Origin of the sequence: Geobacillus proteiniphilus (assembly GCF_001908025.1) — a bacterium.
GTDB classification, from domain to species: Bacteria; Bacillota; Bacilli; order Bacillales; family Anoxybacillaceae; genus Geobacillus; species Geobacillus proteiniphilus.
Map to the genome: position 1 here is coordinate 1 of NZ_MQMG01000011.1, position 57,671 is coordinate 57,671.

Annotated in this window: 54 protein-coding genes and 1 other annotated feature (1 of these 55 running past the window's edge); of the genes, 13 read left to right on the forward strand and 41 right to left on the reverse strand. The window is 55.1% G+C overall.

Annotated features, from left to right (window positions below; genetic code table 11):
• A partial coding sequence (gene dnaE, locus BRO54_RS05510) for a DNA polymerase III subunit alpha (RefSeq protein ID WP_139268041.1) occupies positions 1-1,479 on the reverse strand: 1,479 nt, incomplete at its 3' end.
• Positions 1,480-1,597: 118 nt separating this feature from the next.
• On the opposite strand from dnaE, the gene ytrH reads away from it, so the two are divergent.
• Both ytrH and ytrI read left to right on the forward strand, forming a co-directional pair.
• A complete protein-coding gene (gene ytrH / locus BRO54_RS05515) occupies positions 1,598-1,939 on the forward strand; it encodes a sporulation membrane protein YtrH (protein ID WP_011232219.1) in 342 nt (113 codons plus the stop codon).
• Positions 1,936-2,439, forward strand: a complete 504-nt coding sequence (ytrI, locus tag BRO54_RS05520; RefSeq protein WP_074043372.1) for a sporulation membrane protein YtrI — start codon at positions 1,936-1,938, stop codon at positions 2,437-2,439. Before ytrH ends, ytrI begins: the two co-directional genes overlap by 4 nt.
• A 149-nt stretch (positions 2,440-2,588) precedes the next feature.
• Here ytrI and BRO54_RS05525 read toward each other — a convergent pair whose 3' ends face one another.
• Positions 2,589-3,536, reverse strand: coding sequence for a DHH family phosphoesterase (locus tag BRO54_RS05525; protein WP_074043373.1), 948 nt, complete (start codon positions 3,534-3,536; stop codon positions 2,589-2,591).
• Between the two features lie 101 nt (positions 3,537-3,637).
• Here BRO54_RS05525 and BRO54_RS05530 point away from each other — a divergent pair, with 101 nt between their 5' ends.
• Positions 3,638-3,946 (forward strand): YtpI family protein, encoded by a 309-nt coding sequence (locus BRO54_RS05530; RefSeq protein ID WP_074043374.1) that lies wholly within the window; start codon positions 3,638-3,640, stop codon positions 3,944-3,946.
• 84 nt (positions 3,947-4,030) lie between these two features.
• Here the strand turns inward: BRO54_RS05530 and BRO54_RS05535 are convergent, their stop codons facing one another.
• Positions 4,031-5,338, reverse strand: coding sequence for a CBS domain-containing protein (locus BRO54_RS05535; RefSeq protein ID WP_074043375.1), 1,308 nt, complete (start codon positions 5,336-5,338; stop codon positions 4,031-4,033).
• Between the two features lie 117 nt (positions 5,339-5,455).
• Positions 5,456-6,136, reverse strand: a complete 681-nt coding sequence (locus BRO54_RS05540) for a metal-dependent hydrolase (RefSeq protein ID WP_074043376.1) — start codon at positions 6,134-6,136, stop codon at positions 5,456-5,458.
• A 139-nt stretch (positions 6,137-6,275) separates the two neighbouring features.
• Between BRO54_RS05540 and BRO54_RS05545 the strand changes: the two genes are divergently transcribed.
• Positions 6,276-7,370, forward strand: a complete 1,095-nt coding sequence (locus BRO54_RS05545; protein WP_074043377.1) for a M24 family metallopeptidase — start codon at positions 6,276-6,278, stop codon at positions 7,368-7,370.
• Positions 7,371-7,499: 129 nt separating this feature from the next.
• Here the strand turns inward: BRO54_RS05545 and ald are convergent, their stop codons facing one another.
• From ald to BRO54_RS20035, 3 genes are all read right to left on the reverse strand, one after another.
• Positions 7,500-8,618 carry an alanine dehydrogenase gene (ald, locus tag BRO54_RS05550; protein WP_074043378.1) on the reverse strand — a complete coding sequence of 373 codons (1,119 nt, stop codon included), beginning with the start codon at positions 8,616-8,618 and terminating at the stop codon, positions 7,500-7,502.
• Positions 8,619-8,704: 86 nt separating this feature from the next.
• Positions 8,705-9,469, reverse strand: a complete 765-nt coding sequence (locus tag BRO54_RS05555; protein WP_044736373.1) for an SDR family oxidoreductase — start codon at positions 9,467-9,469, stop codon at positions 8,705-8,707.
• Between the two features lie 98 nt (positions 9,470-9,567).
• The gene (locus tag BRO54_RS20035) at positions 9,568-9,708 is read right to left on the reverse strand and encodes a hypothetical protein (protein ID WP_011232228.1); all 141 of its coding nucleotides are present in this window, start codon (positions 9,706-9,708) and stop codon (positions 9,568-9,570) included.
• A 112-nt stretch (positions 9,709-9,820) separates the two neighbouring features.
• Here BRO54_RS20035 and BRO54_RS05560 point away from each other — a divergent pair, with 112 nt between their 5' ends.
• Positions 9,821-10,267, forward strand: a complete 447-nt coding sequence (locus BRO54_RS05560) for a universal stress protein (protein ID WP_021322122.1) — start codon at positions 9,821-9,823, stop codon at positions 10,265-10,267.
• Between the two features lie 86 nt (positions 10,268-10,353).
• On the opposite strand, the gene argH is transcribed toward BRO54_RS05560, so the two are convergent.
• Complete coding sequence (gene argH / locus BRO54_RS05565) at positions 10,354-11,733, reverse strand: argininosuccinate lyase (RefSeq protein WP_074043379.1); 1,380 nt, start codon at positions 11,731-11,733, stop codon at positions 10,354-10,356.
• Positions 11,734-11,795: 62 nt separating this feature from the next.
• Complete coding sequence (locus BRO54_RS05570; RefSeq protein ID WP_074043380.1) at positions 11,796-13,016, reverse strand: argininosuccinate synthase; 1,221 nt, start codon at positions 13,014-13,016, stop codon at positions 11,796-11,798.
• 184 nt (positions 13,017-13,200) lie between these two features.
• On the opposite strand from BRO54_RS05570, the gene BRO54_RS05575 reads away from it, so the two are divergent.
• The gene (locus tag BRO54_RS05575) at positions 13,201-13,518 is read left to right on the forward strand and encodes a hypothetical protein (protein WP_063330158.1); all 318 of its coding nucleotides are present in this window, start codon (positions 13,201-13,203) and stop codon (positions 13,516-13,518) included.
• Between the two features lie 216 nt (positions 13,519-13,734).
• On the forward strand, positions 13,735-15,393 hold the full coding sequence (locus tag BRO54_RS05580; protein ID WP_074043381.1) for an acetate--CoA ligase: 1,659 nt from the start codon (positions 13,735-13,737) through the stop codon (positions 15,391-15,393).
• Between the two features lie 58 nt (positions 15,394-15,451).
• Here the strand turns inward: BRO54_RS05580 and BRO54_RS05585 are convergent, their stop codons facing one another.
• Positions 15,452-15,973, reverse strand: a complete 522-nt coding sequence (locus BRO54_RS05585; protein ID WP_062898866.1) for a MogA/MoaB family molybdenum cofactor biosynthesis protein — start codon at positions 15,971-15,973, stop codon at positions 15,452-15,454.
• 307 nt (positions 15,974-16,280) lie between these two features.
• Between BRO54_RS05585 and BRO54_RS05590 the strand changes: the two genes are divergently transcribed.
• Entirely contained in the window at positions 16,281-17,783 is a 1,503-nt protein-coding gene (locus tag BRO54_RS05590; protein ID WP_062898867.1) for a response regulator transcription factor, read from the forward strand.
• A gap of 204 nt (positions 17,784-17,987) precedes the next feature.
• Here the strand turns inward: BRO54_RS05590 and BRO54_RS05595 are convergent, their stop codons facing one another.
• The 24 genes from BRO54_RS05595 to sppA all read right to left on the reverse strand — a co-directional run bounded on the left by BRO54_RS05595 (position 17,988) and on the right by sppA (position 42,624).
• Positions 17,988-19,136 carry a hypothetical protein gene (locus BRO54_RS05595; RefSeq protein ID WP_062898868.1) on the reverse strand — a complete coding sequence of 383 codons (1,149 nt, stop codon included), beginning with the start codon at positions 19,134-19,136 and terminating at the stop codon, positions 17,988-17,990.
• Positions 19,137-19,148: 12 nt separating this feature from the next.
• On the reverse strand, positions 19,149-20,291 hold the full coding sequence (locus tag BRO54_RS05600; RefSeq protein WP_063167285.1) for a DUF6114 domain-containing protein: 1,143 nt from the start codon (positions 20,289-20,291) through the stop codon (positions 19,149-19,151).
• A 280-nt stretch (positions 20,292-20,571) separates the two neighbouring features.
• Positions 20,572-21,177, reverse strand: coding sequence for a DUF6230 family protein (locus BRO54_RS05605; RefSeq protein WP_074043382.1), 606 nt, complete (start codon positions 21,175-21,177; stop codon positions 20,572-20,574).
• 222 nt (positions 21,178-21,399) lie between these two features.
• On the reverse strand, positions 21,400-22,338 hold the full coding sequence (locus tag BRO54_RS05610) for a R2-like ligand-binding oxidase (protein WP_257722325.1): 939 nt from the start codon (positions 22,336-22,338) through the stop codon (positions 21,400-21,402).
• A 131-nt stretch (positions 22,339-22,469) separates the two neighbouring features.
• Positions 22,470-23,957, reverse strand: a complete 1,488-nt coding sequence (locus tag BRO54_RS05615; RefSeq protein ID WP_062898871.1) for an aldehyde dehydrogenase family protein — start codon at positions 23,955-23,957, stop codon at positions 22,470-22,472.
• A gap of 63 nt (positions 23,958-24,020) precedes the next feature.
• Positions 24,021-24,449, reverse strand: a complete 429-nt coding sequence (locus BRO54_RS05620; RefSeq protein WP_062898872.1) for a hypothetical protein — start codon at positions 24,447-24,449, stop codon at positions 24,021-24,023.
• Positions 24,450-24,640: 191 nt separating this feature from the next.
• Positions 24,641-25,747: a Zn-dependent alcohol dehydrogenase gene (locus BRO54_RS05625; protein WP_074043383.1), complete on the reverse strand. Its 1,107-nt coding sequence runs from the start codon at positions 25,745-25,747 to the stop codon at positions 24,641-24,643.
• A 27-nt stretch (positions 25,748-25,774) separates the two neighbouring features.
• Positions 25,775-26,101, reverse strand: a complete 327-nt coding sequence (locus BRO54_RS05630; RefSeq protein ID WP_063330143.1) for a hypothetical protein — start codon at positions 26,099-26,101, stop codon at positions 25,775-25,777.
• 16 nt (positions 26,102-26,117) lie between these two features.
• On the reverse strand, positions 26,118-27,863 hold the full coding sequence (locus tag BRO54_RS05635; protein ID WP_074043384.1) for an ABC1 kinase family protein: 1,746 nt from the start codon (positions 27,861-27,863) through the stop codon (positions 26,118-26,120).
• A 19-nt stretch (positions 27,864-27,882) separates the two neighbouring features.
• Positions 27,883-29,025: a thiolase family protein gene (locus tag BRO54_RS05640; protein ID WP_074043385.1), complete on the reverse strand. Its 1,143-nt coding sequence runs from the start codon at positions 29,023-29,025 to the stop codon at positions 27,883-27,885.
• A 114-nt stretch (positions 29,026-29,139) separates the two neighbouring features.
• The gene (locus BRO54_RS05645) at positions 29,140-29,982 is read right to left on the reverse strand and encodes an SDR family NAD(P)-dependent oxidoreductase (RefSeq protein ID WP_011232252.1); all 843 of its coding nucleotides are present in this window, start codon (positions 29,980-29,982) and stop codon (positions 29,140-29,142) included.
• A 15-nt stretch (positions 29,983-29,997) separates the two neighbouring features.
• The gene (locus BRO54_RS05650) at positions 29,998-30,789 is read right to left on the reverse strand and encodes an enoyl-CoA hydratase/isomerase family protein (RefSeq protein WP_074043386.1); all 792 of its coding nucleotides are present in this window, start codon (positions 30,787-30,789) and stop codon (positions 29,998-30,000) included.
• A 97-nt stretch (positions 30,790-30,886) separates the two neighbouring features.
• Positions 30,887-32,101, reverse strand: a complete 1,215-nt coding sequence (locus BRO54_RS05655) for an acyl-CoA dehydrogenase family protein (protein WP_074043387.1) — start codon at positions 32,099-32,101, stop codon at positions 30,887-30,889.
• Complete coding sequence (locus BRO54_RS05660; protein WP_074043388.1) at positions 32,098-33,240, reverse strand: acyl-CoA dehydrogenase family protein; 1,143 nt, start codon at positions 33,238-33,240, stop codon at positions 32,098-32,100. The genes BRO54_RS05655 and BRO54_RS05660 overlap by 4 nt, the downstream gene beginning before the upstream one ends.
• A 20-nt stretch (positions 33,241-33,260) precedes the next feature.
• Positions 33,261-34,796 carry a class I adenylate-forming enzyme family protein gene (locus BRO54_RS05665; protein ID WP_063330138.1) on the reverse strand — a complete coding sequence of 512 codons (1,536 nt, stop codon included), beginning with the start codon at positions 34,794-34,796 and terminating at the stop codon, positions 33,261-33,263.
• A 66-nt stretch (positions 34,797-34,862) separates the two neighbouring features.
• A complete protein-coding gene (locus BRO54_RS05670; RefSeq protein WP_015375624.1) occupies positions 34,863-35,210 on the reverse strand; it encodes an SCP2 sterol-binding domain-containing protein in 348 nt (115 codons plus the stop codon).
• 224 nt (positions 35,211-35,434) lie between these two features.
• Positions 35,435-35,941, reverse strand: a complete 507-nt coding sequence (locus tag BRO54_RS05675; RefSeq protein WP_015375625.1) for a hypothetical protein — start codon at positions 35,939-35,941, stop codon at positions 35,435-35,437.
• Between the two features lie 232 nt (positions 35,942-36,173).
• Entirely contained in the window at positions 36,174-37,364 is a 1,191-nt protein-coding gene (locus tag BRO54_RS05685) for an acetate kinase (protein ID WP_011232259.1), read from the reverse strand.
• 379 nt (positions 37,365-37,743) lie between these two features.
• Positions 37,744-38,733 (reverse strand): class I SAM-dependent methyltransferase, encoded by a 990-nt coding sequence (locus tag BRO54_RS05690; RefSeq protein ID WP_047758153.1) that lies wholly within the window; start codon positions 38,731-38,733, stop codon positions 37,744-37,746.
• Positions 38,734-38,852: 119 nt separating this feature from the next.
• Positions 38,853-39,353 carry a thiol peroxidase gene (gene tpx, locus BRO54_RS05695; RefSeq protein ID WP_074043389.1) on the reverse strand — a complete coding sequence of 167 codons (501 nt, stop codon included), beginning with the start codon at positions 39,351-39,353 and terminating at the stop codon, positions 38,853-38,855.
• A gap of 299 nt (positions 39,354-39,652) precedes the next feature.
• On the reverse strand, positions 39,653-40,117 hold the full coding sequence (gene ytfJ, locus BRO54_RS05700) for a GerW family sporulation protein (RefSeq protein ID WP_015375629.1): 465 nt from the start codon (positions 40,115-40,117) through the stop codon (positions 39,653-39,655).
• A gap of 11 nt (positions 40,118-40,128) precedes the next feature.
• Positions 40,129-40,818 carry a DUF2953 domain-containing protein gene (locus BRO54_RS05705; RefSeq protein ID WP_074043390.1) on the reverse strand — a complete coding sequence of 230 codons (690 nt, stop codon included), beginning with the start codon at positions 40,816-40,818 and terminating at the stop codon, positions 40,129-40,131.
• A 315-nt stretch (positions 40,819-41,133) separates the two neighbouring features.
• Positions 41,134-41,604, reverse strand: a complete 471-nt coding sequence (locus BRO54_RS05710; protein WP_074043391.1) for an RDD family protein — start codon at positions 41,602-41,604, stop codon at positions 41,134-41,136.
• Between the two features lie 12 nt (positions 41,605-41,616).
• Complete coding sequence (gene sppA / locus BRO54_RS05715) at positions 41,617-42,624, reverse strand: signal peptide peptidase SppA (protein WP_053413909.1); 1,008 nt, start codon at positions 42,622-42,624, stop codon at positions 41,617-41,619.
• 111 nt (positions 42,625-42,735) lie between these two features.
• Here sppA and BRO54_RS05720 point away from each other — a divergent pair, with 111 nt between their 5' ends.
• On the forward strand, positions 42,736-43,539 hold the full coding sequence (locus tag BRO54_RS05720) for an NAD kinase (RefSeq protein ID WP_074043392.1): 804 nt from the start codon (positions 42,736-42,738) through the stop codon (positions 43,537-43,539).
• A 167-nt stretch (positions 43,540-43,706) separates the two neighbouring features.
• On the opposite strand, the gene mbcS is transcribed toward BRO54_RS05720, so the two are convergent.
• The 5 genes from mbcS to ezrA all read right to left on the reverse strand — a co-directional run bounded on the left by mbcS (position 43,707) and on the right by ezrA (position 50,339).
• Positions 43,707-45,299, reverse strand: coding sequence for an acyl-CoA synthetase MbcS (gene mbcS, locus BRO54_RS05725; RefSeq protein WP_074043393.1), 1,593 nt, complete (start codon positions 45,297-45,299; stop codon positions 43,707-43,709).
• Positions 45,300-45,837: 538 nt separating this feature from the next.
• The gene (locus BRO54_RS05735) at positions 45,838-46,041 is read right to left on the reverse strand and encodes an alpha/beta-type small acid-soluble spore protein (protein WP_074043394.1); all 204 of its coding nucleotides are present in this window, start codon (positions 46,039-46,041) and stop codon (positions 45,838-45,840) included.
• An 80-nt stretch (positions 46,042-46,121) separates the two neighbouring features.
• The gene (gene thiI, locus BRO54_RS05740; RefSeq protein ID WP_074043400.1) at positions 46,122-47,327 is read right to left on the reverse strand and encodes a tRNA uracil 4-sulfurtransferase ThiI; all 1,206 of its coding nucleotides are present in this window, start codon (positions 47,325-47,327) and stop codon (positions 46,122-46,124) included.
• Between the two features lie 4 nt (positions 47,328-47,331).
• A complete protein-coding gene (locus BRO54_RS05745; protein ID WP_033026000.1) occupies positions 47,332-48,477 on the reverse strand; it encodes a cysteine desulfurase family protein in 1,146 nt (381 codons plus the stop codon).
• A gap of 158 nt (positions 48,478-48,635) precedes the next feature.
• Positions 48,636-50,339 carry a septation ring formation regulator EzrA gene (gene ezrA, locus BRO54_RS05750; RefSeq protein ID WP_074043395.1) on the reverse strand — a complete coding sequence of 568 codons (1,704 nt, stop codon included), beginning with the start codon at positions 50,337-50,339 and terminating at the stop codon, positions 48,636-48,638.
• 195 nt (positions 50,340-50,534) lie between these two features.
• Here ezrA and hisJ point away from each other — a divergent pair, with 195 nt between their 5' ends.
• Together hisJ and BRO54_RS05760 are read left to right on the forward strand one after the other, a co-directional pair.
• Positions 50,535-51,359, forward strand: a complete 825-nt coding sequence (gene hisJ, locus BRO54_RS05755) for a histidinol-phosphatase HisJ (protein WP_011232273.1) — start codon at positions 50,535-50,537, stop codon at positions 51,357-51,359.
• Between the two features lie 92 nt (positions 51,360-51,451).
• Positions 51,452-51,928 carry a GAF domain-containing protein gene (locus BRO54_RS05760; protein WP_011232274.1) on the forward strand — a complete coding sequence of 159 codons (477 nt, stop codon included), beginning with the start codon at positions 51,452-51,454 and terminating at the stop codon, positions 51,926-51,928.
• 55 nt (positions 51,929-51,983) lie between these two features.
• Here the strand turns inward: BRO54_RS05760 and BRO54_RS05765 are convergent, their stop codons facing one another.
• Positions 51,984-53,843 carry a diguanylate cyclase gene (locus tag BRO54_RS05765; RefSeq protein WP_193408803.1) on the reverse strand — a complete coding sequence of 620 codons (1,860 nt, stop codon included), beginning with the start codon at positions 53,841-53,843 and terminating at the stop codon, positions 51,984-51,986.
• 310 nt (positions 53,844-54,153) lie between these two features.
• Between BRO54_RS05765 and rpsD the strand changes: the two genes are divergently transcribed.
• On the forward strand, positions 54,154-54,756 hold the full coding sequence (gene rpsD, locus BRO54_RS05770) for a 30S ribosomal protein S4 (RefSeq protein WP_011232276.1): 603 nt from the start codon (positions 54,154-54,156) through the stop codon (positions 54,754-54,756).
• A gap of 46 nt (positions 54,757-54,802) precedes the next feature.
• Here the strand turns inward: rpsD and tyrS are convergent, their stop codons facing one another.
• Positions 54,803-56,062, reverse strand: coding sequence for a tyrosine--tRNA ligase (gene tyrS / locus BRO54_RS05775; protein ID WP_033025991.1), 1,260 nt, complete (start codon positions 56,060-56,062; stop codon positions 54,803-54,805).
• A 50-nt stretch (positions 56,063-56,112) separates the two neighbouring features.
• Positions 56,113-56,338 (reverse strand) — a binding site (T-box leader).
• A gap of 155 nt (positions 56,339-56,493) precedes the next feature.
• On the opposite strand from tyrS, the gene BRO54_RS05780 reads away from it, so the two are divergent.
• On the forward strand, positions 56,494-57,671 hold the start of the coding sequence (locus tag BRO54_RS05780) for a transglycosylase domain-containing protein (RefSeq protein ID WP_074043396.1). Its footprint extends 1,573 nt past the window's final position; 1,178 of the gene's 2,751 nt are visible here — the first part of the coding sequence; its start codon is at positions 56,494-56,496; the stop codon falls past the right edge of the window.

The window sequence follows — 57,671 nt, forward strand, 5'->3', positions numbered from 1 at the left end:
GATGATGACACCAGCAGCGTGGATCGACGTATGGCGCGGCAGCCCTTCCAGTTTTTGCGCAACAGCCAGCCACTCTCTCCCTTGCGGAACCGCTGCCACCGCGCGCCGAAAAGCGGCGGACTCGGCATGCCATTGGCTGAGCGTCACACTTTGTTTGTTCGGCAACAGCGCCGCGACCTGTTCCGCCTCCCGCCCAGGGACGCCAAGCGCTTTGGCCGTCTCGCGCAGCGCCGCTTTGGCGCCGAACGTGCCGAACGTGATGATTTGCGCGACGCGGTCACGCCCGTATTTATCCGCCACATAGCGAATCACTTCTTCGCGCCGGTCATCAGGAAAATCCAAGTCAATATCCGGCACCGACGCCCGCTCCGGGTTTAAAAACCGTTCAAACAAAAGCCCATACTTGATCGGGTCAACATCGGTGATCGACAGAGCATAGGCGACAAGCGACCCGGCCGCCGAACCGCGGCCCGGGCCGGCCATGATGCCGCGCCGGCGGGCGTAGGCGAGCACATCGGCGACGATCAAAAAATAGTCGCTGAAATGAAGCGACTGAATCACATCCAGCTCATGCGAAAGCCGACGCCAGTAGCGCTCATCGGCCGACGGCACGCGTCGGGCGAGCCCTTGTTCCGATAAGCGGCGCAAATAACTGTCGGCCGTCTCTCCGTCCGGAACGGGGTACGCCGGCAGCCGCCAGCCGCCAAATTTGATAGACAGCTCGCATTGATTGGCGATCGTTAAGCTGTTCTCCAGCGCCTCCGGCAAGTCCGCAAACCGGCGCGCCATCTCCTCTGGCCCCGCCAAATAGCGGCCGTCATCGTCCTCAATGTCAGCGAGCAGCGCGCCGCGGCCGATGGCCTGCAAGCAACGCCACGCCACAGCATCGTCGCGCTCAATATAACGGACATCGTTCGTCGCTACAAGCGGAACGTCCATCTCTTCCGCCAAACGACGAAGCTCTCCTTCATACGAGGTACGCGTTTGCTCGCCGCGCTGGATGGCGACATACAGCCGTCCTGGAAACAACCGTTGGTAGCGGGCGAGCGCCTCTTTCGCCCGCTCCCATTCGCCGGCGGCAACAAGCGACTCGACGCGTCCCTCGCTTCCAGGAGTGATGGCGATGATGCCGCCGCTTAAGCGCACAAGAGCGGCTTCCTCCATATGCTTTGTTTCCCCCATTTGCATCATGGTGCTGATTTCAAGCAAATGGCGATACCCCTCTTCATTGGCGGCCAACAGCACGAGCGGGAACGCTTCCTCCCCAGAAAGAGCGACATCAGCCGTCACGCCGATGATCGGGCGAATGCCGTTCTGCTTGCATTCTCGGTAAAACGGAATAGCGCCATACAACACATTCCGGTCAGTGAGCGCGAGCGCTTGATAGCCAAGCTGTTTCGCCCTCGCTGCAAGCGCCTCCACCGCCGCCGCACTTTGAAACAAACTGTATCCGCTCAACACATGCAAGTGGACGAACATAATGACCATCCCTCCCTCATCCGTGCGCTTGACGGGCGAAAACTTTTCTTTCGGCTACATACTCCGTCCACCCTATTGATATACATAGATAAGAGAGAAAGAAAGGGCGGGGAAACGCATGAACGAAAAAGCGGCCTTCTTGCCGGCGTTCATTCAAAGCTATTTTATCGCCGTCGGCGTGCTGCTTGGCGGCGCCATCATCGGCGCGCTCGGCGCGTTTTTGAGCGGCGGCCAGCCGTTGACGGCCATGTACCGATTTGCCGGCGATTTGCGCATTTGGGCGGTCGTCGCCGCCATCGGCGGGACGTTTGACACGTTTTACGTCGTTGAGCGAGGGCTGTTTTTAGGGGAAACGAAAGACATCGTGCGGCAATTTTTGCTCATTTTGTCCGCCATGGGCGGAGCACAAACCGGAGTGGCGATCATTACGTGGCTGACGCAGGAGCACATTTCGCCATGAGAATTCCTCCGTATTACCAACACCCGTCATGGCAGCGCTTTTTCGCCGGCGCGGCGATCGGAGCGCTCATCAGCTGGTTTGTCTTTTTGTATATTTTCGGCGTCTTGCAGGAAAAACAAGTGCGGCACGTCAATGAGCTCAACGAACAGATCGCCGATTTGCAAAACGAAATTCGCATTTGGCAGGAAGACTATATTCATTACAATAAGGAAATGAAAAAAAAGCTGACCGTGCAGGACGTTTCCGTCCATCTCGCCAACGCCGAGCAATATAAACTTGATTCATACACGACTTTTCGCATTGAAGACAGCGTCAAAGAAGATTTGTCCCATTTGATTACGAAAGATATCGAAACGGTGTACAACAGCCGCGAACTGATTGAGCGAGCAATTGAAAACAAAACGTATACGATCCACGAGAAGCAATACCGGCTTGAACTTCACACACTCACGATCTTTACCTTGTTGGCCGTCGAAGTCAAACTGACGCCGCTTCCGTAGAGAGCGCCTTGCCGCCCCATTCCGCCGTAGCGATGCCAAACAAGCGCGTCTTGCGGGAAAAGAGGGTGTCCCGAAAGCCTTCGGGACACCTTTTCTTATCAACATGGCGCTTCACTTAAACAACAACTTTTTAAAACCACCCGTTTCCGTCATCGCTCAGCCCGACAGACCGCTTTCACGTCTTCAATCACGCGATCGGCTTCTTCCCAAGAGGCAATGGACGCGCCGGCTGCGAGCGGATGGCCGCCGCCGCCGTAGCGTTTGGCGACCACATTGATAACCGGCCCTTTGGAACGGAAGCGGACGCGGATTTCCCGTTCTTCCTCAATGAAAAACACCCAGGCGACAATGCCGTCAATATTGCCGAGCAAACCGACGAGTTGCGACGCCTCAAGCGGGGTGACGCCGTATTCCTCAAGCAGCGCCCGCGGCATTTTCACAGCCGCCACCCCTTCCTCGATCGTAAAGTTCGACAGCACATAACCGCTTAAGCGGGCGAGCGGTAGGCTTGTCCGGTACAACCCATCGTACAATTCCGTCAACGAAAAGCCGTACGAAATGAGCTCCCCAGCGTAGCGGAACGTTTTTTCACTTGTGCGCGGAAACAAAAAGCGTCCCGTATCGCCGACAATGCCCGCGTAAATGAGACGCGCCGCCTCAGCGGTCATCGTCAATCCTTCCTCTTTTCCCGCCAAATAAAACTCATAAATCATTTCGCTTGTCGAACTGGCGGCGGTATCGACCCACATAATGTCGCCATACGGCGTGTCGTTCGGGTGATGGTCAATTTTCACCAGCTTTCGCCCGAGCCGGTAGCGGCTGTCGCAAATCCGCTCCTCATTGGCTGTATCGCAGACGATCACGAGCGCTTGCTCGTACACGGAATCATCAATGACATCCATGTTCCGCAAAAACGACAGCGACGGATCGTCCGTTCCGACCGCGTACACCCTTTTTTTCGGAAACGACGCCGCTAGCATGGCCGCCAACCCGCCTTGCGACCCGTACGCGTCCGGGTCCGGGCGCACGTGCCGGTGGATGATGATCGTGTCAAATTCACGAATCGCATCAAGAATTTGTTGATGAACCGGTTTCATTCGTTCTTCCCCTTTTTTGTCACCTGTCATATTCAACCGCTGGCATTTTTCCCTGCTTCTATGTACAATGAAAAAAGAAATGAACAACGGAGGGACCAACCATGCCAGCCCTGGTTATTTTCATTATATTTTCCTTTTCGTTTTACGTCTATTATAAAATCCGCTACGTCCGCTCCCAGCGTCCGATGGAACGCCGCTTTCTCTCGGCGAAATCGAGCATGGCGCTTGGACTGTTCGTTGCCTTGTTCGGGATCAACCAATTGTTTTTGTATCAGACAACCGTGACGTACATCATCTCCGCTATTTTTATCATCTTAGGCTTTGGCAGCGTTTGGGCCGGCTACCGCGCCTACCGCTACTATCTGCCGCAGGCGGTCGAAGAGGCAAAGGAAGCGGCAAAACAAGGGTAATGCCGTTTGGCGTATGCGCCGGCCAACGATAAAGGAAAAGGATGTTCCAATAAGGAAGTGGACATCCTTTTTTGCCTTTACCGTTTATCGGTCGATCAGCTGGCACATCATCATCGCTTTGCCGACAAGATCGCCTTCGTTATACACTTCGACATCCACTTTCCCGAACTTGCGCCCGAGCTCTAAAAGCTTTGCCCGCACGTCGACCGTGCTGTCGATTTGCACCGGCTTGATGAAGTAAATCGTGATATTTTCCATCACCAAATCGCCGCGTTTGTACGCGCGAAGCATCCGCGCCGCCGCTTCGGTGACGATCGTCGTAAACACGCCGTACGAGAGCGTCCCTAAATAGTTCGTCATTTGCGGGGTGATCGTGCAGCGAAACAACGTCTCTTTGTCGCCTGACTCACGAAACTGGGCGGTGATGAGATCATCGATCGTCTCCCCGACTTGCGGCTGGCGCTGCGCCATTTGCAGCGCTTTTAACACGTCTTGGCGGCTGATGATCCCTTGCAGCCGGTGATGGTCATCCACAACGGGAAGGAGTTCAATTCCTTCCCACACCATAATGTGGGAGGCAAAGGCGACTGACGTTTTTCCGTTCACCGTAATCGGCTGCTTCGTCATCACCTTTTCAATCGGCAGCTGCCGGTCCATATCGAGCACGTCTTTTGCCGTTACGACCCCTTGCACTTTCAGCTCATCATCGACGACCGGGAATCGGCTGTGGCGTGTTTCTTTGTTCAATGCATACCACCGCTCGACGGGATCATCGACGCGCAAGTACGCAGTTTTTTCAAGCGGAATGATAATATCCTCAACCAATACGATCTCTTTTTTAATCAGCTGGTCATAAATCGCCCGGTTGATCATGGTCGCGACCGTAAACGTGTCATAGCTCGTCGAAATGATCGGCAGCTGCCGCTCATCGGCGAGCTTTTTCACGTGGTCGGCCGTATCAAACCCGCCGGTGATGAGCACCGCCGCCCCCGCCTGAAGCGCCAGCTCGTGCGCCTTCGTCCGGTTGCCGACGATAAGCAAATCCCCTGCGCCCGTATAGCGCATCATCGCCTCCAGCTGCATCGCACCGATGACAAAGCGGTTGAGCGTCTTATGCAGCCCTTCACGTCCGCCAAGCACTTGGCCGTCCACAATGTTGACAACCTCGGCGTACGTGAGCTTCTCAATGTTTTCCTTCCGTTTCTTCTCAATCCGGATCGTGCCGACGCGCTCAATCGTGCTCACATACCCTTTGTTCTCAGCGTCTTTAATCGCTCGGTACGCCGTTCCTTCGCTTACGCCCATTTCCTTGGCAATTTGCCGAACGGAAATTTTCTCGCCGATCGGCAGCCGGTGGATGTATTCCAAAATTTGTTCATGTTTTGTCGCCAACGGTTCTTCACCCTTTACGCGTTGTTACTTTATATTATAACGGCGGAGCCGGCGGGGGTTCAACGGTCGCGTCGGCCATCATAAAACGCCCTTCCCGCTTTGGGAAGGGCGCCTCTGTTACAGCTCAATGCTTTCCCCCGGTTTCAACGCACGGCCGACGCCCGGCGGGAGAAGCGAAACGAACCGCTCGGGGTCTTGGGTGATCGGCGGGAACGTGTTGTAATGGATCGGCACGACGAGTTTCGCCCCGAGCCACTCAGCGGCGACCGCCGCGTCTTCCGGCCCCATCGTGAAGCTGTCCCCAATCGGCAAAAAGGCGACATCGATTTTATGGCGCTCGCCGATCAGCTTCATGTCGGAAAACAGCCCGGTGTCGCCGGCATGATAGATCGTTTTGCCTTCGGCCATGAACAAAATGCCGGTCGGCATGCCTAAATAAATGATTTGCTTGTCGCCCGTCACAAACCCGGAGCTGTGAAACGCCTGCGTGAACTTGACGGTGCCAAAGTCAAATTCGCGCGCCCCGCCGATGTTCATGCCAAACGTCTCGACGCCTTGCCAGCTTAAATACGTCGCCAGCTCAAACGTCGCCACAACGAGGGCGTTGTTCCGCTTGGCGATCTCAACCGTATCGCCGACATGATCCCCGTGCCCGTGCGTCAACAAGATGACATCTGCCTTCACATCCGCTGCGTTCAAATCGGTCGTCGTATTGCCGGTGATGAACGGATCGATCAAAATCGTTTTTCCGTTCGTTTCAATGCGGACGACCGAATGGCCATGGTAGCTGATTTTCATCGTCACATCTCCCCTTTCTACTACACATGATTCGCCGCCGCCCATCCATTTCCTTCTTTTCCCGCCTGTCCATTTACAAGCGGCCCGTTTCTTGGTACGCTCAAAATGGACGATCACGAAAAAAGGAAGGAAGGGAACGATGAACAAACGGCTGCAAGCATTTTCCTCTTGGCTTCAACAACAACATAGTTCATTCGCCTTCATCACGTCAAGCGCCAACGTTTTTTATTTGAGCGGATTTTGGTGCGACCCGCACGAACGGCTGCTGGCACTTTTGGTCTTCCCTGACGGCGAACCGGCGCTCGTCTGTCCGCAAATGGAAATCCCGCGCGCCCGCCGGAGCGGCTTTGGGTATACGGTGATCGGCTACGACGACAGCACCGACCCATGGGAAGAGATCCGGCGCCATCTCGAAGCGCGCGGCATCAAGGCCGTCTCGATTGCCGTCGAGAAACACGATTTGTCGTTCGCCCGTTTCGAGCGTCTCTCGGCATTGTTTCCAAACGCCAAGTGGCACGACGCCGAAGAAAAGCTGCGCCAGCTTCGCCTGATCAAGGATGAGCAGGAAATGAAGGTGTTGCGCCAGGCGGCGGAACTTGCCGACAAAGCGGTCGAAATCGGCGTCTCCGCCATCCGCCCGGGCGTGACGGAGCTCGAACTTGTCGCCATTATTGAATATGAGCTGAAAAAACTCGGCGTCGAAGGGATGTCGTTCCCCACGACCGTGCTCACGGGCGCAAAATCAGCCGATCCGCACGGCGTGCCGGGAACAGCGGCGGTCGCACCAGGCGATTTCGTGCTGTTCGATTTAGGCGTCATCGTCGATGGGTATTGCTCCGACATTACCCGCACCGTCGTCTGCCAGACGGCAAGCGACGAACAGCGGCGCATTTACGAGACCGTCCGGCGCGCCCAGCAGGCGGCAATCGATGCCTGCCGCCCGCAAACCGCGATGGGCGAGATCGACCGCGCCGCCCGAAACGTCATCGACCAAGCCGGCTACGGAGAATATTTCACCCACCGCGTTGGGCACGGCTTAGGGATCGAGATTCATGAATACCCATCGCTTCATCACGCCAACAACGAACCGCTCGTCCCCGGCATGGTGTTCACGATCGAACCGGGCATTTACGTCCCATCCATCGGCGGCGTGCGCATTGAAGACGACGTCGCGATCACGGATCATGGGGTTGACGTGTTGACGTCGTTTTCGAAGGAGTTGATCATTGTTTAACGAGAGAGGTCATTGGCAAAAGCTACCGCGAATGAGCGCATCAAAAAAGCTGGCCATCGGTTTGCCGCAAAGCCCGGATGGACAGCTTTGTTTTCTCATTGACATCAAGGCGCCTTAATCTTCATTGTTTCATCCCTGTAGCAACGAATGAACATCCGTATACGGCATGTTGTGCGCCGCCGCCACCGCTTCGTACACGATGTGCCCGTCAAGCGTGTTGATGCCTTTTAACAGCGCCGGGGTGTCGAGGCATGCGGCGCGGTAGCCTTTGTTGGCGATTTGCAAGGCGTATGGGATCGTGACGTTCGTCAAAGCAAACGTCGACGTGCGCGGCACCGCGCCCGGCATATTGGCGACCGCGTAATGAACGACGCCGTGTTTGACATAAATGGGATCGTCGTGCGTCGTGACGCGGTCGGTCGTTTCGAAAATGCCGCCTTGGTCAATGGCGACGTCGACCAACACCGAGCCTGGCATCATCGAGCGCACCATCTCTTCCGTCACAAGCTTCGGCGCTTTCGCCCCCGGGATCAAGACGGCGCCGACGACCAAATCCGATTCGCGCACGCATTCGGCGATATGATACGAGTTGGACATCAACGTCGTCACTTGGTCGCCGAACAAATCATCGAGCTCGCGCAGCCGCTCGGCGTTAATGTCTAAAATCGTCACGTCCGCCCCGAGGCCGACCGCGATTTTCGCCGCGTTCGTCCCCGCTGTGCCGCCGCCGATGATCGTCACTTTGCCGCGCCGCACCCCGGGCACGCCGCCAAGCAAAATGCCTTTCCCGCCGTGCGGCTTCTCGAGAAACTGGGCGCCGACTTGCACCGACATGCGGCCCGCGACTTCGCTCATCGGCGTCAAGAGCGGCAGCGAGCCGTTCGAAAGTTGCACCGTCTCGTAAGCGATGCCGACCACTTTTTGCTCGACGAGCGCTTTCGTGAGCGCCTCAGCCGCCGCCAAATGCAAATACGTAAACAAAATCAATCCTGGGCGAAAATAGCGGAACTCCTCAGGCAGCGGTTCTTTCACTTTCAACACCATCTCCGCCGCCCAAGCGTCTTCCGCGTTCGGCACGATCACTGCCCCGGCTTTTTCATATTCAGCGTCAGAAAACCCCGACCCGGCGCCGGCTTCCGTCTCCACATACACGTCATGCCCCGCTTTGACGAGCGTCATCACGCCAGCCGGGGTGATGGCGACACGGTTTTCATTGTTTTTGATTTCTTTTGGAACACCAATTTTCATGGCCGCTTTTCCTCCTTTTTCCTTTCCGTTCTTCCCTTATTGTTCCCTGTTCAACCGGAAAGCAATCAGAAAAGCGGCTGAAGATTCTACTGGAAAAAATGGCGGTAGATGACGTTCTCTCCGCCGGTGACGTCAATGACGGCGCCCGTGATGAAATCCGAGTCGTCCTCACATAAAAACGCAATCACGCGGGCGATATCTTCGCCAGTTCCCGGGCGCCCGACCGGCGTTTCCGCATCCCGCCTGGCGCGGGCGTCGGCGATCCCCGCCTCTTTCATGGCGCCGACAATGTTGCCTGGGCACACCATATTGGCGGTAATGCCATATTCCGCCTCTTCAAGGGCGATCGTTTTCGTCAGCGACACAAGCCCGACTTTCGCCGCGCCGAACGCTGAGCGGTGCACCCAGCCTGGGGCATCCGCCGCTCCTTGAAACCCGTACGTAATGATGCGGCCAAACCGCTGCTTTCGCATAATCGGGATCGTCCGCCTCACTAAATGGAACACCGAGCTCAAATTGCCTTCAATCATTTCGTACCATTCGTCTTCCGTATAATCGGCAAGCTTTTTCCGCTCGAAAATGTACGGCCCCGCGTTGTTGATGAGGCAGTCAATGCGGCCGAACCGCTCCATGGCGGCGTCAACAAGCGCCGCCAAATCGTCTTTGTTCGTCACATCGCCGCGCACAAACTGGAGGCGGTCAGCGGCGCCGCGGTACTTCTCCGCAAGCGAGCGCACCGCCTGTTCATCGCTCCGGTAGTTCACCGTCACCGAATAGCCTTTTTCAAGCAGCAGCTCCGTCACTTTTCTCCCCAACCCTTTCGCTCCAGCCGTAATCAAAGCGTGCCGCACCGTTTCCCCTCCTTCTCGTCATTCGCTGTCTTCATTTTTACTTTACTACAAACAGGAGCGAATACAAAAAAAAGAACCATAGCTCGTTGGCGCTATGGCTATTCGCCGACTTCCCGGCGCGGGTCGTAATATGATTCATCCTCGTCAACAATGCCGCTCTCATACGACTCGGTAATTTGCTCGGTGATCGTCCGCACTTCCTCCTCGTCGTACTGCCAGTCGTTATACCGCTTTTCCATTGCTTTTCCTCCCTTGTTCACAAAATCTCAATATATGGCCTAGTTTCCCGTCAAAGGGCGATGGGTATACCATATATAGAGATAGCATTTTTATCCAAAGGGAGGGGAGAACATGACAATGACCTACCAAACGATCGTCGTCGCCGTCGATGGGTCGAAAGAAGCGGAATGGGCGTTGAAAAAAGCGATCCAAATCGCCAAACGGAACGGAGCGAAACTCATTTTGTCCCACATCATCGATTTGCGCGGGTTCACAACCGTTGAAGCGCACGACTACGCCCTCGCCGAACGGTCGGAACAATATGCGAACGAGCTGCTCGAACGGTATAAAAACGAGGCCATCGCCGCCGGGCTCGACGATGTGGACATCGCGGTCGAATTCGGTTCACCGAAAGTGAAAATCGCCAAAGACGTCGCTCCGAAATACAAAGCCGATCTCATCGTTTGCGGGGCGACCGGTTTAAACGCTGTCGAACGGCTCTTGATCGGCAGCGTTTCCGAAAACATCGTCCGCCACGCGAAATGCGATGTGCTCGTTGTAAGGACGCCGAAAGAATAATGTCTTCGTCACATGAAACAGATGGACCGAAAAACTTCCTTGTCCGATGTGAAAGCACGTGACGGTCAAAAAAGAACACCCCGCCGTTACGGGGTGCTAAGCAACTGTTTCGCCTTCGCCAGCGCCGCGCGCACTTCGGCAAAACCGGTGCCGCCGGCGCTGTTGCGGCGGTTGACGGCCGTGCGCGGGTGCAAGGCGTCATAAATGTCTTCTTCAAAAAGCGGCGACGCTTCTTTGTACACGTCAAGCGGCAAATCGGCCAAAAAGACGCCTTGTTCGATGCAATGCAAGACGAGCTTGCCAACGATTTCATGCGCCTCGCGGAACGGGACGCCTTTCGCGGCCAAGTAATCGGCAAGCTCGGTCGCGTTTGAAAAGTCTTGTTTCGTCGCCCGCTCCATGACGTCCGTGCGCACGTTCATCGTCTCAATCATGCCGGCAAAAATTTTCAACGAACCGACGACTGTCTTCACTGTATCGAACATACCCTCTTTATCTTCTTGCATGTCTTTGTTGTACGCGAGCGGCAGCCCTTTCATCACCGTCAACATGGCCATCAAGTGGCCGTACACCCGGCCGGTTTTGCCGCGGATGAGTTCGGCCATGTCCGGGTTTTTCTTTTGCGGCATGATGCTGCTGCCGGTCGCGAACGCATCGTCAAGCTCAATGAACTGGAACTCTTGGCTTGACCAAAGAATGAGCTCTTCAGCCAACCGCGACAGGTGCATCATGAGCATCGAGCTGTTGCTTAAAAACTCGATGATAAAATCGCGGTCGCTCACGGCATCGAGGCTGTTTTCGTAAATATCGGCAAAGCCAAGGAGCTCCGCCGTCCGATGCCGGTTGATCGGAAACGTCGTCCCGGCGAGCGCTCCGGCGCCGAGCGGCGACTTGTTGATGCGCTTTTGCGACTCAGAAAACCGCTCATAGTCGCGCTCCAACATCCAAAAATAGGCCAGCAGATGGTGGGCGAACGAAATCGGCTGCGCCCGCTGCAAATGCGTATATCCAGGCATGATCGTTTCGACATGCTTCTCCGCTTGAGCGACAAGCGCCCGCTGCAGCCCGCGGATGAGACCGAGAATCTCTTCAACCCGCTTGCGCAAGTATAGATGCATATCGGTCGCCACTTGGTCGTTCCGGCTCCGTCCAGTGTGCAGCTTGCCACCGACCGGTCCGATGTCGTCGATGAGCATTTTTTCAATGTTTAAATGAATGTCCTCGTAGGCAATGGAAAATTCGAGCTCCCCTTGCTTCGCCTTTTCCAACAGGCGGATCAGCCCGCCTTTGATCTGCTCCACATCGTCTTCAGGCAGGATGCCGCATTCGCCAAGCATCGTCGCATGGGCGAGGCTGCCTTCAATGTCTTCTTCAACGAGCTCTTGGTCGAATGGGATCGACGCGCCAAACTCGTCGACCCATTCTTCCGCTGTTTTCGTAAACCGTCCGCCCCAAAGCTTTTTCACCAATCTCGTCGCAGAGGAATGCGACTTCCTCCTTCCTTTCATGAAGTTTCCTTCACTTTCCTTCATTGGCCGATCGGCACCGACGCCTTGTTTTGCTTGTTCACGATGCTGTGCACTTTCGTCGGCAGGCCGTACAGCGAAATGAATCCGACCGCCGCTTGATGATCAAATTCGTCGTCCGCCGTGTACGTCGCCAATTTTTCATCATAGAGCGAGAACGGTGATTTGCGCCCTTCGACGATCGCATGGCCTTTAAACAGCTTCACGCGCACGACACCGGTGACGTTTTTCTGCGTTTCTTTCAAAAACGCGACCAACGCGTCTTTCAGCGGCGAGAACCAAAGGCCGTTGTAAATGACTTCGGCGATTTTTTGTTCGATGAGCGGTTTGAAATGGGCGACTTCTCTCACCAATGTCAAGTCTTCAAGCTCTTTATGCGCTTTAATCAGTGTCATGGCGCCTGGGCATTCGTACACTTCGCGCGACTTGATGCCGACGAGGCGATTCTCGACATGGTCGATGCGCCCGACGCCATGCTTGCCGGCGAGCGCGTTCAGCTCCAAAATCAATTGCGCAAGCGGGTACGCCTTCCCATTCAACGTCACCGGAACGCCTTGTTCAAAGCCGATCTCGATGACATCCGGCACATCCGGCGCGTTCTCAAGCGAAGCGGTCAGCTCGTACGCCTCTTCCGGCGGCGCCGCCCACGGGTCTTCCAAAATGCCGCACTCATTGCTTCGTCCCCACAAATTTTGGTCGATTGAAAACGGGCTGTCAAGGTCAACCGGAATCGGAATGCCGTGTTTTTTCGCGTATTCGATTTCTTCCTCGCGCGACCAGCTCCACTCGCGCACCGGGGCGATCACTTCCAAATCTGGATTGAGCGCTTTGATCGACACTTCAAAGCGCACTTGGTCGTTCCCTTTCCCCGTGCAGCCGTGAGCCACCGCCACCGCGCCTTCGAGCTCGGCGATTTCAACGAGTTTTTTCGCGATGAGCGGACGCGACAGCGCCGAGACGAGCGGATATTTCCCTTCGTACAACGCGTTCGCCTGCAAGGCGATGAGCGCATACTCGTTCGCAAACTCGTCTTTGACGTCGATCACGTACGATTTAATCGCGCCGACTTTGAGCGCTTTTTCTTTCACGAAATCGAGGTCTTTCCCTTCGCCAAGGTCCAAGCAGCACGCGATCACATCATAGCCGCGCTCCTGAAGCCACTTGATCGCTACTGATGTATCTAAACCGCCAGAGTATGCCAGCACCAATTTCGGATTTGTCATGGTCGTTCTCCTCTCCTGTCACATAAATATACTTAAATATAAATAAATATTCACGATGATACAATATCACTTTATCAGCTTTCCGATGATTTTTCAATACATATTCATTACAAAAGCATAAAAATTCCACTCTAACTTTCCGGAAGGTTTAGTATAATGGAGGAAGAGAAGGAGGCCATTGAGGATGAGCGGCATCTTTATCGAAGACAAACGGCTCGGCATCCGCCTGCCGCATCTGGACAAGCCTTGGGAGGACTACAGCCCAAACGAACAAGAGGCGATTTTACTGGAATGGGAAACGATCCGCGGCTTGATCCCCGACCGCATCGCCGAACTGGAGCGGGAAATCAACGAAAAACAAGACGCACTCGGCCAAGAAGCGGATTTCGCGCGCTCGTGCCAGCTCAATGCTGACATCGCCGAGCTCGCTTCGATCGTCAACGATTTATGGATTTGGTATCGGGTCAGTCCCAATACTTCCTTTAAAAAGCAGCGGCCGTAAACAGCAAAACACGCTGACGAAACCGGCCTCCTCTTTTTTGTCCATGGCCGTGTCACATGCGGTCTTTGCCGCCGCTTTCGAGATCACCTCCTTTGTCCGGATTGTGTGCAAACAGATTCGTTTGTCATGACACTGTTCTTTAACAATACGTTGAATTTTAGTTCTATGTGAATTATTATTAATTTAAATACTTTTCACACAACGGAGGGATCAGACATGGCCAACCATCTATCACCCGCTTCAATCATTCAATCGTTTTCTTGGGACCATGCATTCGCCCATTATGATTGGGATCCCCGCAGCCGGTTCAACGCCGCCCACGAAGTATGCGACCGGTATGCCGAGGATCCGAACCGCATTGCGCTGTTTTATGAAAACGCTTTAGGAGAGCAAAAAACGATCACCTATCGGCAATTGCGCGATTGGTCCAACCAAATGGCGAACGTGTTCCGCAAGCTGGGCGTGAAAAAAGGGGATCGCGTCTGCGCGCTTATGCCGAAAAACCCGGCCCTTGTCGTCTACATTTTGGCGGCTTGGAAAGTCGGAGCCGTGTATGTGCCGCTCTTTACCGCGTTTGGCCCACAGGCGATTGAATATCGCATCAACCATTCCGAGGCGAAAGTCCTCTTGACAAACAAGGAACAGCGCGCCAAACTGCCGACGCGGGACAACATGCCGACATTGGAACACATTTTTGTCATTGACGGACCATCTCATGATCAAGACCAGCCATTTTGGGAAACGCTTTCGAAAGAGTCGACTGAGCACTCGATCGAAGAAACGACGGTCGACGATCTGCTCGCGATTCAGTATACATCCGGCTCGACCGGGATGCCAAAAGGCGCCATGTGGCCGCATAACGTGCTCATCAACATTTATCCGTATATGCGCTATGCGATTGGCCTGCGCGATGACGATGTCTTTTTCGGCGGGGCGGATCCGGGCTGGGCGTACGGGTTGATCTTTTGCACCTTTGCACCGATGGCCTTTGGCGTGCCGATCGTCTTTTACGAAGGGCCGTTTAAGCCGGAGACGTGCTATTCCTTGATGGAAAAATACCGGGTGACCAATTTCGCGTACGCCCCGACCGCGTACCGGGCGATGGCGGCGGCCGGCGCGGACGTCATTCGCCGCTATCAACTGAACGTGCGCGCCATGAGCTCGGCCGGCGAGCCGCTCAATCCGGAAGTCATCCGCTTTTTCCAAGAGCACGTGGGCGTTACGATCCATGACCATTATGGCTTGTCGGAAACGTTGATGCTGATCGGAAACTTCAACGCCGCCGAGATGGAAATCCGGCCAGGCTCGATGGGATGGCCGCTTCCGGGCTTTGACGTCGCCCTGCTCAATGAGAACGGAAACCCGGTCGCCGACGGCGAAGTCGGACAAATTGCCTTTAACACCGACTCGATCCCCAACGTCTTTAAGGGGTATTGGAAAGACCCTGAAAAAACCGCCGAGCGGCTCGTCGGCAAGTGGTTTTTGACCGGCGATTTGGCGACAAAAGACGAAGACGGGTATTTCTGGTTCCAAGGACGGGCGGACGACATCATCTCGAGCGCCGGCTACCGCATCGGGCCGTTTGAAATTGAAAGCTGCCTCCTTGAGCATCCGGCTGTCGTCGAAGCAGCCGCCGTCGGGAAGCCGGATCCCGTCAAAGGGGAAATCGTCAAAGCGTTTGTCGTGCTCAGAGAAGGCTTTGCGCCGTCGGACGAGCTGGCCGACGAGCTGTCCTTGTTCGTCAAAACGCGCTTATCCAAGCATGAATACCCGCGCGAAGTCGAATTTGTCGCCGAACTGCCGAAAACGCCAAGCGGAAAAATCCAGCGGTTCATCTTGCGCAATCAAGAGCGGGAAAAATGCATCAAGGCTTGATGAATGAAAGAGGATGCCCGCAGCGGGCATCCCCTTTTTCGCTTATGTTCTCTTTTCGTCAACGCGGCGCCCTATCCTTCCGAATCTCCCGCACGACATGCCCAAGCTCCGGCAAAATGAGCTTCGTCATCGCGAGGCGCACGGCGCCGGTGGAGCCGGGGGTGCAAAAGACGGCGGTGTCCATCGCCACGCCGGCGACAGCGCGCGACAGCATGGCGGCCGGGCCGATGTCTTCGGTGTAGCTTAAGAAGCGGAACAGCTCGCCAAAGCCGACGAGTTCTTTCTCAAGCAGCGCACCGACCGTTTCGATCGTCACGTCGCGCTTGGCGATGCCGGTGCCGCCGTTCGTGAGCACGGCATCGACATCGGCGCGGCGGCAGCCGTCAAGCACTGCCTCGCGAATGGCGTCCGCTTCGTCTTTGACGATCTCATAGCCGACGACCTCATGCCCGGTTTCCGTGAGCAGCTCGATCATCAGCCGGCCGCTTCGGTCGGTTTCCTCCGTTCTCGTGTCGCTGACGGTGATGACTTTGCAACGGACGGTTTTGGGGGCTTCTTGTTTATGTTCGGTCGTGCTCATCCGTTTATGATCCCCTTTCGTTTCTTTATCTCTTATCGTACACAACGCAAATACGGTTCGCAAACCATTTGTATCATAATAGGCAGAATTGTTATAATATTATTAATATATATCACCACGATGATCATAGGACTTTCCGCAACCGGTTTCTCTTGTTCCCAACATCTTTGCACTCGTTTTTCTCTCCCGGCATCAACCAACATCCGACGCCCATGACGCCCAATTGTATGGAACGATCGATACCCGAAACGGAAGCAATGATATCGGTTGGACAAAAACAAGAAAAAAACTTAAGGAGGGAAAACGAATGGACTTGCGCTTGTCAATCCGATTAGAAGCCATTTTGAAAGAAGGATGGGAGATGATTCGGAAGCACCGCGACGACATTTTCTCCGCTTGGCTGGACAAATGCGTCGAGCTAGAGGACAAGCAGCACGCTGCCGCCCATCCTTTGCGGCTTGCCGTTGACGTGTTCTCTTCGCAATGGCTTGATCCCATGAATGATATCGATGAATGGCTGGCGTCATTTCGCCGCGAGTGGGAAAAACGAAACGGCGAGCTGTCGCCCAACCAGTTCACCTCCATTTTATCGATGATGGAAAACGCGGTTCACGAAGCCATCCAATCGGACGGTGTTGTAGAATTTCGCGTTCATCAAGCCGTTCAGTACGTTTTTTCCAAACTTCTTGAGTCCGTCAATGCGTCTGGCTGCCCCGAATTCGATTTTGAGCAGTTTCTTTCGCAAATCGTTTCATCCAAGCAACTGCCGATCGCATGGATCGCCCAGCTGGCAAGGACAGCTGATGGCGGATTCATCGTCGCCAAATGGCATGGAAGCGCGGCCGATGCGCTCACAGAAGAACCGATGTATGGAGAAACGATTTTCGCTTTATGTGAACGTATTCTTTCCTGCATCGATGCGAGTGGAACGCGATTGATTCCGCTCCCATGGGGGGGCGATCTGTTGCTCGTTTGCGCGGAAGGGGAAGATCGGCTCGTCACCCCGTTTCTTCTTCACACCCTCGAACAGTTTCATGCCGCCCGGAAGGCTGCCATCCGCACAAAAGAGCAGCAGCTTTGGAAAGACGCCGTCTTGTTGTTTGACCAATGGATTATGCGGGCCAAATCGCTGAACGAAGCGATCGAGTACATTTCAACCGGATTTGTCGCTTACTTGCCATTTGAACGATGTGCCCTGTTCGCCTATTCAAGCACTCATGAAAGCGGATTCGGACTGTACGGCTATCAGCTGGACAATCATGACATCAAAAGCATTCACGAACACATCGACAGCCTTCCGTTCATTAAGCAATACATCCAACAGCTGCAGCTGCTCGGCCGCCAGATGACGAACGTGCCGCCCATTTATGTCCGCCATGCGGCGCAAGGATTGCCGATGAAATACGTCAAGCAGTTTCAACTGGAATCGATCGTCATCGCTCCCATTTACGCGCCGTCGGAAAATCGGCTTATCGGCGCCGCCATTTTGGATTGCGGGCCGAAGACGTCCTTTCAATTGTCCAATGATCTTTACACGGCAGTGATGAAATTCGGACAAAGCGCGGGGGAGATTTTGGCCAAATGCAGCGGAGGGCGTTCCGATCTCGTTCAGCCGACGCCGCATTTATCGCCGCGGGAAATCGAAGTGCTGAAGCTCGTCGCCGAAGGAGCATCGACGTACGAAGCGGCGAAACGGCTTCATTTGAGCGAATACACGGTGCGCGATTACGTGTCCGCCATTTTGCAAAAAATGAACGCCAAAAACAGGACAGAAGCCATCGTCAAAGCGATTCGCGACGGAATCATTTAACACAGCGGCGGCATGAGCGCTTCTTGCTGAAATCGGTCTACACCAACAGGGCAAGGAGCCAAACGCCTTGCCCCTCGTTTCCTATAAGGTCGGTGAAAAAACCACCATTGCGCGAACTTGTCGCTTTGAGATGAAAAAAGCGTTGTATCGTTTTGCAGTTCAAGAAGAGCATTTCTTTTCTATCATTACCAACCTTCTATGTCTTTACCGTTTTCCTTCCTCATCTGCTCCCGGCGAAGGAAGCGGGGGCTGAGAACGTCCATCCGTGCTGTTCGCTTCGGCAGCCGGTTTGGACTTCAACCATTCAGCCACTGCATTCAGCCGCTGTTCAAGCTCGTTCGCCGTTTTGCGCCAAACTGCTTCATCCGTTTCCAGCTTGTCAAGTTGTTGTTTGACGCTATCAAGCGACGAACGCAAAGCCGAAAGAAGATTCATCGCTTTTGATTGTTCTCCAAGCTTCAACGTTTCTGTTGCATACGAAACTGCGTTCTTCCATAGAGCGTCTTGTTCTTTCCATTTCTCGATATCTTGTCGAAGGGCAGCCGTTTGTTGATCGATCATTTCGTTCCACTCCTGCAGGCGAACCGTGATTTCTTCATATTGTGCTCTTTCTACGCTTTCAGCTGTTCGTCCGCCCGCCATGACTTGCTCAAGCTGTTGGAGGGAAGCCGAAACAGCGTCCAGCTTTTCGGCGAACGCCTGCCATTCAGCTGCTCTAGCCTTGACGCGCTTTGCCAACGCCGGGACGTCTGCTTGCAGCGTCTCGACCATGCGGGCGGCGCTGTTGTCGCCTTGCTTTTGTTCATCCAGCTGCCAGACGAGCCGTTCCGCTTCTTGCGCGAGATCGGTTTGTTCAAGCGCGCTTTGCTCCGCTGGCGCCAAAGCGGCGCCAGAAGATGAAGCCGACAGCGACATGCCAGGGATGGAGAGGCGGGAGGCCGTCATCTTCGTCGCCACCAATGTGACGTCCCTCAAACACTGCTTAAGCGGAAATCCATCCAAGCAAAGGCCCCCGAACTTCAATTTCGTCACATCAAGCTTCATCCAAGTAGCGCTCGCCGTTCCTTCCGATCGAATCGACAGCACGATTGTTCCTTGCGGCGTGTCGATGGCTCGTTCCATTGACAATCCGCTGATGTCCGCTTGGATGAAGGCAATTGGAAGCTTGCCGACGATCACTTTCGGCGACCCAAGAATGATGCCCCCCAAATCGAAGATGCCGACGACTTTATCAGCATGAATGACAAATCCTTGTTCCTCCCCTGCGGCGAGCGAACGCGAACCGCCAAGCGGCAGGCAGAGAAGAAGCGTCAAAGCGAGAAGCGCTGTTTTCAACCATTTGCTTGATTTCATTTGTCTCCTCCTTCATCCCGTCATCGTTGATGAGCGGTTGGGAAGAGGTGAAGCGGGAGGAGGATAGTCGCTGTCCGTCTCCCCCGCTTGCCGTCCGTTCCATCCCGCCACCAGCGCACCGCCCAAAAGACCGATGATGCCCCCGATGATCAGGCCGCCGGCTGCACCGACAAACGAAAGAATGGAAGCAAGAATGAGAAAACTGCCGAGTACCACATGGCTTTGCGGCTTGATGATGCTTAAAATGGCCAAAACGATCATCACCAACCCCGTTACCAGCCCAGCCCACATCAGTCCACTTCCAGGAAGCAACAACATTGGAAACACACTGATACCTACAATCAAGACAAACACCGCACCAATCATCGCCAGCACCGATCCTAAAACAGGGCGACGGCGGTTGGCGGCAAGCAAATACCCGACAGCACACGGCAACATCCAACCGAAGGCATACGACAACAGAGGACCGACGAAGCGGGCGGCGGTATGGACAGACAAAAAGCCGTAATGGAAAAGCGAAGCGGCGATGATGGCCACCATTCCACCAACCACTAGCACTCCTCTCGGGCGGCGGGCAGACGTCCACGCTTGCTGCCAAGTTTCAGCGTTTCTCTTTTTCCAACCGACGCAAATGACAGACCCAAGCAGCACGACAGCCAGAACGACCGATGTCTGAACCACCATAGGAATGGAGCGCACCCATGTTTGCCACGGCACCGCCTGCTCAACGGCAAAAAAGGCGTTCAAAGCACAAAACGTCGCAACGGATCCTCCAAAAAACAACCAAATATAATGAAACCGTGTGCGAATGTATCGTCCTTGTTCTTCCTGCTTCTCGATGATGTCATGTGCCAAAAAAGCAGCCAGCACGCTGCTTGCTATCCCTCCCACCACAGCGCCGACAGCCCCAAGCGACACCCATTGGCTGCCACCAACAAGCATCCCCGGCAAAAAAGCAGCCGCTCCGTATTTCATGCGGACCATCGCCGTTGGACGGTTAGAAAAGAACCAGACAAGCAAGGAGAGAACGACCGCCAACAACAGTCCCCCCCACAGCGCTCCGTTCACTCCACCGCGAACGACGATTCCACTGATAAACGCGCCCGTCAGCGCACCGATGGCCGTCATTTGTCCCATTTCAACTATTTTCCTCATCATCTCATCTTGCCTCCTTAACTGTTTTCAGTTCCTTTTTGGCCGAGCAACAGCATGAACACGCCGCAGTTCGTCTCTTGGCTCCCCCTTGCTTTACCATCCCTTCATTTGCCAAAAGCGATGATGAGAAGAAAACCTTCCTGTATGAAAAGAAGCGGCGCACAAGCCTTGTGCATGAATACGTGATGACACAGGAAACAAGATGACAAATAGAACTTCTCATTTATTTTGGGAGGAATAGGGCATGAACAGCTCGCATCCAAATGATGATCAGAACGGATTAAAAGTCGCCGATCCGGCTTCCATCTTTCATGTTGGCAATCAATTTCACCTTCATGTTCGGAATGGTGATCGAGCCCGCCGACAGGTAATGCGTATTCAAGCTCGGTTTGTCAAGCGTCAAGTTCGGCGCGCTCATGTCTATGACATTGAGTGGGTTGTCGGTTTTATGCTCTTGCACCTCCAAGCCGGCAAATGACGTGCTGTCCGTTTGAATGCCGGTGACGCGCAGTCTCAAATTTTGCCCACTTACATTGCCGCCGGTGACGACGACATCGATGCTTTTAATACCATAAGCGCCGAGAGCCGATTCAGTGTTAATGTTTTTCGCCAGCACCAAATTCGTGATGTTCGCCGACGCCAAGTCGATGGCTGCCTGTCCCCAGGCCCCTCTTTGTTCCGTTTCACCGATGGCAGGATACAGTTTAAATCCGGTGCCCGTAATTTTATCTGCGCTGATCGTAAATCCGCCGACGCCTGACAGCGGAAACGCGGCAAACGCCGTCCCTGACAGAAGCAACATAGCAACTAGGGCGATGACTGCGAGAAATCCCGTTCCGCCCGCAATCGCAAATCGTTTTGGATTGACCGCAAACAAGTTCCCCATTTTTCATACCCCCTGTTTTTCTCCCATCCGATGATTCTTTCTTCATCCCTATTCCCCCCAAAATAAATACCTTGTTTCCCACGAAACCGACAGTTGCCACAGACATCGGGCACGAATCCCTTTCTCTCCTGCTGCTTTCCGGTTCCCTCCAGAAGGATGCTGGCGAAACCGATTTTTTCTTCTGCCAGACGCAGGCGGGCGGGCGAAACCCGCCCGTCTGCTCTAGGACTCGGCAGATGTTTTTTCCAGTTCCTCGACGCTGTCATACCGCTTCGTGCGGCTGATTTGTTTTTTGCGGATGTTGAACTGCTTGATAACATAGTTGTTCAGCATCTCATAATCGATTTCTAACGTAGATGTGCGGGCGAGCTGCTGCTGGCGCTGTCCGAGCTCGGTCAAATAGGCGACATAGCCGACAACATGAGGCCATAATTCATCCATATATTGGATGAACAAATCGTAATACCGCTCGTCTTCGTTGACAAGCCGCTGGATCGTGTACAGACCAAACTGAATATGGCGGCCCTCGTCCATGTTCAAATAATCGATGCCTTGCAGCAGCCCTGGGAACAGCCCAGCTTTTTTGTGAATTTGCCGGAATGTATAATACCCCGATTCGGCAAGTGTTCCTTCGACAATCATGTTGTACACCGTGGCGGCGCGGATGATCGCTTGCGGCGAGTCGTCGGTATACAATCGATCCATCGCTTCCGGCAGCGCTTCGTAAAAGATTCGTTTGTAATGGTCGTTATGGAAGACGGACAAGTCCATTTGTCCAATGCCAACGGCTTGCTGCCAGCGGGAAAACATCTCGACATGTTTCGCTTCGTCGTGCATAAACGTCGTTAAAAACAGGACATCCTCGAGCCGCCCTTGGCGCGCGAGGGCGTTCGTCATCGGCAAAATATCGAGCGTCACCGCCTCTTCTCCGGCGGAAAAGCCGGCGACGAGCGGCAGCGCCACGATCTTTTCTTCGCTTGTCAAACGGGCGAAATCTTCTTTGTCTTGGCTGAAATCAATGTCAGCCGGGTTCCATTTCCCATTCCGCTTCGCTTTTTCATACAATTTGTACATCGGATGCTCCCAATCGATCGTTCCTTTCACCGTTTGAAATCCATCATGGCGAGTCATCGCTTTTCTCCTCCTTTGAAGGCTAGTGATGTAAGGGAAAAAGGTGCTCTCAACCGCGTTTCTCAAGCGGAAACATTTTGCAGCACCATCACGCGCTCCCTTTCGGCTTCTCGCAAATCGAGCGAACCGGCTGGTTGTCACCGGTCTTTTAAACCCCTCTCTTAAAACAAAGTCATCGGCCGGTCGTTTAAGTCACAAATGACGGTTTTCGTCTCCAAATACGGCTCAAGCGCCTGCATCCCGAGCTCGCGGCCGAGGCCGCTTTGCTTATAGCCGCCAAACGGGACCGTCGGCGACAGCACTTGATACGTGTTGATCCAGACGGTTCCGCTTTTCACCCGGCGCGCTAAGCGGAGCGCCCGCTTGATGTCGTTCGTCCACACCGCTGCTGCCAAGCCATACATCGTATCATTGGCAATGGAAGCGGCTTCTTCTTCATCCTCGAACGGAATAACCGCCGCCACCGGGCCAAAAATTTCTTCACGGGCGATGCGCATCGACGGTTTGACATCGGCAAAGACCGTTGGCTCGATAAAGTAGCCGCCAAGCTCCGACCGTGCGCTCCCCCCGGCCACCAGTTTCGCTCCCTCCTGCCCGCCGATACCGATGTAGCGCAGCACTTTGTCGTACTGCTCGCGGCTGACGACCGGACCAATGTCGGTGCGCGCGCTCATTCCGGGGCCGAGCCGCAATGTGTTGGCCCGGTCGGCCAGCAGCTGGACGAACGTTTCGTACGCCGGCCGTTCGACTAAAATGCGGCTCCCGGCCTGGCATACTTGCCCGGAGTTGTAGAACACGCCAAACAGCGCGCTTTTTGCCGCCTGTTCGAGATCGGCATCGGCAAAAATGATGTTCGGCGACTTGCCGCCCAGCTCGAGCGTCACCCGCTTAATGTGGGGAGCGGCCGCCTGCAAGATATGGCGCCCCGTTGCCGTCTCGCCGGTAAACGCGATTTTCGGCACGTTCGGATGGCGGACGAGCGCTTTGCCCGCCTCATCCCGCCCCGGCAGAACGTTGACGACGCCGTCCGGCACGCCGGCTTCCTGGCAAAGTTCGGCAAGTTTGAGCGCCGTTAGCGGCGTTTCCGGCGCCGGTTTTAGCACCATCGTACAGCCCGCCGCCAGCGCCGGGGCGATTTTCCATGCCGGCATCAAAAGCGGGAAGTTCCATGGCGTAATCAGTCCCGCCACCCCGATCGGCTCTTTCATCGTCCACGCCATATAATCGGGCGCCGCGCCGGCAACGGAAAACGGCAGCACCTCTCCTTGCGGCTTGACGACAAGCGAGGCGAAAAAGTCGAAACAATCGGCGGCGAGCGGAATTTCGATAAACCGCGCCATGTTGATCGGCATGCCGTTTTCCCTTGTCATCAGCCGGGCCAGCTCATCGTGATGCTGGCGGATCAGCTCAGCAATGCGGCGCAAGATGCGCCCGCGCTCGAGCGGCGGAATCGCCAGCCAGCGCTGATCCAAAAACGCCTCTTGTGCGACAGCAACCGCCGCGTCAACATCGTCTTCCCCAGCGTTGGCGACGCGTGCCGTCACTTCGCCCGTCGCTGGATCGATGACGTCAAACCGTTCGCCACTTGAGGACGGCCGCCATTCTCCATCAATCCATAAATCCGCTTCTGTCGTTTGAGCGGAAATCATTGTCATCTCCTCCTTTTCATCGCTCCACGCTCCCGATCGATCGGGCGCTGAATCAACAGGCCGCTACGGCAATAAATCGCTTCGTCCGATTTCCTGCAAATATTCGCGGTACGCCGGGTAGATGGCGTCAAGCTGCGGCAGCACTTTCAACGCGTTCACGAGCGGGCCTTGCACTTTGATTTGCTGGCGGGCGAGCGCCTGCTGCAAGTCGAGCTTCCCAAGCCAAAACTTATGCCCGACATCCGCCGTCTGCTCAAAAATGAGCTCCGGCCGCAAGTCCGTCTCGCCGCAGACGATTTTCAGCCTCCCGTTTTCTTGCGTCCACGTAATTTTCGCTTCCGGCTTATGGAACACGTACTGGACAAACGCGTCATAGCCAGCTCCCAACTCCATTCCAGCGATCAATTGTTTCGATTCTTCCGTCTCCGCCACTTTTTCAAAAAAGCGACCGAGAACGTCATACAGCTCTTGCTCACTTTGAAACATCGGCATATCGTTTTCCCCTTTCTAAGTTGGTGATGTCGCGTAAAGGCGCTGTCCCCATCCCTAATTCCTTCTAAGTTGGTGATGTCGCCCAATGAACGGCCGCCTTACGGAATCCCGCTTCTGGCAGGGACGGATCATTCCAGAGCCCTTCGGCTGAAGACCGCCGTGAGGCATTGCCGCTCTTTTTTGGTGCGCTTTTATTCATCAAAGCGGATCAGGCCGCGGATGTTTTGCCCGCTCTTTAAGGCGGCGAACCCGTCGTTAATTTGTTCGAGCGCATAGACAGCGCTGATGAGCGGTTCAAGCTTCAACTTGCCCGCCGCGTACAAGTCGAGCAGCTTCGGATAGTCGACCGGGGGATTACCTTGGCCGAGCCAAGAACCAGTCAACGTTTTCGATTGGGATGGCAGCGAAAAGGCGTTGATCTCCACCGTTTCATGCGGCGCGGCGATGCCGACGATGACTGTCGTTCCCGCCTTTCTCGTCATGTTGTACGCGTCCGCCATCGTTTCCGGGCGGCCGATCGCTTCAAACGCGTAGTCGACGCCGAGGCCGTCAGTCAAGTCGAGCACGGCGCTGACGGCATCTTCCTCGCGGGCGTTGACTGTATGCGTCGCCCCGAACGTTTTCGTCATCGCCAATTTTTCCTCGACAATGTCGACGGCGATAATTTGTTTAGCCCCAGCCAGCGCCGCTCCTTGGATGATGTTGAAGCCGACGCCGCCGGCGCCAATGACTGCAACTGTGCTGCCCGGGCGAACGCGGGCCGTATGAATGACCGCCCCCACCCCAGTCATGACGCTGCAGCCGATCAAGGCCGCCAGTTCAAACGGCACATCCCGACGGATCGGGATGACCGCCTGCTCCGGCACGATCGTGCGCTCACTGAACGCCCCGGCGGTGAGAAATTGATAGACTGGCTTTCCGCCGAGGGAAAAGCGCGTCGTCCCATCCGGCAGCGTGCCGGTCGCCGTCAGTCGAGCCGCCTCCTCGCACATATCGGGCCGCCCGGTGCGGCAGTAGCTGCACGTCCCGCATGACGGCACCCAATTGAGCACCACATGGTCGCCTTGTTTGACACTTGTCACCCCTTCCCCGACTTCCTCGACAATGCCCGCTCCTTCGTGGCCGAGCACAATGGGAAGCGGGAGCGGCAATTGCCCTTGAACCACATGCCAATCGCTATGGCAAAGGCCCGCCGCTTTCATTTTCACTTTGACTTCCCCGCGCTTGGGGCTTGCCAAATCCAGTTCTTCGATTGACAGCGGCTCCCCGTAGCGGTGCAATACTGCGGCTTTTGCCATGTCGTTCCCTCCTTTTCCATCCGCCCATTACGCCCGCTTGCTGGCCATATCCGCTTCCTCTTCACGGATGCCGCGGCCCCGCAATGCATCCAAATAGGCGTCCCATTCCTGCTTGAGCGCTGATTTCAGCTTAAAAAAACCGAGAATAAGCGAGCGTGTTGAATGATCTTGCAAAAACACCTCACGAAACGCGTCTTCGAATTCTTCCCGTTTTCCTGGAATGCCATGATCCTTTCCATAAAGCAAATGCTTATCCAGCAACCGGCGAATGGTCGGGTTGCCCGGTCCGCCGCTTTGCCGGTAAAACGCCTCGATACGCTTTGACATCGTCAGCTCTTCTTGTTCCTCGCGCATGTTCCTTCCTCCCTCTTTAAAATCGCGGCCGCTGTTTGCGCGTCCGGAACAGCCGCCAGCCAAGGAAAACGACCAAGATGACAGAAGCGGCCAACCCGATGTTGGCGATCGTCGTTTTGCCCATGCCGAGAAACGTTCCGCCCGGGATGCTGGCGATGATGAACCCGGTGGCCATAATGATGGCAAACGCGATGAGGGAAAGCGCCAGCCGGTTGGCGATTTGATTGAGCGTATTGCGCGTCACCGGGTCGGTTTGGACTTGCACGGTCATGCGCCATTTGTTTTCCGAAAGCGTCTCCAACACTTTGTTGAACCGGCGCGGGAAGGTGGCGATCATTTCCGCCGTTTCAGCGACAAAGCTGGCGTTGGCGCGAAAATTAAAGCGCTTTCCGAGAATGCTTTTTAAAATCGGAATTTCATACGCCTCAACGACCTCGCCGTACGAAATTTCCGGGCAAATCCAGCGCGCCGTCCCTTCGGTGGCGGAAAATCCTTTCGCCCAAAGCGCCAAGCCGTTGGGCACTTTGCAGTAGTTGCGGAGCCCGATCGCCGTCGCTTCAAGGACGAGGCGGCCATAGTTGTAGCGGCTGCTCCCTTGATGGGCGGACACATAGTTTAACGTCAACGTCCGCAGTTCATCTTTCAATTTGACGACATCGGTGTAAATGGTGGGCGACATCAGTTCCATAAACACTTCGGCGGCGTCTTCCGCCTGATTGAGCTGGATGTGCAAAATGACACGCATCAAAATTTGCGCCATAATGCTGTCCATCCGCCCGGTCATCCCCCAGTCGATGATGACCGCCTTTTTCGTCCGCTTGTCGATCATAATGTTGGAGCCGTGGGCATCCGCATGGTAATGGCCGTCAAGCATCGTTTGCACGTAATGATGGACAAGGTCGATCATGATGTTGACCCGATCTTCGAAGGTGAGAACATCGACAGGGAAGTCTTTAATGAGCCAACCGTCAATGTACTCCATGATCAAGACGTTTTTCGTCGCTTCATACACGTGCGGAACCGTGACATGTTCAGCCCTCCTTTCGTACTTTTGCTTCATTTCTTGCATTTTTCTTGCTTCTTCCGTCATGTCAAGCTCATCCATGGCGCTGCTGTAGTAATCTTGCACGAGCCCCCCGAGGTCAAGGGCGGCCTGCAGTTCGGGCGGCAGCCGCTTTTGCAGGCGGGCGGCCATTTTTTTGATAATGGCGATATCGGTCCGAAACAGCTTTTCGACCGTCGGACGCACGACTTTGACAGCCACAACGGGTCCGTCTTTTAATTTGGCTTTGTACACTTGGGCGAGCGACGCCGAACCGAGCGGCTCCTCCTCAATCCATTCAAACGTCTCCAAGCCGTCAGGCAGCTCCCGCTCCAAAATGTACTCGATTTTGGCAAACTCAATGGGCGGCACCCGGTCAAGCAATTTCTCCAGCTCAAGCGTAATCGGCTCTGGCAATAAGTCTTGCCTTGTGACAAGCACCTGCCCGAGCTTGATGAACGTCGGGCCGAGCTCCTCAAACGCTAGGCGCAGCCGGCGGCCGATATGGCGCCAATAGTCGTTGTCCCCCCCCTTTCCCCGCAGCTTATAGGCGATGGCATCGCCAAGCACCATGCCAAGCCCGTTTTTGACGAGCGTGGCGATGATTTTCCGCCGCCGTTTTCCCGCCGTAATGGCAGCCAGCTCCTCTTCAATGGCGGCGCCAATGGCCGCAAAGTCGCGCGCCGGTTTTGGCTTGGCCGTTTCGAGTGATGCGTGCACCCCGCTTCCCCCTTTCTGCTTACAACCGCTCGATGATCGTGGCTGTCGCCATGCCAAAGCCGATGCACATCACTTGCAATCCGTATTTCCCGTCCATGTCCTCAAGCTCATGGAGCAGCGTTGTCATCAGCCGGGCGCCGCTCGCGCCGAGCGGATGGCCGAGGGCGATCGCCCCACCGCGCGGATTGACTTTCGCCATATCCGGCTCGAGCTCCCGCTCCCACGCCTTGACGACGGAAGCGAACGCTTCATTGATTTCGATGACATCGATTTGCTCAAGGCGCAGTCCCGTTTTTTCGAGCACGCGGCGCGTGGCCGGGATGACGCCCGTGAGCATCAGAATCGGATCTTCGCCGACGACCGCGCGGGCGACGATGCGGGCTCTCGGTCGCAAACCGAGCTGCCGGGCTTTTTCTGCCGACATGAGCAGCACGCCGGCCGCTCCGTCGCTCACTTGGCTTGAGTTGCCGGCCGTGATGACACCGCCTTTTGGCTGAAATGATGGCGTTAACGCTGCTAACTTTTCGAGCGAGGTGTCGCGCCGAATCCCTTCGTCGCGGGTGAAGGACACCGTCCCCTCCTCGCCCGGCACGTCAAGCGGAATGATTTCCCGCTCAAACATCCCGCGGTCGGTTGCCGCCGCCGCCTTTTCATGGCTTTGCAAGGAAAACGCATCAAGCTCTTCCCGCGACAATCCCCATTTTTTCGCGATCATCTCCGCAGAAATCCCTTGCGGCACGATGTTGTACCGACTTGTCAGCTGGCGGCTGAACCGCCCCATGTCGCTTCCCATCGGAACGCGTGTCATGCTTTCGACCCCGGCGGCGATGGCGATGTCGATGTCGCCGGCCAAAATCGCCTGCGCCGCGCTATGAATCGCCTGTTGGCTCGAGCCGCACATCCGGTTTAATGAAAACGCTGGCACGCTGGCCGGAAATCCGGCGGCAAGCACCGCCTGGCGGCCGATATTGCCGCCTTGCTCCCCAGTCATCGTCACACAGCCGACGATGACGTCTTCCACCAAGCTGGCATCCAGCCCATTTCGGTCGACAAGCGCCCGCAGCACCGGAACAAGCAAATCGACCGGATGGACGTTCGAGAGCGCCCCTTTTTTCTTGCCGATCGCCGTGCGCACAGCGTCGACAATGACGACTTCCCTCATGCCGCTCCTCCTGTTCCGTATCAAAATCGAACCGTTTCCCTGCGAGGCTAGAGCCGCCGCAGGCCTCTCCTCCTATGTCCAAATCGCCACATTCCAAAGCGGGCCGCTTATTCATCAGAACGTAAACAATTCGATGCCTCCTGAAACATTCAACCCAATCCCCGTAATGTATTTCGCTTTATCGGAACAAAGGAACACGATGGCGTTGGCGACGTCTTCCGGTTCGCCCGGGCGGCGGAACGCGGTGCGCTGGATCATCCGCTCGTTCATTTTCGGGTTGCCCATGCGGAATGCTTCTGTATTGATGATGCCCGGCACGATGGCGTTGACGGTGATGCCGTAGCGCGCCCCTTCAAGCGCCATGCTTTTCGTAAAGCTCAACACCGCTCCTTTCGTGGCCGAATAGCTCGCTTGGCCGAAGCCGCCAAGCGTCCCGGCAACAGACGACATGTTGATGATCCGCCCCCATCCTTGCTCTTTCATATACGGCCATACCGCTTTCGTACAGTTGTACGTGCCGGTCAGGTTCACCCGCAAATCGCGCTCCCAAAACTCATCGTTTTGCTTTTCGATTTGCGAAACGTGGTCGAGCGTGCCGGCGTTGTTGACGAGAATGTCAATGGAACCAAACTCTTCCTTGACGCGGGCAAACACTTCTTTCACTTGCTCGCGGTCGGTGACGTCCATTTTGAGAGCCAGCGCCCGCCGCCCCATGGCGCGAATGTCTTCCGCTGTCTTTTCGGCGTACACCACTTTTGTACTCTGCATCACTTGTGAGAGCGGCCCATATTTTTGCGCCGTCTGTTTGCTTTCTTCATCCGATTCGAGCAAAATATCGGTAATGACGACATCCGCTCCCGCTTCGGCAAGCGCCAAGGCGTCGGCGCGCCCGAGGCCGCGTGAGGCGCCAGTGACGACCGCCACTTTTCCTTTCAGCAGTTCCGCCCATGACGACATCGGTGATCCCTCCGTTTAACGTAAAAATTGCGGTTGTTTCTTTTGGAAAAACGCCGCCAGCCCAATCGCCGGCTCTCCTGTCTTAAACGTTGCCGCAAATGACGCCGCTTCGATGCCAAATCCGTCTTCTGGAAGCCCTTCGGCCGCATAGATGGCCCGCTTGGCGAGCCCCATCGCCCGCACGGCCCCTTCTGACAGTTGCTCGGCAAACGCCGACGCCTCTTCTTCCAACCGCTCCGGGGGCGTGACGCGATGAACAAGGCCGAGTTCGAGCGCTTCTTGCGGTTCAAGCCGTCTGGCGAGAAAAATGAGTTCCGTCGCTTTCGCCCGCCCGACGAGGCGCGTCAGCCGCTGCGTGCCACCCGCGCCGGGAATGAGGCCGAGCGAGACTTCTGTCAGGCCGATTTTGCCGCCGCCCATGATGCGGAAATCGCACGCCAGGGCCAATTCACAGCCGCCGCCGAGCGCATAGCCGTTGATGGCCGCGATGACCGGCTTCGGCATCGTCGCGAACCGGTCGAAACAGCGCTGCATGCGGGCGCTTTGTTCGGCGATGCCCGCTTCATTGCCGGCAAACTGGGTTCCTCGCTGAATCATGTCCTTTAAATCAGCGCCGGCGAGAAACGTTTTCGGATGGGCCGACGCGATGACGACAACGCGCACTCCGCGGTCGGCTTCCAATTCATCGGCCGCTTTCTCCAATTCTTCCATTAATCGCTCGCTAATGGCGTTCGCCGGCGGGTTGTGGATCATCACCCAAGCGACTCCTTTGTTTCGCCGCTCTATGCGCAACGTTTCATAAGGCATCGGAATTCCCCCTTTCGTTCAATCGAACCGGCAAACTTCACAAATGATCATCGCTCTCCACCGCGAGCGGAGATGTTTGGGTCGCCGCCTCGCTCTTCTATACGTGCACGCCGTATGGCGCATACAACCGTCTTGCTGTGACAAGGCGCTGGATTTGCTGCGTGCCTTCGAAAATGTCAAACACTTTCACATCGCGGTACAACTTCTCCACCAAATGCCCGTCAAGACCGACCGGGCCGAGGAGCTCCAAGCACATCGCGCACACATGAAGCGCCATTTTACCGGCGACTGCTTTGCAGACGGCCGCTTCCATCGCATTCGGCTCGCCAATGTCGGCTTTCCACGCCGCTTCCCACGTCAACAGGCGAGCAGCGTCAATCTCTTGCTCCGCCTCGGCAAGCAGGGCGGCTGCTTCATAGTACAACCGTCCTTGTTTCGGGTACTCGCTGCGAACGATGTCAAGCGTATATTCATAGGCGGCGCGGGCGATGCCGACGGCCATGGCCGCGACGATCGGCCTCGTGCTGTCAAATGTTTTCATCGCCACTTGGAAACCGGACGGTTTATTCGCATTTGCGCTATACAACTCTTCACCGCCAAGCAAATTTTCATCAGGAACAAAGCAGTCTTCAAACAAGAGCTCCGCCGTTTCATTGGCGCGCAAACCCATCTTATGGACGGTGCGGGTCGCGACAAATCCCGGCGTCCCTTTTTCGACGACAAACGCCCGGTGCCCGGCGCGGCCCAACTTCGGATCAACCGTGGCGAACACGACGACCCAAGAAGCGCGGGCGCCGTTGGTGATGAAAATTTTTTGCCCGTTTAATACATAGCCGCCGTCCACTTTTTTCGCCGTCGTGCGGATGCCGGACGCGTCCGAGCCGGCTTCCGGTTCCGTCAAGGCGTAAGCTCCCCAGCGCGGCTCCTCCTTCGTGAAAATGGACAAAAACCGCTGCTTTTGCTCGGGCGTGCCGCTCGATTGAATCGGCGGACCGCCTAAGCCAGGGCCGGGAAGGGAAAGGGCGATGCCTGGGCATCCCCACGCGAGCTCCTCAGCGGCGATGACGGCCACGCGGTTGCCTTCGCGCTCTTTTTTCTCCTTTTTCTTTTCCGAATCAGCCGAAGCACGCCCTCCGCCAAACGAAGACGCATTCAGCTGGATGCCCATTTTGTTGACTTTTTGCAGCCATTCGTCCGGCACCCGCCCGAGCCGGTCGGCCTCCAGCGCGATCGGGCGCACTTCATGTTTAGCAAACCAATGGACGAGTTCTTTGATTTGTTTTTGCTGCGGTGAGAATTCAAAGGAAATCATGGCGCCACCCTCTCTTTCCGTTTGCCCAGCAGCTGTTCGCCGCGGCGGATGAGCCAATCCGTTTCCCGGCCGTACAGCATCACTTGCGCCTGGGCGTCGCGCATCCATTTTTCAGCCGGGTATTCTTGCACGTACCCGTGCCCGCCGAGCATTTGCACGGCCTGATCGGTGACATAGCGCAGGGAACGATGAGCTCGCGACAACGCGCTCCAGGCGTAGCCGCCCGCCTGTTCATCCCCTCGGTCAACTGCAGCAGCCGCTTGCCATACAAGCAGTTTCGCCCCGCGGCATTCGAACGCCATTTCGGCGATCGTAAATGACACCCCTTGGAACTTGGCGATCTCCTGTCCGAACGCCTTTCTTCCCGCAGTGTATTCAATGGTGTAATCAAGCGCCGCCTCCATCAAGCCGACTTCCTTCGCCGCTTCGATGACTTGGTTTCGGGCGCGCATGCGGTTGAGCAATGCATCCGCTTCCGGGCCGCGGGCCACGAGTTGTTCCGGACCGGCGTACACTTCTGCGAATCGAAGGCGAGCGATGCCGGCAGCCAGCAGCCCAAGCCTGATGTCTCCTTCTTCGATCTCCCATACTCGCTCATCAAAGGCGAGCAATACCGTTTCCTCTTCTTCGTCCCTAGCGGCGATGACCGCCCAGTCGGCTTTCGACGCCAAGCGGACTGGAGACGACACCCCGTCCACAATATATCCGCTGCCGCGCCGGCGCACGCGAATCGCTTCCTTCAGCGGTTCTTTTTGTTCCGCTTCGTCGATCCAGGCGACAGTCGGCCATCCGCCTTTCGCCATCTCCCGGTACCGGTGCCACACGCGGTGCTCGGGAGACAGACGAAAGAGGGAAGACGCCTCCCCGGCCCCCGGAAGCCCTTGAATGACGCCTAAATCGCCATAGCTGAGCGCTTGCCAAATGAGCGCTTGCGACAGAAGCGGCAGTTCCAAGCCTCCCCACGATTCCGGAAGCTCGAGCGTTGACAAGCCGAGCTCATCCACCCGTTCGCTCACATCAACTGAAACCGTTCGATGTTTTTCACACTCTCTTGCGACCGGCCGAATTTTCTCAACGGCTAGGCTGCGGGCAACTTGAAAAAACGCCTGTTCTTCTTTCGACGGTTGAAAGGATATCACCTTGCCCCTCTCCTTTTCCATTACGATTGAACAGCGGGAATGAACTCGCTCGCCCATTCGCGCAGCTTCTTTTTGTCGATTTTGCCGATCATCGTTTTCGGCAAATAGCCGACCTTTTTCAAAAAGCGCGGGGTTTTGTATTTCGCCAACCGCTTTTGGCAAAACTCGACCAGCTCCGCTTCCGTCACTTGGGCCCCGCGCCGAACGACGACATACGCGGCGACTTCTTCGCCCATTTTCGGTGAAGGGACGCCGACGACGCCGGCTTCCAGCACGTCCGGATGGGACATCAGCAGCTCCTCGATATCGCGCGGGTAAATATTGAATCCACCGCGAATGATGACATCTTTTTTCCGATCGACGATAAACACATACCCGTCCTCATCGATGCGCGCCATATCGCCGGTATACAACCAGCCGTCGCGCAGCGCCTGGCGGGTCTCCTCGTCTTTTCCATAGTAGCCTTGAAAAACGTTTGGACCCGACACAATCAGTTCTCCGACTTCGTTTGGCGGCAGGGGATTTCCGTATTCATCGACGACCGCCACCCGAACCCCGGGAAGCGGCAAGCCGACTGATCCAAGCTTGATCGGTTTCGTCGGATCCGTCGCCGTCACAATCGGCGCCGCCTCGGACAGACCGTATCCCTCCAAAATAAGACAGTTGAACTTGCGCTGAAACTGCTCAGCAAGTTCGGGCGGCAGCGCCGCAGAACCGGATATGCAAGCCACCAAGCTGGAAGTGTCGTACCGGTCGGCCTCGGCATAATGGCATAAAGCATGAAACATCGCCGGCACCATCGCCGTATGCGTCACCCGATGCCGCTCGATCGCTTCGAGCGCTTTTTTCGGCTCAAAATACGGCAAAAGGACGACTTGATCCCCCAAAAGGAGCGCGACGTTCATCATCGTAAATCCGAACGCATGGGAGATGGGCAATACCCCAAGGCCGACGCGTGCAAATTCGGTCGGCAGCCGCTTCGCCATCTCAGCGGCCGCTTCCGCATTCGTGGACAAATTGCGGTGCGTCAACACAACCCCTTTCGGCTGGCCGGTCGTTCCCGACGTGTAAAGCAAAGCCGCAGGATCGTTTTCATTGACTTCCGACGTCGTCAGGCTGGCAGGAGCTTGTTCCATTCTCGTTCGCAAAGAGTGAGGAGAATCCGGAGCGTCCAGCGTGACGATCATCGGAGGCGCCGGCAAGCCATTGGCGGCCTCTTTCGCTTTCGCCCACAGCATTTCCGCCGTCAGCACCACTTTCGGTTGGCAGTCTTTAAAAATGTAATGGAGCTCCTGCGTCTGCAACAGCGGCAACACCGGCACGACAACCGCTCCTGCTTTCAAGACGCCGCTAAAGGCGATGATGACTTCCGGGCTGTTCGGCATCGTTACAACAACGCGGTCGCCCGGCTTGACCCCAAGTTCAATCAATGCATGAGCCAGCTGAGACGAACGGGTATCGCATTCAATGTTCGTATATTCTTTTCCTTCGAATACCAGCAACGGATACGGTCCATATTCCTCTATGTTTCGTTTCCAAATATCCGTCAAACGCATCGTCCGCTTCTCCCCTATCGGTTTGTCAGAGGACAGCCGATTTGTCGACCGCCCTCTTTTCCTCCGTTAAGCCTGCTTTGCACTGTTGTATGCGGCGAGCACTTCTTGAAGGCGAAGCGCCAGCCCCATATCTCCGTCAATGCGAAGCCGCCCGCTCATAAACGCCTCCGTTCCGTTCAATTCCCCTTCCGCCATTTTTTTAAAATCTTCACTGTCCATGCTTAACGTGCAATCAGAAGGCTCTTGCTCCCCTTCAATGACAAATCCTGCATCCGGCCGGAGCACGACTTGGTAGACGCCGGCTTCATCGCCGCTCAAATTGAATTGATACACGGCGACAATTCCTTCCGCTCGTGAAATGTCTTCTTTCAATTGTTGATCGATCATCTGAAACACTTCTTTCACACTGGGCATATCAGTACCTCCTTAATATTTTGAACTATCAGAAATTTTTTGGCCCACTTTTACTATAAACCGCTTTCAATCATTCATCCATCCCGATGATGCTCGGATTTTTCCTTTTGCTTTTGCGTTTTCACCCGACATTTGTCCGGCCATGAAAGCGGGCTACAAAAAATTTCCATCAAACCAAACATCTAAATGACGTTTGGGGCATCACCTTCCTGTCAGCGCCGAGCTCACAAGGCATGAAGAAGTCCATCCTCACCGATCAGCTCCAAATAGCGCCGATAAAGCGGAAACGCCGGCACGATGCGCGGCAGAAGCTGCAGCGCCTTCGCTTTCGATCCTTTTGCCTTCATTTTTCCGGTCATGAGCGCCAATGGAACGTTGATGTTGCCGCCCCAAAATTGGTGGGCGATATCGCCGGTCGTCTTGATGGCAACATCAGGCGCATCGATTGCCTGCCCGAAATAAATGGCGTAGTTTTCACCGGTTTCCGGCCGCCTCGCATCGATGCTGATGACCGCCTCCGGATCGGTCAAATAAAAGACGAACGCGGCGCGGGAACGGCGGATTTGTTCTCCAATCCGATTGATTTGCTCCACCTCGTTGCCGTATTCCTGATACGCTGGATGCTGTCCCCACCAGCTGCGCAGCTCCATTTCCGTCCTTGGGCGCGACGGAATTTGCATAAACTCGCCGATCACCCGATACACATGAGCATCATCACGAAACAATGCCATATCCGTTCACTCCCTTCAACCGAGTATGCACTCTCATTTTGGCGTGAAACAACGCCGCCGGCAATTCCGATGATTGCCGGGGAGACGAAAAACGCAAGACATCTCCGTCCGGAGTTGTTGAAACAAGAATCAAGCGCACCAAAGCGGCAAAACAAAAAAATGGCTGCCCCGTTTGTTTGGGGCAGCCGTTTTGGCCAAAATGGCTGCAACGATTCTTTTTATTACAATCCGCTTACAAATTCGCCAACCGCATGACGTCGCGGGCGATCATCAACTCTTCATTGGTCGGGATGACGAGCACTTTGACCGGCGAGTGCGGATAGCTGATGAACGCTTCCTTGCCGCGCACTTTGTTTAGGATGGGATCCCAGTAAACTCCCATAAACTCGAGGCCGCGCAACACTTTCGCCCGCACGACTTCGCTGTTCTCGCCGATGCCGGCGGTGAAGATGATGGCATCGACTCCGCACATGCGCGCCGCATACGAGCCGATGTACTTATGAATGCGGTTCGCAAACACTTCAAGTGCCAGTTCCGCGCGCTCATTTCCTTCGGCGGCCGCTTTTTCCAAGTCGCGCAAATCGCTCGAGATGCCGGACAGACCGAGCATGCCGCTCTTTTTGTTCAGCACTTCAATCACTTCATCCGCAGTCATTCCCGTTTTTTCCATAATGTACGGGATGAGCGCCGGGTCGATGTTGCCAGAGCGCGTCCCCATCGCGACGCCCGCTAATGGCGTAAAGCCCATCGACGTGTCGATCGATTTGCCGCCTTCGACCGCCGCGATGCTCGCCCCGTTGCCTAAATGGCACGAGATGAGGCGCAGCTGCTCGATCGGCCGGCCGAGAAGCTCCGCCGCCCGCTGGGTGACGTATTTGTGCGACGTGCCATGGAAGCCGTACTTGCGAATGCCGAATTTCGTGTAATACTCATATGGCAAGCTGTATAAAAACGACTGTTCCGGCATCGTCTGGTGGAACGCCGTGTCAAACACCGCCACGGCCGGCACGTCCGGCAGCACTTCCTGAAACGCCCGAATGCCGACGAGGTTGGCCGGGTTATGGAGCGGGGCGAGCTCGGACACTTCTTCAATTTGCTTGATGACGTCCTCGGTGATGAGCACCGAATCACTGAACTTCTCCCCGCCGTGGACGACGCGGTGCCCGATGCCGTCAATTTCGTCAAACGAACGGATAATGCCGTAGCGAATGAGCTTATCAAGCAGCATTTTAACGGCCGCGGCATGATCCGGAATCGCCGTCACTTCTTGATGTTTTTCACCGTTTACGACAATGGTGAAAATCGCGTCGTCAAAGCCGATCCGTTCGACGACCCCTTTGGTCAACACCGTTTCTGCCGGCATCTCAAACAGCTGGAATTTCAACGAGGAACTTCCCGCATTAATGGCTAGCACTTTCGCCATCGAAAACACAGCTCCTTTTTTGCCAAAATCCGCTCGCGCTTACCGTTAGTGTGCGCGATTGGGCGCCGTTTCACTATGCCTTTTTCATTGTATGCCTCCCGTTTTCGCGTTTCAAGCGCGGCTTTGTTTCGCAACCGGTTGCAAGAAAAAGTTTTTATGTTGTGAAAAATGAAAACGGAGCTGACCGAAAAGGTCGGTGAAAAACAGCGATTCTTCGATGAAGAAAAGAGCAACATTTATCATCTTGAGCCGAGAAGACCCCCCACTTCCACGCGTGAGCGCAAGGGGAGGAAGATGCAACCTCTCGTTTTGTGAAGGGGCTTGACGGCCTATACGGTGATCAAAAAGGGCGTCCCGCTGCGTTTGGGACACCCTTTCTTCAACGTTCTTTTTCCTCGGTGATCCAGGCGTCGATTTTCGCCATCATCGCCTGCATCGCCGATTTGTTGGAAAACCGCGGCAGCTCGACAAGCAGCACGTGTTTTGGCTTTTTGACGTTCGGCCCTTTCTTTTGCAAAATCAACACGCTTTTTGCCGCCTGATCGTTTTTAAACATCGACAGCGGCAGCTGCAAGACTCCTTGGACAATGGCCGCCTCTTTTAAAAATTCGTTCAGCTGCCCCGCCTGCGGGCTCGAGAACAACATATTCGGGATGAGGAAAAACAAGTAGCCGCCCTCTTTCGTATAGCGCAAGCTTTGCTCGATGAACAAATGATGGGCATACGACCGGCCTTCCTTCGCTTTTAAGGCGAAGCGGGCGGCATTGTCGTCATCCGGGTAATAGCCGACCGGCAGATCGCAGACGACGACGTCAACCGGCTCAACAAACAGCGGCCTTAGGCTGTCTTGGTTAAACAGCTGCACCGGATGCTTTTGCAAGTTCGCGTTGACGTACGCCAATTTGACAAGCAGATCATCGACATCGCTGCCGTAGCTCGCCGCCTGTTTTCCTCGAAGGCCGTTTAACACCGCCGTCAATAAATTCGCCGTGCCGACGGCCGGGTCGAGGATCTTAAGCGCCAAATGCGAGCGCGTAAACTCGCGGACCAAATACGCCAAAAACAAACTGACCGCATCCGGAGTCATTTGGTGGTGCGGCTGGACATGCTTGCGCATCCCTTTTAACACCGCAAGCTGAAACGCCTTGCGGATTTCTTCGTTTTGAAACCGTTCCAGCATCAGTTCGCGATACTGCTTTTTCAGCCGTTTCGCGTTCAGCTCGCTCACTTCGCTTTGCAGCACGTCGCCGTGGAACAAATTCTCCCCCGTCTCCGCGACGGCTTCTAAATACGTGCATTGCAATTCTTCTTGCAAAAGTTGGGCCGTTTCATCGAATACCGTGAACAACCGTTCGACTGGCGTCATCATCTGTACGTCCCCACCTTTCTGCCAACGTCCCTTCTGTATATTGTACGACCGTCCGCCTCGCGCCGCAAGAAAAGCGCCGATAGGAACGAAAAGGCCCCGAACGGGTCGGGGCCTTTTCATTATTTCGCCGCTTTCGCCGCTTCAATCGCCGCTTCGTAGTTCGGATGGTTCGTCACTTCCGGCACGTATTCGACATACGTCACCGTGTCATTGCTGTCGATGACAAACACGGCGCGAGCAAGCAGGCGCAGTTCTTTGATCAAGACGCCGTATGCTTGTCCGAACGAGACATCGCGATGGTCGGACAACACTTGAACGTTCTCAATGCCGGCGGCGCCGCACCACCGCTTTTGCGCAAACGGCAAATCGACGCTGATCGTCAACACTTTCACATTGTCGAGCTTCGCCGCTTCCTCGTTAAACCGGCGCGTTTGCGCGTCGCAAACCCCAGTGTCGAGCGACGGAACGACGCTGATCAGGCGGACGTGCCCTTTCGTATCCGCGAGCGTCACTTCCTGCAAGTTTTGATCAAGCACGGTGAAATCCGGCGCTTTGTCGCCGACTTTCACTTCGTTGCCGACGAGCGTGACCGGATTGCCTTTAAACGTCACATTGGCCATGGGTTCTCTCCCCCTTTAGAAGAAATATGTACTTATTTCCATACCGAATTTCCCAACGACTAAAGTCGTGGGGTTCTCGCGTACTAAAGGGTTTCTCGTACACCTGCGTGCAGAACTCACCCTTATTCCGCAAGACTTTCATGAGCAAACACCTCAATGGTGCTTCACGCCCTGTGCGTCCGATTCAAGACGCTTTAAGAAAAGTATATCACTTTTGACTGCGTCAAAGCAATCGGTTCATCCCATGTCTAAAGTTTGCGCCAACGGACAGAAAAAAACGCCGGACGCCAACGGTCCGGCTAAATGTCAAAGTCGTCTGCTTTTTGGCCTGCGGCGCCGTCTTTCTTGTTTTTCTTCAGCATCGCCTGAATCTTCTCAAACGCCTGCGGCGCGACATCGAGAATTTTTTCGTATAAGTGCGTGCTTTCATCCAAATGGAGCAGCTTCACCCCGGACGAGTTGACGACGAGAAACGCAATCGGCGTAATCGAGACGCCGCCGCCGCTGCCGCCGCCAAACGGATGTCCGTTCCCTTGGGCCTGCCCGTTCCCGCCGGCTTGCGCCCCTTGGTGGCCATTTTGTTGGCCGTCAAGCATAAACTCGCTGCCGCCGGCGGCAAAGCCAAACCCGACTTTCGACACAGTCAAAATGACGCTGCCGTCAGGCGTCTCCACCGGGTCGCCGATAATCGTATTGACGTCGATCATTTGTTTTAAGTTTTCCATCGCTGTTGTCATCAGCCCTTGAATCGGATGGTTCGTCATCGTCATTCCTCCTAGTAGCCTTCATTTGCCTGCTTGGCTGCCAATGGGTTTCGCTTTGGCAGCCGCCGTCCGCGCCAATGTTTGACCACTCGCAATCCTGCTACCATAGCATGCCCGATTCGAAACTGAATCATACATAAAAACACCGTTTCCGAAGCGGCCCGATCGTAGGCCGGAACGATGGCGACAGCCGGAGTTGTTTTCATGTTCATATAGCGGCTCGCAGCGCCGATGATCATGTATTTCAGCGACCAGCCAAGCCCCACGAGCAGGCCGGTCGATGCTGCGTCGCCGGTGCCAATCGTCGTCTTCCATTCCCATTTCATAATCGTCACGTGACGGTAAAACTGTTTCATAATTTCGTGCAAGTCGACGACTTGCTCGAGAAACCTCTTCAGCTGCCGAAACAGGTCGGCGATTTTTTTTAGGGTCAATTTCCCTTTCTTTTCCTCTTTCCCGCGCGTTCCCTCCACTCCTTTTTTCTGGAGAAACGCCACCCCCGGCGCATCCGGATCCATGTCCAGCTTGATGAGCGGGACGCGAACGGTGTAGCGGAGGAGGCCAAACAGCGTGCGCACCACGATTTTGCATTCATCGTCGTCTTTCATATGGCGAAACACGACCGTCACCGATACTTTCATCCAGGCGACGAGAAGAAGCAAAAGAACGACCGTTGCGATGACCGCGATGACTGCTTTCAATGTCCGCCCTCCCTTTCTTGACCAACCGAACACCGCCAAAGGTAAAATTTGGGCAAATCAAGGGCGGCTTTCCTATTGCCTTCTTTTTTGTCCCCGTCGCCCTTGACGACCCTTTCGCACCTTTGGCAGGTGTTGGTCAAGGGCGAATCCGGCTTTGAGCACGCCCCACGATGCTCAATGGGATGGCCTGTGTGGGTTTTTCATAGAACTTTTGACGCTACCCATCATACATTGTCGCCATCTGGAAAAAAAATAAACCTGCCGTTTCGGCAGGCGGACATTGGTTGACGGTCCGTTCTTGATGCGGGCGGATTGTTACTCGCGGACGACGATCGTATCCGCGAACTGGTCATGCATCCCTTTTTTCTTTTCGGAAAACGCAACAAACAAAAAACCGATGAACAGCAATTTTTTCGCGATGAATTTGCCGACGACTTCGCGAAACAGCACGGTGAGCCAGGTGAGCGGCTCGCCGCGCTCATCGACCACTTTTAAGCCGAACACCATTTTGCCAAGCGTCTGCCCAAACGCTTTCGTCATCAACACGAAATAGGCGTAAAAGACGACGGCGGCCGCGACCGCCGCTGGCGCGAACAAATGGTCCCGCTCAAGCGGCCAATCGAACAGGCGAAAAAGCGGCCAAACGATGAGCCGGTTGAGGCTCGAGACAACAATGACATCAAGGCAATACGCCCAAAAACGAAGCCAAAAGCCGCCGTAGCAGAGGGGGCGCTCTGCCGGCGGGAGATGATCCGCCAGCGGCGCCGTTGCTTGCATGTCCGTCATGTTTCCACTCCTTTATTCGGCGTATAAATACATAAGCCGCGGCGAGGATGGGCGCGACAACAGGCGGATGAGCCCGGCCGCCTCGCTGTCCGGCTTCATCCGGTTCGACACCATCTCAAAGAGAGAGCTCCACGGCGCATCGTTCACGTATTTTACGACTTGAGCGCCGGTTAAATGATGCTCTTTTTTGAGCGCAGCGATCGCGTCATCCAAGTAGCCGAACTCGTCGACAAGGCGGAGCGCCTTCGCCTGTCGCCCGTCATAAATGCGGCCGTCCGCCAGCTTGCGCACCGTGTCTTCCGGCAGCTTTCTCCCTTTGGCTACCACATCAACAAACGCATCATACGAATCATTGATCAGCCGCTGCAAAATCTCCCGTTCCGCTTCGGTCATTTTGCGCGCCGGATTCATGATGTCTTTGTACGGCCCGCTTTTGATCGTGACAAGCTCCACGCCGTACTTCTTTGCCAGCCCTTCATAGTTGACGCTTTGCATGATGACGCCGATGGAGCCGGTGATCGTCTCCGGGCTGGCGAAAATTTTATCGCCGGCCGCAGCGATATAGTAACCGCCCGAGGCGGCCATGGCCCCCATCGATACGTAAATCGGCTTGTTCGTCTTCTTTTTCAGCTTCATCAGCTGATCGTAAATTTCCGCGCTTTCCGCGACACCGCCTCCCGGCGAATTGATGCGCAAGATGATCGCTTTGACGTCTTGATCCTCTTTCGCCTGTTTGATCATTTGCAAAAACGTTTGGTGGTTGTACTGTGATGAGGAAAGAAACGACTCCGCTTCCCCCGCATCTTGAATAACTCCGTTCACTTCCAACACGGCGATTTTTTTCAACGGGTCACCCTCGGCGATGACTTCTTCGCTAAATGGCGACTCCATGAGCGCCAGCCAGCTTTCCGACCAGCCGCCGGCCTTGTCGGACAAAAGAACGCCAACCGCTTGAACAAGCACCGAGATCACAAACAAGGCGGCGGCGATGGCCAACGCGGTCCATCGTTTTCGATTCATCGTCTTCCCCCCCCTGCATCGGCTGCCCATATTTTTAGAATCCTGGCAAACGTGGTACAATATTCATTGTACATCGATTGATTAGATGATGCCATTGGGAGGACGCAAAAAATGGATATGGAACGCAACCGTCTTTATTTTTTTTATAAGCGCGACGACGAGCTCATCGAACGGGTGAAGCCGCTCATTGAGCTGGCGGAGCGCGGTCCGTTTGTTGTCGTCGACGACTATCGGGAAGCGAACATCATCGTCAGCATCGGGGATGACGGCGCGTTTTTGCAGGCGGTCCGGCAGACGGGATTTCTTCCTGACCGTTTGTACGTCGGCGTGTCCGTCTTGCCGGCGCGCGGGTTTTACTGCGATTTCCATATTGACGACATCGATCATATGGTGGAAGCGGCGAAAAATTGGAAACTCGAAGTGCGGCGCTACCCAGTCATCGAAGTGACGATCGACGGCGCGGCTTCGTTTTTCTGCTTAAACGAATGTTCGATCCGCTCGCAAATCATTAAAACGATGGCGATCGACGTTTTCATCGACGACTTGCATTTCGAGACGTTCCGCGGCGACGGCATCATCGTGTCGACGCCGACCGGCAGCACCGGCTACAATAAATCGGTGCACGGGGCGGTCGTCGATCCGCTCTTGCCGTGCTTTCAAGTGAGCGAACTCGCCTCGCTCAACAGCAACCGCTATCGGACGCTCGGCTCGCCGTTCATTTTGAGCGGCTCGCGGACGTTGACGCTGAAAATGTCAGAGGAAACGAGCCATTTTCCGATCATCGGCCTCGACAATGAAGCGCTGAGCATCCAGCATATTGAGCGGATTGACATTCGTTTAAGCGACCGGGTGGTCAAAACGGTGCGCTTGAAAGACAATTCGTTCTGGGATAAAGTGAAACGCGTCTTTTTGTGAAGCGTGTGTCTGTTCTCCCGGCGAAACACCGGATCTAAAATGGCGAATCCGTTCGACGCGCATGCGGCAAGAGGGTGTCTCGTTGCTTTTGAGACACCCTCTTGTTTGGTCGCCGCGCGGACATCGCTCCGCTTCTGGCAGCCGCCAGCTCAACCGGCTCTTTCTGCTTACGACGACCGGCCGGCAAGGCGGGCTTCCCGCTCGCGCAGCTCGACGCGGCGGATTTTTCCGGACGCCGTTTTCGGCAAATCGTCGACAAACTCGATTTTGCGCGGGTATTTGTACGGCGCCGTCAACTGTTTCACATGTTCTTGCAGGGCCGGAATCAGAGACGGATCGTCTTTGTCGACCCCGTCGCGCAATACGACAAACGCTTTGACGACATGGCCGCGCACTTCATCCGGACTGGCGACGACGGCGCACTCTTTGACGGCTGGGTGCTTGACAAGCGCGTCTTCGACTTCAAACGGGCCGATCGTATAGCCGGCGCTGATGATGATGTCATCCCCGCGGCCTTCAAACCAGAAATAGCCGTCTTCGTCTTTGCGCGCTTTGTCTCCCGTAATGTAGTAGTCGCCGCGGAACTGCATCGCTGTCCGCTCCGGATCTTTGTAATAATACTTAAACAGCGCCGGCGTTTCGATATGGACGGCGATGTCGCCGACTTGTCCGGGCGGGCACGGCTCGCCGTTTTCATCGATAATTTCGACGCGGTTGCCTGGCGTCGGTTTCCCCATCGAACCCGGCTTGATGGGCATTCCTTTCATGACGCCGACAAGCAGCGTGTTTTCCGTCTGCCCGTAGCCGTCGCGCACTTCGACGCCGAAATGCTTGGCAAACGTGTCGATCACTTCGCGGTTGAGCGGCTCGCCGGCGGACACGGCGCTGTGCAAATGGGATAGGTTATAGCGGCCGATGTCCGGCACTTTCGCCATCAAACGATACTCGGTCGGCGTGCAGCAAAGCACATTGATGTTGTATTTTTCCAATAGATGCAAATATGTTTCCGGTTCAAAGCGGCCGTAGTAGACGAACCCGGTCGCCCCCGAACCGAGCACCGATAAAAACGGACTCCAAATCCATTTTTGCCACCCTGGTCCGGCCGTCGCCCAAACGAGGTCGCCATCTTCAATGCACAGCCAGTTTTTCGCCGCGGTGCGCAAATGGGCGTACGCCCAGCCATGGCAATGGACGACTCCTTTCGGATTGCCGGTTGTGCCGGACGTGTAAGACAAAAACGCCATATCATCGCGCGAGGTGTCCGCCGCCTCGAGCGTTTCGCTCTCCTTCGCCATGGCGTCTTCAAGCGGAATCCATCCGTCTCGGGGTTCCCCGATGACGAACTTCGTCAAACGGTCGATGCCGTCAATCGGCGCAAATTCGTCCGTATACGGCGCATAAGCGACAACAGCTTTCGCTTCGCTATGGACGAGCCGATATTGCAAATCTTTCGTCCGCAGCATCTCCGAGCTTGGGATGACGACAAGCCCGGCTTTGAGCGCCCCTACGTACACTTCGTATGTTTCAATGAGGCGCGGCATCATGACGAGCACTTTATCGCCTTTTTCGAGCCCATGCGATAAGAAAGCGTTTCCAATTTGGTTGGCGCGCGCCATCAAGCGGCCGTATGTAATCTCTTTCGTTTCGCCTTGCTCGCTCTCCCATTTCAACGCGATCCGGTCCGGGTCGGCGGCCGCATGCCGTTCCATTTCCGATGTTAAATTGTAGCGCTCGGGAGCAATCAAGTCTTCCCGCCTCATCGTTCCTCTCCCCCTCTGTCTTGTTTCGCCGCGGTCGGCATCTCTATTATACAAAATAGTCGTTCTATTTTGAATACCGTTTTTCCCATGTCAACTACTCCCACTTAGCTAACGCTTGAAGTGGGGGCTTGCAACTCCCCAGAAGTGCGAACGGGCATCAATCTCCTTCCTTGACTTGGGGTTGCATCAGGGGCAGGTTGACGACTACCCAACGACGCAGGTCATGCCTGCATCATTGCCGAACGATTCGGCGCGTCTGTTGGCGGTGCTTGACTTCCACGCACAACAGACAGATGTACGTTCGATGTTTTACGGTTGCAACGTTTCCTGCAACCAACTCCCTACATCGAGCAACGTAATTTGGAGTGCCTTGATTCAACGGTTTTCTCCATGCCTTTATTCTATCATACACAAAAGAAAGGAGGAAGGGCGATTCCTCCCCCACTTACTCCCTTTGGTCGTTGAAGTGGGGGTCTCCTCGCCAAAGATGATGAAAGCGGCGGGGAATGCCCCCGCCGCGTAAGCCAGCCGTATGAAATTAGAATTGGCGTGCGCCGCCCAATTGTTGCTGCGCCATGGCTACGAGACGTTTCGTAATCTCGCCGCCGACCGAACCGTTGGCGCGCGAAGTCGTGTCAGCACCTAAGTTCACGCCAAATTCTTGAGCGATCTCATATTTCATTTGCTCCAGCGCTTGTTGCGCACCCGGAACAAGCAGTTGATTGGTTTTGTTTCGTGCCATCTGTTTTCACCTCCTTGTACCTATAGAATGTGTGAAAACAGATGGCGATATGCAGCGATGCTTTTGGTAAATTTTGAGATTCAAAACAGCTCGGCAAACTCATCGCCCTGCCCTGTTTCTTCATCAATGACGAGCGTTTCTGTGTCATTGACTGCCTTTTCCAGAAGCGGAGCGAGGTCGAGCTGGCTCTCATAATGGAACACTTTTTCTTTTTTCGGCTTCGTTTTCGGCGCTCTTGGCGTAAAAATGGTGCAACAGTCTTCATACGGAAGAATGGAAATATCATGTGTGCCGATTTGCTTCGCCAGCTCGATAATTTCAAGTTTATCCATCGAAACAAGCGGGCGCAAAATCGGGGTGTTGGTCACCTCATTGATCACGTACATGCTTTCTAGCGTCTGGCTCGCGACTTGGCCGAGGCTTTCGCCTGTGACAATCGCCAACGCCCGCTGGCGGCGGCGCAGCGCGTCGGTGATCTTCAGCATCGCCCGCCGAGTGGAAATGAGCGAGTACTCGTTCGGAACGCCTTGGTAAATGGCTTGCTGCACTTCCGTAAACGGCACGATGTGAAGCTTGATTCTCCCGCCGTATGTCGTCAACTTGCGCACGAGGTCAATCACTTTTTGCTTCGCCCGTTCGCTTGTAAACGGCGGGCTGAAAAAGTGGACGGCCTCGATTTCCAAGCCGCGCTTCATCGCCAAATAACCAGCAACCGGGCTGTCAATGCCGCCGGAGAGCATGAGCATCGCCTTGCCGCTCGTTCCGACCGGCAGGCCGCCGGCGCCGAAAATGTCGCGGCACGTGACATATGTCCCGTCTTGGCGCACTTCAATGCGCACGTCAATATCCGGCTCACGCACGTTGACCCTAAGCCCGTCCGTCTGCCGCAAAATATGCGCCCCCACCTCGTAGTTCAGCTCGTCGCTTCGATACGGAAACTGCTTATCGACGCGGCGGGCGCTCACTTTAAACGTTTTTCCTTTGTATGGGAGCTGGCGGACGGCGGCGAGCGCCGTTTCCTTAATGGCGTCCAGATCGTTTTCGCACTTCATCGCCAGGCTGAACGAATGAATGCCAAAAACGGTTTTCAGCTTTTCGATGATCGGTTCATGCGGCTCGCCGTTTAATAAAATGTACATTCGGTCGCGCATATATTCAATCTGAATCCGCTCGAACGCCTGCAGTTTGCGGGCAATGTTGTTTTTAAGACGCCGGACGAAGATGTTCCGGTTTTTTCCTTTCGTCGTCATTTCTCCGTAGCGGATCAAAATGCGGTCATAGTTCATCATCTTATTCCGTTACCTCGCTTAATGTTTTGATCGCCTGTTTGATCGCCGCCACCGCCGGCGCGATTTCTTCCTGGCTATTGTCAAACGACAAGCTGATGCGAATGCCGCGCTCGGCGCGGCCCTCGCCGAGCCCCATGGCCAAAAGCGTCTTGCTCGGCGCCTTCTTTTTCGATGAACAGGCCGACGTCGTCGAAACGTAGATTCCGCTTTTTTCTAGTTCGTGAACAAACACTTCCGGCTTCACGCCGCGCTTTAACGAAAAGTTGATGATATGAGGAGCGGCGCCATCGCGCGGCGTGTTGATCTCGATGTCTGGAATCGCAGAGAGCGCTTCAAGCCACTCGTCTTTCAATGCTTGAAGCCGGCCGATGTCCCGCTCGTAGCGCTCGAGCGCCAAGCGAAGCGCCTTCGCCATCGCGACGATGGCGGCGACATTTTCCGTTCCGGACCGAAGCTGCCGCTCCTGCCCGCCGCCGGCAATCAACGGCGCCAAGCGGACGCCTTCACGGACGTAAAGCAAGCCGGCGCCGCGCAATCCGTGAAATTTATGCGCCGATATCGTGCATAAATCGACGCCGGCTTGCTTCAAGTCGAGCGGCACTTTGCTGATCCCTTGCACCCGATCGACGTGAAACAATGTTTTCGGATAGCGGGCCAAGAGGGCGCCGATTTCTTCGATCGGCTGCACCGTGCCAACTTCGTTATTGACGTGCATGACCGACACGAGAATCGTATCGTCGCGCAGCGCGCGTTCCACTTGCTCAACCGATACCCTTCCTTCGCGGTCGACCGGCAAGTACGTCACCTCAAAACCAAGCTCCTCAAGCTGGCGGCACGGTTCGGCGACAGACGGATGCTCGATTTCCGTCGTAATGATATGCCGGCCGCGCCGCTGATATTGCCAGGCGACCCCTTTGATGGCGAAATTGTTCGCCTCCGTTCCGCCGGAGGTAAAAACGATTTCGTTCGGCTTAACGCGCAGCATGGCGGCGATTTGTTCACGCGCCTGCGCCAAAAGCCGCTCCGCCTTCATGCCCAGCCCATGGAGCGACGACGGATTGGCAAAATAGTTCGTTGCGACGGCGACGAACGAATCGACCACCTCGGGAAATGGTTTGGTCGTCGCACTGTTGTCAAGATAAATCATCGCTTCCATCCTCCGCTCATTGTCGGCAAAATATCGCTGTCCATCGTCCATCTTAACCAAAACAGGCGCCAATCGGCAACGAAAACACACAGTCATTTACATTATTCACCAAAAAACCGATAAATATCGGTGAAAGCCGACATTTATCGGGTGGTTTATCACTGCTCCCGGCTGTTATCCTCCTGCCATAATTTCTGCACACGGTCAAACGCGCCCGGCTCGACTTCTTCAACGACCGCCACCGCCTGCCGGAGCGCCTCCTCATAATCATAATGGCGAAATAAAAATTCGGCTTCTTCCAGCCCTTTGCGGACCGCTGGATAGCGGCGGCGGTAGCGGTTGCCGTATTGAATCGTCCGCTCCGCCAGCGTCGCCTGTTCGATCATTTCCACCGTCCGCTCATACAGCCGTTCCACAGCCGCTTTCGCCTCCTCCAACGCTTGGTCGACCGCCGGCATGTCAAGCGGCTTTTCTTCAAGACGCGCGGCAACGGCTTGCAAGCTGCGTCTCGCTTCCGCCAATTCAAGCGCATACGGTTCAGGCAGCCCCGGCAGCCGGCTTTTTTGCACAAGGCGGAGCGCCTCGGCCAATGTTTTTCGCATGCCGTCAAGCTTTTCGCGGGCGATCAATTCGTCTTTGCGCAGCGTCTGCAGCATCGTTCGAAACTGTTCATGCTCTTCCTTCATGAGGTCGATTTGGGACACAAGCTGCTCAAGCTCCTCTTTCAGGAGCGAATACGCTGTTTTCGCCTCGGCAACGCGGTCTTGAATGAGAAAAAACCGCTTTTGCAACTGGTGCAGCTGCTTTTCGATGCTCCGGTACTTTTCGAGGTCGCTTGGCGCCAAATGGTAGCTTTGCTGGACGAACAGCGCCTCGGCCTCGGTTTCCTTCGCCTCGGCGGCGAGCTCCTGAAGCATGCTGCCAATGCGCGGCATTTCCGTTTGCACATATTGATGCGCGAGCACTTCGTTTTCGAGCAAATCGTAGAGCGCGTCGATCTCTTCTTTCAGCTCAGCGACAATCTGCTTCGCTTCTTCGATGCGCAGCTCATGGATCATGGCCAGACATTGCTCGATTTTTTCCCGCTTTTCCTGAAGCGTGCGCTCCATGTGCAAATGGTCAAGGATGTATCCGCGCTCTTCCATCTCTCGATAGCCATCAGCCAACTCAGCGAGCTGAGCTGGCAACGACGTTTGGCATTCGCCAAGCAGTTTAGGAATTTCTTCCATCATAGCTGTGAGCCGGCCGAGCTCTTCCTTCAGCGTCAGAACCACATCGCGCGCCGCCAAATAGTTGCCGGCTTCCGTCAATTCGGCAAACCGCTGAAACTGCTTTTCCGCTTCCGTTAAACGGACGTCAAGCAAGTCGGCAGCCGAACCGAACGTATAACGGTAAGCAAGCAACGCCTTTTTCGCTTCCCGGTGAGCCGCACGCAGCTCCTCGATCTCCGCCCGGCTTTGTTCCTCGCTGCCGATCAACTCATTCACTTCATGAATGATTTCATGCACTTCTTCCTCAAGACGACGCAATCCGTCGGCGATCTGCCCAAGCAGCCGGCGCGCCTGCCGGTAGCGGTATTTGTCGAGCAGCCGCTCCGCGTCAAACAGCTGTTCTTCCACATTCGGCAGCTTCACTGCCACAATGTCGTCCCATTGCTGGCGCCATCGTTCAAACAGCTGCTCCGTCTCCCCTGTCATATTCAGCTGTTTCACTTTCGCCAGCTCATCCGGCACCGGCCGGTTCATCAAGTTGATTTTCCATTCCTCGAGCCGATCGATTTCCCGGTACATCCGCTTCCGGTACACATGATTATATATGATTGCCCCCGCTCCGAGGAGCAGAACGATCCATGCCATTCCCATCCGCTGATGCCCTCCTTGCATTCAAGCTACTTCTATCGAACAAACGAAAATAGCGGAGAAGGCAAAAATATATGTTTTTCAATGTTTTTATGATACCATGTTAACGACATTTTTTGACCAAAATTTTTATTTTTTTTACAAGAATCTTCACTATTTTTGCTATGATACATAAGGAAGAAAGGAGGAAAATCGATCATGCGCGACGGGCATATTCATACGCCGTTTTGTCCGCACGGAAGCCAAGATCCGCTTGAGGCCTATGTAGAGCGCGCGATCGAACTGGGCTATACCGACATTTCCTTTACGGAGCATGCCCCGCTTCCTGAGCGGTTTATCGATCCAACGCCCAACCAGGACTGTTCGATGAAGCTTAGCCAGCTTGAGCGCTATTTGCACGCCGTCGCTGAGGTGAAAGCCCGCTACCGAAACGACATTGCCATCCGTGTCGGGCTCGAAGTCGATTTTATTCCTGGCTTTGAGGAAGAAACAACCCGCCTGCTCGACGAGGTCGGCCCGCTGCTTGACGACAGCATTTTATCGGTTCACTTTTTGGCCCACGAAGGGCAATATGTATGCCTTGATTACAGCGAAGATATGTTCGCCGACATCGTCCGCTTGTTCGGATCGGTCGAACGCGTCCACCGCGCCTACTACGAAACGGTGCTGCAATCGATCCGCACGGAGCTTGGCCGCTACAAACCGAGACGCATCGGCCATATGACGCTTGTGCGCAAGTTCCAACGCCGTTTCCCATGCTTGGAACCAATGGATGAGTGGATTGTTGCCATTCTCGATGACATCAAGCAGTTCGGCTATGAATTGGACTACAACGGCGCCGGCGCCGCCAAACCGCTCTGCCTTGAGCCGTATCCGCCGGGCGGCGTGATCGCCGAGGCGCGGCGGCGGGGCATCCCAATCGTCTACGGATCCGACGCCCATCGCGCCGCCGACTTGCACCAAGGACGGGAGAGGATGGACCGCGAGGCGCTTTCGGTTGACAACCGCCCGCAGCCGTCATAAAATAGGCGAATCAGCCATTTCCCTGCTTGCATCCTGCTGGATGTTGAGGCCAGAGTCCTGCTCCAACCATGATGAAAAAGGAGGCTAGTTCTATGTTTCGTCCCATGGCTTACAACGGAACACGCGAAGAAAATTACGCGCTCGTCATCGAACAGCTGAAATCGCTCATTTCCGGGGAACCCAACTTCATCGCCAACTTGGCGAACGCAGCCGCCTTGCTCAACCAGTTTTTCACCGACATCAATTGGGTCGGTTTTTATCTCGCAGACGGCGAGGAGCTTGTGCTTGGCCCGTTCCAAGGCTTGCCGGCATGCGTGCGCATTCCGTTCGGCAAGGGGGTGTGCGGCACGGCGGCCGCCAAACGGCGGACGGTGGTCGTTCCAGACGTTCACCAATTCCCGGGCCATATCGCCTGCGATGCGGCGTCTCAATCGGAAATCGTCGTGCCGCTCATCAAAGACGACCGCGTCATCGGCGTTCTTGACATCGACAGCCCGGTGAAAAACCGCTTCGATGACATCGACCGCCGCTACTTGGAGCAGTTTGCCAGCGTGCTCATTTCCGCCTGACGAAAAAAGCGCACCAAGCGCGAAGAAGGAATCCGCTTGCTCGGATTCCTTTTTTTTACACCTTATACAAATGACAGTCATCGTGCACAAAAATGCAGTTTTTTCCCGTCTCTTTTGCCATATAAAGCGCGGCGTCGGCTCGTTTGAACAGCTGTTTTGCATCCTCGCAGCCTTGGCGCTCCCACCATGACACGCCGCACGAAACGGTCACCGTCGGAATCGTTTGTTCTCTGACTTTTTCTGTGATGCGGCGGGCAATCGAAATGGCGTCAGACAGCGGCACTTTCGGCAAATACACCGCCAGCTCTTCCCCGCCCCAACGCGCCGCCACATCGCCATCGCGAATGTTGGCGCGCACCGTCTCAGCCACTTGGACGAGCACCCCATCGCCCGTTTGATGGCCGTACACATCGTTGATTTGCTTAAAGTTGTCGATGTCAAACAAAATGAGCGCCCCTGATGCATCGGATTCCATGGATGTTTGGATCACCTCGTCTAAGTAGCGGCGCGTATGCAGCTTTGTCAAATAATCGGTGATCACCAGCTTCTCGAGCTCTTCGCGCAGCATCGCGTTCATAAACGCCAGCGTTGAATGTTGAACGAGCGATTCCAAGAGCTTAAACATCTCAAACGTAAATCGGTATGGCTCGCTGGCGAGCGCAATGCACAGTCCTTTCGTTTCTTTGTTTTGCTGCATCGGCGCCGCCATGATGGAGCGAAACGGACCGAAAGCGGACACGCATACATCGCCGGCAAATAAAATGTCATTTCCGCTTTGGCGTCGCTTTTCCACCCATTCGATATAGGGCTCGGACCGATGGTCGAAAAAAAACGGCGTGCTGCCTGGCAAAAGCTCCCGCTTGCCGTCGGCAAACAAGCAAAAACCGACTTCGTCTGCGCCGAACGATTGTTGGATTTGCGATACCATGTACTCAATGGCTTCGTGAAGCCGCGGCCGGGCGTTCAATTGGCGCATCGTGTCGTTGATGAGCTGCAAATCGGCGACAAGCCGGCGCGACTGTTCATACAATTTGGCGTTCTCAAGCGCGCTTCCAGCCGTGCTCGCCAGCAGCGAAATAAAATGAATCTCCCGTTTTGGAAATGGCGCGGCGTATGGAGCGATAATTTCAATCACCCCATACACCGCCTGCACCCCTTTAATCGGGGCGTACAGCATCGAGCGCGGCGGCGCCTCCATTTCCTCGCATTGCACTTGTCCAGTCAAAAACGCCCGCAACGCCGCCGTCTGTTTTTCGCTTTCATCCAATACAAGCGTTTTGATCGGCAAATTTCCGCGCAGATGGTTGTCATGCGACAACAGAAGGTGGTAGGTGAACGATGGATAGACGTTTTGCAGCGTGCGGATAATTTCTTCAAGCACATCATCGATACGCATCGAGGAATGAATTTTCGCGGCGAAGCGATGCAGCTGTCCATACCGTTTCTCTTCGCCCGCCCCTTGCAGCACCGCGCTAAGTTTCCGAAACAATCGCGCCAAATCCGCCCGGATCTCCCACAACAACCGTTCGTCAAAACCACCGTCTTTTCGATACATCAGCTCGACCATCGCCGGCGCCTCATCGGAAAGCATGAAAAAGAGCCGGGCCGCCATATGCGGCCCACCGGCATCGACAACAGCGACTTTCCGTTCTCCATCAGCCGCGATCGGCCGAGCGTCCGGCGTCCCAACCGCGGCCGCTTCCGGATAAAAAGCCGCCCGCACCGGGTCGTACAAATAAAAAACGGCTTGCTCGAGCGCCAGCTCTTCTTTTAGCAGCGCGAGCAACTCGCCCGCCGCCGCCGAAAACGGCCCATCATCCTGAAACGCCAAAAACCAGTGGAAAAATTTTTGTTTAAACGATTCATACCGCTTCATTTCTTCCTTGTTCATCGCCTTTTCCACCCAAACCGGCATCATCATTCCAAACGCGAGAATGGGATGACAATTTTTTTCTAAAAATTGCATCTTTTATTATATCATACGAATAGCGAAGAAGGGAAACAAAATGTTGACTTTATCCTCTAAAAATCATATAATAGCCTTTGTGTAAAATATAGCAGCCTTTGTGCCCACCTTTATGGTCCATTTTGTTCCTCGGCCCGCCGAGGTGCATCGTGTAACTCTTAGCTGCGAGAGCGAGGATGCATGAAAACGAAATGGCCATAATTGTTGGCGCACATCTGCTTTTATTTTACGGGAATAAAAGCGTAAGGAGGAGCAACGAATGGCTCGTTATACTGGCCCAATGTGGAAAATTTCCCGCCGCCTCGGCATCTCGTTGAGCGGCACGGGGAAAGAATTGCAAAAACGTCCGTATCCGCCTGGCCAACATGGTCCGGGGCAACGGCGGAAATTGTCGGAATATGGCTTGCAGCTGCAAGAAAAACAAAAGCTGCGCCATATGTACGGCGTGAACGAACGCCAATTCCGCAAAACGTTTGAAGAAGCGGGCAAAATGCCGGGCAAACACGGCGAAAACTTCATGATTTTGTTAGAATCGCGCCTAGACAACCTCGTCTATCGCTTAGGGTTGGCCCGCACGCGCCGTCAAGCCCGCCAGCTCGTGACGCACGGCCACATTTTGGTCGACGGCAGCCGTGTCAACATCCCGTCGTACCGCGTCAAACCGGGACAAACGATCGCCGTTCGCGAAAAATCGCGCAACTTGCAAGTGATTAAAGAAGCGCTCGAAGCGAACAACTACATTCCGGATTACTTGACGTTCAATCCGGAAAAAATGGAAGGAACGTACACCCGCTTGCCGGAACGTTCCGAACTGCCGGCGGAAATCAACGAAGCGCTCATCGTCGAGTTCTACTCGCGTTAAGGCGCAAAAAAGATCCGAAATGCCGATGCATTTCGGATCTTTTTTCTTAGGCGTAGCGAATCAAATAATACTTTTTCTTCCCGCGGCGGATGACTGTAAACCGCCCCTCAAGGCGGTGTTCAGCCGTTAATATGGCTCCGACGTCTTGAAGGCGCTCGCCGTTGACGTAAATGGCGCCGTTTTGGATGTCTTCGCGCGCTTGCCGCTTCGATGGCGAAATGCCGGCAGAAACGAGCAGCTCGACAAGCGGAACGTCGCCTCCTTCATGAACGAATGACGGCACATCTTTGAACCCTTGCTCAATTTCCGCCGCTGTCAAATTGGCAATGTCGCCGCTAAAGAGCGCTTCAGAAATGCGAATCGCTTGCCTGAGCGCCTCTTCGCCGTGCACGAGCTTTGTCACTTCCTCGGCAAGCGCCTTTTGGGCCGCCCGCTTCTCTGGGGCCTCACGAAGCTCTTGTTCAAGCGCTTCGATTTCCTCTTTCGACAGGAACGTAAAGTACTTCAAGTAACGGATCACATCGCGGTCATCGGTGTTGATCCAAAACTGGTAAAACTCGTACGGCGATGTTTTCTCTTTATCGAGCCAAATCGTGCCGCTTTCCGTTTTCCCGAATTTCGTGCCGTCCGCTTTCGTCACAAGCGGGATCGTCAAGCCAAACGCCCGCGCCTCGCCTTTCGTTTTGCGAATAAGCTCAAGCCCTGCCGTGATGTTGCCCCATTGGTCGCTTCCGCCGATTTGCAGGCGGCAGCCTTCTGTCTCGTACAACTTCAGGAAGTCATACGCCTGCAGCATCATATAACTGAACTCGGTAAACGAAATGCCCGTCTCGATGCGCGATTGCACCGACTCTTTCGCCATCATGTAGTTGACGCTGAAATGCTTGCCGACGTCGCGCAAAAACGTAATGACATCAAGCGGCCCAATCCAGTCGTAGTTGTTTTTGATTTTCGCCGGATTGCCGTCCGCTTCAAAATCTAAAAAGCGGCCGAGCTGCTCTTTAATACGCGCGCTCCATGCCTCGACCGTCTCTTTGGCATTGAGCGTGCGCTCGCTTTTTTTCCCGCTCGGGTCACCGATTAATCCTGTCGCCCCACCGACTAGGGCGATCGGCCGGTGCCCCGCCTGCTGGAAGCGGCGCAGCGTCAAAATGGCAGCCAAGTTGCCAATATGCAAACTGTCCGCCGTCGGGTCAAACCCGCAGTAGAGCGTCACCCGCTCCTCATTCAACAGCTTGCGCAACCCGTCTTCATCCGTCGTTTGGTTGACGAGCCCGCGCCATTGCAATTCTGCAAGCAAATCCATGTCCTTCACCTCTCTATGAATGTCACGAAAAAGAAAACACCCGCCCGTGATGAAGGGGCGAGTGTCGAACCGCGGTACCACCCTACTTAGAAAGCATGACGCTTTCTCGCTCATTTGGATAACGGCGCCGGCCGGCGGATGGCTACTAGGTGCCAAAACCGTTCGCCATCGCTGCTCAGGGAGGTAATTCGCGCCTGCCTGTGGGCTGGCTCGCACCGTCCGCCAGCTCTCTGCACCAGGGAGACAGCCGCTACTTGTTCCCGTCATCGCTTTCTCATATGAAATATATACATTTTTTTATCATAGCGATGCACTCGCTGTCAACCCTAACGCTTTTCGCACAAACGGCGAAAAATCGGCAAAATTCCACAATGACATCCCTTTCCTATGGTATACTTATACATAATGATCCACCACATAGGGGGGCCGGCATGAAACGAAACCAACTTTCCTTTTCTCTCGAAAAAGCGTGGCATTATTTTTCACTTACATACGATGTTGTTTGGAACGTCATCTTGATTTTGCTCATCGCCACACTCTGCCTTGTCTGCTTTGCCATCGGCGCGGGAGCCGGCTATTTTGCCTTTTTGGTCAAGGATATGCCCGTTCCCTCGCCCGACGAGATGAAAAAGGAGATTTACAGTTACGGCGAAACGAGCCATATGTACTTTGACGGCGGCGTGTATTTAGGGCGATTCCGGTCCGACCTTGACCGCGAGGCGGTGCGCCTGTCCGACGTGTCTCCGTACGTCGTGCAAGCCATCATCGCGACCGAAGACGAACATTTTTATGAACATGACGGCGTCGTTCCGAAGGCAGTCATCCGCGCCATGTTTCAAGAGCTGACGAACTCGCCGGTCAAAAGCGGCGGGAGCACGCTTACGCAGCAGCTCGTCAAAAATCAACTGCTGACAAGCGAAGTGTCGTTCGAGCGGAAGGCGAAAGAAATGCTGCTTTCGCTTCGCCTGGAGAAATTTTTTTCCAAAGAGGACATTTTAGAGGCGTATTTAAACGTCGTTCCGTTCGGCCGCAATTCTTCGGGGCGCAACATTGCCGGCATCCAAGCCGCGGCCCAGGGCGTCTTTGGCGTCAACGCCAAAGAGTTGAATCTCGCTCAAGCGGCGTTTTTGGCCGGACTGCCGCAAAACCCGTTCGTCTACACCCCGTTTGCCGCTGACGGCAGCGTCAAACCGGACATCTCGGCGGGCTTGAAGCGGATGAAAACGGTGCTTTACCGGATGAAGCGGGCCGGCTATATTTCCGAAGGGCAGTACAAGGAAGCGCTTGCCTATGATGTGGCGAAGCATTTCGCCGCCCCGAAGCCGTCGCCGTTTGAACGGTATCCGTTTTTGACGATGGAAATCGAGAGACGGGCAAAAGACGTGCTGGCGGAAACGTTCGCCAAGCGCGACGGCTATAAGCCGGAAGAGCTGAAGCGCGACCCCGCTCGTTCCCGCCGCTACCTCGGCGAGGCGGAAAAAGCGCTGCGCCAAGGCGGATATCGTATTTACACGACGATCGACAAGAATATTTATGAGCAGATGCAGCGCATCGCCGCTCGTTACGCCTATTACGGCAGCGACAATGTGTATTACACCAAAGACAAGAA

Bases quoted from the DNA above. Each gene is read 5' to 3' on its own strand.
- BRO54_RS05765 (WP_193408803.1), bottom strand. From the start codon at position 53,843: ATGCCGGTTTGGGTGGAAAAGGCGATGAACAAGGAAGAAATGAAGCGG.
- BRO54_RS05530 (WP_074043374.1), top strand. From the start codon at position 3,638: ATGCCAGCCCTGGTTATTTTCATTATATTTTCCTTTTCGTTTTACGTC.
- BRO54_RS05540 (WP_074043376.1), bottom strand. From the start codon at position 6,136: ATGAAAATCAGCTACCATGGCCATTCGGTCGTCCGCATTGAAACGAAC.
- BRO54_RS05590 (WP_062898867.1), top strand. From the start codon at position 16,281: ATGGACTTGCGCTTGTCAATCCGATTAGAAGCCATTTTGAAAGAAGGA.
- BRO54_RS05665 (WP_063330138.1), bottom strand. From the start codon at position 34,796: ATGCGTTTGACGGATATTTGGAAACGAAACATAGAGGAATATGGACCG.
- BRO54_RS05605 (WP_074043382.1), bottom strand. From the start codon at position 21,177: ATGGGGAACTTGTTTGCGGTCAATCCAAAACGATTTGCGATTGCGGGC.
- BRO54_RS05600 (WP_063167285.1), bottom strand. From the start codon at position 20,291: ATGAGGAAAATAGTTGAAATGGGACAAATGACGGCCATCGGTGCGCTG.
- BRO54_RS05710 (WP_074043391.1), bottom strand. From the start codon at position 41,604: ATGACGGACATGCAAGCAACGGCGCCGCTGGCGGATCATCTCCCGCCG.
- BRO54_RS05745 (WP_033026000.1), bottom strand. From the start codon at position 48,477: ATGATTTATCTTGACAACAGTGCGACGACCAAACCATTTCCCGAGGTG.
- rpsD (WP_011232276.1), top strand. From the start codon at position 54,154: ATGGCTCGTTATACTGGCCCAATGTGGAAAATTTCCCGCCGCCTCGGC.
- BRO54_RS05525 (WP_074043373.1), bottom strand. From the start codon at position 3,536: ATGAAACCGGTTCATCAACAAATTCTTGATGCGATTCGTGAATTTGAC.
- BRO54_RS05615 (WP_062898871.1), bottom strand. From the start codon at position 23,957: ATGATTTCCGCTCAAACGACAGAAGCGGATTTATGGATTGATGGAGAA.
- ald (WP_074043378.1), bottom strand. From the start codon at position 8,618: ATGAAAATTGGTGTTCCAAAAGAAATCAAAAACAATGAAAACCGTGTC.
- BRO54_RS05595 (WP_062898868.1), bottom strand. From the start codon at position 19,136: ATGAAATCAAGCAAATGGTTGAAAACAGCGCTTCTCGCTTTGACGCTT.
- mbcS (WP_074043393.1), bottom strand. From the start codon at position 45,299: ATGAGGCGGGAAGACTTGATTGCTCCCGAGCGCTACAATTTAACATCG.
- BRO54_RS05690 (WP_047758153.1), bottom strand. From the start codon at position 38,733: ATGATGACGCCAGTCGAACGGTTGTTCACGGTATTCGATGAAACGGCC.
- ytrH (WP_011232219.1), top strand. From the start codon at position 1,598: ATGAACGAAAAAGCGGCCTTCTTGCCGGCGTTCATTCAAAGCTATTTT.
- BRO54_RS05760 (WP_011232274.1), top strand. From the start codon at position 51,452: ATGTTTCGTCCCATGGCTTACAACGGAACACGCGAAGAAAATTACGCG.
- thiI (WP_074043400.1), bottom strand. From the start codon at position 47,327: ATGAACTATGACCGCATTTTGATCCGCTACGGAGAAATGACGACGAAA.
- BRO54_RS05720 (WP_074043392.1), top strand. From the start codon at position 42,736: ATGGATATGGAACGCAACCGTCTTTATTTTTTTTATAAGCGCGACGAC.
- BRO54_RS05640 (WP_074043385.1), bottom strand. From the start codon at position 29,025: ATGAGGGAAGTCGTCATTGTCGACGCTGTGCGCACGGCGATCGGCAAG.
- BRO54_RS05560 (WP_021322122.1), top strand. From the start codon at position 9,821: ATGACAATGACCTACCAAACGATCGTCGTCGCCGTCGATGGGTCGAAA.
- BRO54_RS05585 (WP_062898866.1), bottom strand. From the start codon at position 15,973: ATGAGCACGACCGAACATAAACAAGAAGCCCCCAAAACCGTCCGTTGC.
- BRO54_RS05685 (WP_011232259.1), bottom strand. From the start codon at position 37,364: ATGGCGAAAGTGCTAGCCATTAATGCGGGAAGTTCCTCGTTGAAATTC.
- BRO54_RS05580 (WP_074043381.1), top strand. From the start codon at position 13,735: ATGGCCAACCATCTATCACCCGCTTCAATCATTCAATCGTTTTCTTGG.
- BRO54_RS05670 (WP_015375624.1), bottom strand. From the start codon at position 35,210: ATGCCCAGTGTGAAAGAAGTGTTTCAGATGATCGATCAACAATTGAAA.
- ytfJ (WP_015375629.1), bottom strand. From the start codon at position 40,117: ATGACGAACCATCCGATTCAAGGGCTGATGACAACAGCGATGGAAAAC.
- BRO54_RS05735 (WP_074043394.1), bottom strand. From the start codon at position 46,041: ATGGCACGAAACAAAACCAATCAACTGCTTGTTCCGGGTGCGCAACAA.
- tyrS (WP_033025991.1), bottom strand. From the start codon at position 56,062: ATGGATTTGCTTGCAGAATTGCAATGGCGCGGGCTCGTCAACCAAACG.
- ytrI (WP_074043372.1), top strand. From the start codon at position 1,936: ATGAGAATTCCTCCGTATTACCAACACCCGTCATGGCAGCGCTTTTTC.
- BRO54_RS05545 (WP_074043377.1), top strand. From the start codon at position 6,276: ATGAACAAACGGCTGCAAGCATTTTCCTCTTGGCTTCAACAACAACAT.
- BRO54_RS05655 (WP_074043387.1), bottom strand. From the start codon at position 32,101: ATGATTTCCTTTGAATTCTCACCGCAGCAAAAACAAATCAAAGAACTC.
- ezrA (WP_074043395.1), bottom strand. From the start codon at position 50,339: ATGGGAATGGCATGGATCGTTCTGCTCCTCGGAGCGGGGGCAATCATA.
- hisJ (WP_011232273.1), top strand. From the start codon at position 50,535: ATGCGCGACGGGCATATTCATACGCCGTTTTGTCCGCACGGAAGCCAA.
- BRO54_RS20035 (WP_011232228.1), bottom strand. From the start codon at position 9,708: ATGGAAAAGCGGTATAACGACTGGCAGTACGACGAGGAGGAAGTGCGG.
- BRO54_RS05645 (WP_011232252.1), bottom strand. From the start codon at position 29,982: ATGTCGTCATGGGCGGAACTGCTGAAAGGAAAAGTGGCGGTCGTCACT.
- BRO54_RS05620 (WP_062898872.1), bottom strand. From the start codon at position 24,449: ATGCCGATGTTTCAAAGTGAGCAAGAGCTGTATGACGTTCTCGGTCGC.
- tpx (WP_074043389.1), bottom strand. From the start codon at position 39,353: ATGGCCAATGTGACGTTTAAAGGCAATCCGGTCACGCTCGTCGGCAAC.
- BRO54_RS05575 (WP_063330158.1), top strand. From the start codon at position 13,201: ATGAGCGGCATCTTTATCGAAGACAAACGGCTCGGCATCCGCCTGCCG.
- sppA (WP_053413909.1), bottom strand. From the start codon at position 42,624: ATGAATCGAAAACGATGGACCGCGTTGGCCATCGCCGCCGCCTTGTTT.
- BRO54_RS05650 (WP_074043386.1), bottom strand. From the start codon at position 30,789: ATGCCTTATGAAACGTTGCGCATAGAGCGGCGAAACAAAGGAGTCGCT.
- BRO54_RS05570 (WP_074043380.1), bottom strand. From the start codon at position 13,016: ATGACAAATCCGAAATTGGTGCTGGCATACTCTGGCGGTTTAGATACA.
- BRO54_RS05675 (WP_015375625.1), bottom strand. From the start codon at position 35,941: ATGGCATTGTTTCGTGATGATGCTCATGTGTATCGGGTGATCGGCGAG.
- BRO54_RS05630 (WP_063330143.1), bottom strand. From the start codon at position 26,101: ATGCGCGAGGAACAAGAAGAGCTGACGATGTCAAAGCGTATCGAGGCG.
- BRO54_RS05625 (WP_074043383.1), bottom strand. From the start codon at position 25,747: ATGGCAAAAGCCGCAGTATTGCACCGCTACGGGGAGCCGCTGTCAATC.